This is a genomic window from Aedoeadaptatus nemausensis (assembly GCF_903819165.1).
Classification (GTDB): Bacteria; Bacillota; Clostridia; order Tissierellales; family Peptoniphilaceae; genus Aedoeadaptatus; species Aedoeadaptatus nemausensis.
Window position 1 is genome coordinate 230405 of sequence record NZ_CAIJCS010000019.1, and the last position, 57671, is coordinate 288075.

General features: G+C 48.3%; 53 protein-coding genes, 1 tRNA gene, 1 other RNA gene, 1 pseudogene, 2 riboswitches and 2 other annotated features. Of the genes and pseudogenes, 12 read left to right on the forward strand and 44 right to left on the reverse strand.

Going from position 1 to position 57671, the window contains the following annotated elements; all coding sequences use genetic code 11:
• Nucleotides 1-22 precede the first annotated feature (22 nt).
• The 3 genes from PEPTYR26121_RS05755 to PEPTYR26121_RS05765 form a co-directional block, all read right to left on the reverse strand.
• Nucleotides 23-1225, reverse strand: a complete 1203-nt coding sequence (locus tag PEPTYR26121_RS05755; protein WP_180500146.1) for an FprA family A-type flavoprotein — start codon at nt 1223-1225, stop codon at nt 23-25.
• Between the two features lie 78 nt (nt 1226-1303).
• The gene (locus PEPTYR26121_RS05760; protein WP_180500148.1) at nt 1304-2059 is read right to left on the reverse strand and encodes an exodeoxyribonuclease III; all 756 of its coding nucleotides are present in this window, start codon (nt 2057-2059) and stop codon (nt 1304-1306) included.
• Between the two features lies 1 nt (nt 2060).
• On the reverse strand, nt 2061-2885 hold the full coding sequence (locus PEPTYR26121_RS05765) for a tRNA 2-thiocytidine biosynthesis TtcA family protein (RefSeq protein WP_180500150.1): 825 nt from the start codon (nt 2883-2885) through the stop codon (nt 2061-2063).
• 185 nt (nt 2886-3070) lie between these two features.
• Here PEPTYR26121_RS05765 and PEPTYR26121_RS05770 point away from each other — a divergent pair.
• Nucleotides 3071-3146, forward strand: a tRNA-Thr gene (locus PEPTYR26121_RS05770).
• 172 nt (nt 3147-3318) lie between these two features.
• Here the strand turns inward: PEPTYR26121_RS05770 and PEPTYR26121_RS05775 are convergent.
• The 20 genes from PEPTYR26121_RS05775 to PEPTYR26121_RS05870 form a co-directional block, all read right to left on the reverse strand.
• On the reverse strand, nt 3319-4143 hold the full coding sequence (locus tag PEPTYR26121_RS05775; RefSeq protein WP_180500152.1) for a hypothetical protein: 825 nt from the start codon (nt 4141-4143) through the stop codon (nt 3319-3321).
• Nucleotides 4144-4301: 158 nt separating this feature from the next.
• Nucleotides 4302-5162, reverse strand: a complete 861-nt coding sequence (gene rarD / locus PEPTYR26121_RS05780; protein ID WP_180500154.1) for an EamA family transporter RarD — start codon at nt 5160-5162, stop codon at nt 4302-4304.
• 23 nt (nt 5163-5185) lie between these two features.
• Nucleotides 5186-5932 carry a tRNA pseudouridine(38-40) synthase TruA gene (gene truA, locus PEPTYR26121_RS05785; RefSeq protein ID WP_180500156.1) on the reverse strand — a complete coding sequence of 249 codons (747 nt, stop codon included), beginning with the start codon at nt 5930-5932 and terminating at the stop codon, nt 5186-5188.
• Entirely contained in the window at nt 5929-6741 is an 813-nt protein-coding gene (locus PEPTYR26121_RS05790) for an energy-coupling factor transporter transmembrane component T family protein (RefSeq protein ID WP_180500158.1), read from the reverse strand. The genes truA and PEPTYR26121_RS05790 overlap by 4 nt, the downstream gene beginning before the upstream one ends.
• The gene (locus tag PEPTYR26121_RS05795; RefSeq protein WP_180500160.1) at nt 6734-7597 is read right to left on the reverse strand and encodes an energy-coupling factor transporter ATPase; all 864 of its coding nucleotides are present in this window, start codon (nt 7595-7597) and stop codon (nt 6734-6736) included. The genes PEPTYR26121_RS05790 and PEPTYR26121_RS05795 overlap by 8 nt, the downstream gene beginning before the upstream one ends.
• Nucleotides 7570-8403: an energy-coupling factor transporter ATPase gene (locus PEPTYR26121_RS05800; RefSeq protein ID WP_180500162.1), complete on the reverse strand. Its 834-nt coding sequence runs from the start codon at nt 8401-8403 to the stop codon at nt 7570-7572. The genes PEPTYR26121_RS05795 and PEPTYR26121_RS05800 overlap by 28 nt, the downstream gene beginning before the upstream one ends.
• Before the next feature lie 119 nt (nt 8404-8522).
• Nucleotides 8523-9032, reverse strand: a complete 510-nt coding sequence (locus tag PEPTYR26121_RS05805) for a tryptophan transporter (RefSeq protein ID WP_180500164.1) — start codon at nt 9030-9032, stop codon at nt 8523-8525.
• Nucleotides 9033-9073: 41 nt separating this feature from the next.
• Nucleotides 9074-9302, reverse strand: a binding site (T-box leader).
• Nucleotides 9303-9399: 97 nt separating this feature from the next.
• Nucleotides 9400-9642, reverse strand: a complete 243-nt coding sequence (locus PEPTYR26121_RS05810; protein ID WP_180500166.1) for a glutaredoxin — start codon at nt 9640-9642, stop codon at nt 9400-9402.
• Nucleotides 9643-9681: 39 nt separating this feature from the next.
• Entirely contained in the window at nt 9682-11223 is a 1542-nt protein-coding gene (locus tag PEPTYR26121_RS05815) for a D-alanine--D-alanine ligase family protein (protein ID WP_180500168.1), read from the reverse strand.
• A gap of 56 nt (nt 11224-11279) precedes the next feature.
• Nucleotides 11280-14504 carry a carbamoyl-phosphate synthase large subunit gene (gene carB / locus PEPTYR26121_RS05820; protein ID WP_180500170.1) on the reverse strand — a complete coding sequence of 1075 codons (3225 nt, stop codon included), beginning with the start codon at nt 14502-14504 and terminating at the stop codon, nt 11280-11282.
• 8 nt (nt 14505-14512) lie between these two features.
• Nucleotides 14513-15553, reverse strand: a complete 1041-nt coding sequence (locus PEPTYR26121_RS05825; RefSeq protein WP_180500172.1) for a carbamoyl phosphate synthase small subunit — start codon at nt 15551-15553, stop codon at nt 14513-14515.
• Nucleotides 15554-15564: 11 nt separating this feature from the next.
• A complete protein-coding gene (locus PEPTYR26121_RS05830; RefSeq protein WP_180500174.1) occupies nt 15565-16461 on the reverse strand; it encodes a dihydroorotate dehydrogenase in 897 nt (298 codons plus the stop codon).
• Nucleotides 16427-17131 carry an iron-sulfur cluster-binding protein gene (locus tag PEPTYR26121_RS05835; RefSeq protein WP_180500176.1) on the reverse strand — a complete coding sequence of 235 codons (705 nt, stop codon included), beginning with the start codon at nt 17129-17131 and terminating at the stop codon, nt 16427-16429. Before PEPTYR26121_RS05835 ends, PEPTYR26121_RS05830 begins: the two co-directional genes overlap by 35 nt.
• Nucleotides 17112-18035 (reverse strand): aspartate carbamoyltransferase, encoded by a 924-nt coding sequence (gene pyrB, locus PEPTYR26121_RS05840; protein ID WP_180500178.1) that lies wholly within the window; start codon nt 18033-18035, stop codon nt 17112-17114. Before pyrB ends, PEPTYR26121_RS05835 begins: the two co-directional genes overlap by 20 nt.
• Nucleotides 18036-18259: 224 nt before the next feature.
• Nucleotides 18260-18438: non-coding RNA, 6S RNA (ssrS, locus tag PEPTYR26121_RS05845), on the reverse strand.
• 67 nt (nt 18439-18505) lie between these two features.
• Nucleotides 18506-18985, reverse strand: a complete 480-nt coding sequence (locus PEPTYR26121_RS05850; protein WP_218956330.1) for an OsmC family protein — start codon at nt 18983-18985, stop codon at nt 18506-18508.
• Between the two features lie 16 nt (nt 18986-19001).
• A complete protein-coding gene (locus PEPTYR26121_RS05855) occupies nt 19002-20168 on the reverse strand; it encodes a cobalamin-independent methionine synthase II family protein (RefSeq protein WP_180500182.1) in 1167 nt (388 codons plus the stop codon).
• A gap of 57 nt (nt 20169-20225) precedes the next feature.
• Nucleotides 20226-21047: a phosphate/phosphite/phosphonate ABC transporter substrate-binding protein gene (locus PEPTYR26121_RS05860; protein ID WP_180500184.1), complete on the reverse strand. Its 822-nt coding sequence runs from the start codon at nt 21045-21047 to the stop codon at nt 20226-20228.
• Between the two features lie 27 nt (nt 21048-21074).
• Nucleotides 21075-22202 (reverse strand): acyl-CoA dehydrogenase family protein, encoded by a 1128-nt coding sequence (locus PEPTYR26121_RS05865; protein ID WP_218956331.1) that lies wholly within the window; start codon nt 22200-22202, stop codon nt 21075-21077.
• A gap of 243 nt (nt 22203-22445) precedes the next feature.
• The gene (locus PEPTYR26121_RS05870) at nt 22446-23285 is read right to left on the reverse strand and encodes an RluA family pseudouridine synthase (protein WP_180500188.1); all 840 of its coding nucleotides are present in this window, start codon (nt 23283-23285) and stop codon (nt 22446-22448) included.
• Between the two features lie 57 nt (nt 23286-23342).
• On the opposite strand from PEPTYR26121_RS05870, the gene PEPTYR26121_RS05875 reads away from it, so the two are divergent.
• On the forward strand, nt 23343-24140 hold the full coding sequence (locus PEPTYR26121_RS05875) for an NAD(+)/NADH kinase (RefSeq protein ID WP_180500190.1): 798 nt from the start codon (nt 23343-23345) through the stop codon (nt 24138-24140).
• Nucleotides 24141-24186: 46 nt separating this feature from the next.
• Here the strand turns inward: PEPTYR26121_RS05875 and PEPTYR26121_RS05880 are convergent, their stop codons facing one another.
• The 15 genes from PEPTYR26121_RS05880 to murB all read right to left on the reverse strand — a co-directional run bounded on the left by PEPTYR26121_RS05880 (nt 24187) and on the right by murB (nt 41119).
• Entirely contained in the window at nt 24187-25425 is a 1239-nt protein-coding gene (locus tag PEPTYR26121_RS05880; protein WP_180500192.1) for a glycosyltransferase family 4 protein, read from the reverse strand.
• Nucleotides 25426-25434: 9 nt separating this feature from the next.
• Nucleotides 25435-26226, reverse strand: coding sequence for a J domain-containing protein (locus PEPTYR26121_RS05885; RefSeq protein ID WP_180500194.1), 792 nt, complete (start codon nt 26224-26226; stop codon nt 25435-25437).
• Entirely contained in the window at nt 26219-26584 is a 366-nt protein-coding gene (locus PEPTYR26121_RS05890; protein ID WP_180500196.1) for a metallopeptidase family protein, read from the reverse strand. The genes PEPTYR26121_RS05885 and PEPTYR26121_RS05890 overlap by 8 nt, the downstream gene beginning before the upstream one ends.
• A gap of 536 nt (nt 26585-27120) precedes the next feature.
• Nucleotides 27121-28734, reverse strand: a complete 1614-nt coding sequence (locus PEPTYR26121_RS05895) for a Na+/H+ antiporter NhaC family protein (RefSeq protein ID WP_180500198.1) — start codon at nt 28732-28734, stop codon at nt 27121-27123.
• A gap of 105 nt (nt 28735-28839) precedes the next feature.
• A riboswitch (Lysine riboswitch) is annotated at nt 28840-29014 on the reverse strand.
• A 62-nt stretch (nt 29015-29076) separates the two neighbouring features.
• Nucleotides 29077-29871: a zinc transporter ZupT gene (gene zupT / locus PEPTYR26121_RS05900; RefSeq protein ID WP_180500199.1), complete on the reverse strand. Its 795-nt coding sequence runs from the start codon at nt 29869-29871 to the stop codon at nt 29077-29079.
• Nucleotides 29872-29880: 9 nt separating this feature from the next.
• Nucleotides 29881-30186, reverse strand: a complete 306-nt coding sequence (locus PEPTYR26121_RS05905; RefSeq protein ID WP_180500201.1) for a DUF4298 domain-containing protein — start codon at nt 30184-30186, stop codon at nt 29881-29883.
• A 47-nt stretch (nt 30187-30233) separates the two neighbouring features.
• Entirely contained in the window at nt 30234-30749 is a 516-nt protein-coding gene (locus PEPTYR26121_RS05910; RefSeq protein WP_180500203.1) for a folate family ECF transporter S component, read from the reverse strand.
• A gap of 29 nt (nt 30750-30778) precedes the next feature.
• Nucleotides 30779-30874, reverse strand: a riboswitch (THF riboswitch).
• Between the two features lie 52 nt (nt 30875-30926).
• A complete protein-coding gene (gene pyk, locus PEPTYR26121_RS05915; protein WP_180500205.1) occupies nt 30927-32672 on the reverse strand; it encodes a pyruvate kinase in 1746 nt (581 codons plus the stop codon).
• Between the two features lie 8 nt (nt 32673-32680).
• Nucleotides 32681-33637, reverse strand: coding sequence for an ATP-dependent 6-phosphofructokinase (locus PEPTYR26121_RS05920; protein ID WP_180500207.1), 957 nt, complete (start codon nt 33635-33637; stop codon nt 32681-32683).
• 7 nt (nt 33638-33644) lie between these two features.
• Entirely contained in the window at nt 33645-37079 is a 3435-nt protein-coding gene (locus PEPTYR26121_RS05925) for a DNA polymerase III subunit alpha (protein ID WP_180500208.1), read from the reverse strand.
• Between the two features lie 49 nt (nt 37080-37128).
• Nucleotides 37129-37389: an HPr family phosphocarrier protein gene (locus PEPTYR26121_RS05930; protein ID WP_180500210.1), complete on the reverse strand. Its 261-nt coding sequence runs from the start codon at nt 37387-37389 to the stop codon at nt 37129-37131.
• A 1-nt stretch (nt 37390) separates the two neighbouring features.
• Complete coding sequence (whiA, locus tag PEPTYR26121_RS05935; RefSeq protein WP_180500212.1) at nt 37391-38335, reverse strand: DNA-binding protein WhiA; 945 nt, start codon at nt 38333-38335, stop codon at nt 37391-37393.
• Between the two features lie 27 nt (nt 38336-38362).
• Nucleotides 38363-39379: a gluconeogenesis factor YvcK family protein gene (locus PEPTYR26121_RS05940; protein WP_180500214.1), complete on the reverse strand. Its 1017-nt coding sequence runs from the start codon at nt 39377-39379 to the stop codon at nt 38363-38365.
• Between the two features lie 4 nt (nt 39380-39383).
• The gene (gene rapZ, locus PEPTYR26121_RS05945; RefSeq protein ID WP_180500216.1) at nt 39384-40223 is read right to left on the reverse strand and encodes an RNase adapter RapZ; all 840 of its coding nucleotides are present in this window, start codon (nt 40221-40223) and stop codon (nt 39384-39386) included.
• Nucleotides 40224-40234: 11 nt separating this feature from the next.
• Nucleotides 40235-41119, reverse strand: a complete 885-nt coding sequence (murB, locus tag PEPTYR26121_RS05950) for a UDP-N-acetylmuramate dehydrogenase (protein WP_180500218.1) — start codon at nt 41117-41119, stop codon at nt 40235-40237.
• Between the two features lie 108 nt (nt 41120-41227).
• Nucleotides 41228-41459: a binding site (T-box leader), on the forward strand.
• 43 nt (nt 41460-41502) lie between these two features.
• Between murB and PEPTYR26121_RS05955 the strand changes: the two genes are divergently transcribed.
• From PEPTYR26121_RS05955 to PEPTYR26121_RS05995, 9 genes are all read left to right on the forward strand, one after another.
• The gene (locus PEPTYR26121_RS05955) at nt 41503-42543 is read left to right on the forward strand and encodes a methionine ABC transporter ATP-binding protein (protein ID WP_180500220.1); all 1041 of its coding nucleotides are present in this window, start codon (nt 41503-41505) and stop codon (nt 42541-42543) included.
• Complete coding sequence (locus PEPTYR26121_RS05960; protein ID WP_180500222.1) at nt 42543-43208, forward strand: methionine ABC transporter permease; 666 nt, start codon at nt 42543-42545, stop codon at nt 43206-43208. The genes PEPTYR26121_RS05955 and PEPTYR26121_RS05960 overlap by 1 nt, the downstream gene beginning before the upstream one ends.
• Before the next feature lie 24 nt (nt 43209-43232).
• Entirely contained in the window at nt 43233-44177 is a 945-nt protein-coding gene (locus PEPTYR26121_RS05965; protein ID WP_180500224.1) for a MetQ/NlpA family ABC transporter substrate-binding protein, read from the forward strand.
• Between the two features lie 80 nt (nt 44178-44257).
• Nucleotides 44258-45106, forward strand: coding sequence for a MetQ/NlpA family ABC transporter substrate-binding protein (locus PEPTYR26121_RS05970; RefSeq protein ID WP_180500226.1), 849 nt, complete (start codon nt 44258-44260; stop codon nt 45104-45106).
• A gap of 111 nt (nt 45107-45217) precedes the next feature.
• A complete protein-coding gene (locus PEPTYR26121_RS05975) occupies nt 45218-46069 on the forward strand; it encodes a hydrolase (RefSeq protein ID WP_343045221.1) in 852 nt (283 codons plus the stop codon).
• Entirely contained in the window at nt 46056-47150 is a 1095-nt protein-coding gene (locus tag PEPTYR26121_RS05980; protein ID WP_180500228.1) for an AI-2E family transporter, read from the forward strand. Before PEPTYR26121_RS05975 ends, PEPTYR26121_RS05980 begins: the two co-directional genes overlap by 14 nt.
• Before the next feature lie 14 nt (nt 47151-47164).
• Entirely contained in the window at nt 47165-48115 is a 951-nt protein-coding gene (locus PEPTYR26121_RS05985) for a hypothetical protein (protein WP_180500230.1), read from the forward strand.
• Nucleotides 48116-48227: 112 nt separating this feature from the next.
• Nucleotides 48228-48731: a zinc ribbon domain-containing protein gene (locus PEPTYR26121_RS05990; RefSeq protein ID WP_180500231.1), complete on the forward strand. Its 504-nt coding sequence runs from the start codon at nt 48228-48230 to the stop codon at nt 48729-48731.
• A 164-nt stretch (nt 48732-48895) separates the two neighbouring features.
• The gene (locus PEPTYR26121_RS05995; protein WP_180500233.1) at nt 48896-49405 is read left to right on the forward strand and encodes a helix-turn-helix domain-containing protein; all 510 of its coding nucleotides are present in this window, start codon (nt 48896-48898) and stop codon (nt 49403-49405) included.
• Nucleotides 49406-49930: 525 nt separating this feature from the next.
• Here the strand turns inward: PEPTYR26121_RS05995 and gltX are convergent.
• The 3 genes from gltX to PEPTYR26121_RS06010 form a co-directional block, all read right to left on the reverse strand.
• On the reverse strand, nt 49931-51409 hold the full coding sequence (gltX, locus tag PEPTYR26121_RS06000; protein WP_180500234.1) for a glutamate--tRNA ligase: 1479 nt from the start codon (nt 51407-51409) through the stop codon (nt 49931-49933).
• Nucleotides 51410-51418: 9 nt separating this feature from the next.
• A complete protein-coding gene (locus PEPTYR26121_RS06005) occupies nt 51419-52138 on the reverse strand; it encodes a phosphatase (RefSeq protein ID WP_180500236.1) in 720 nt (239 codons plus the stop codon).
• 306 nt (nt 52139-52444) lie between these two features.
• Complete coding sequence (locus tag PEPTYR26121_RS06010; RefSeq protein ID WP_180500238.1) at nt 52445-53299, reverse strand: CPBP family intramembrane glutamic endopeptidase; 855 nt, start codon at nt 53297-53299, stop codon at nt 52445-52447.
• A 348-nt stretch (nt 53300-53647) separates the two neighbouring features.
• On the opposite strand from PEPTYR26121_RS06010, the pseudogene PEPTYR26121_RS06015 reads away from it, so the two are divergent.
• Nucleotides 53648-53803: pseudogene (locus PEPTYR26121_RS06015) on the forward strand (DUF4368 domain-containing protein); the annotation flags it as partial.
• 108 nt (nt 53804-53911) lie between these two features.
• Here PEPTYR26121_RS06015 and PEPTYR26121_RS06020 read toward each other — a convergent pair.
• The 3 genes from PEPTYR26121_RS06020 to PEPTYR26121_RS06030 form a co-directional block, all read right to left on the reverse strand.
• Nucleotides 53912-55450, reverse strand: coding sequence for an S-layer homology domain-containing protein (locus tag PEPTYR26121_RS06020; protein WP_180500240.1), 1539 nt, complete (start codon nt 55448-55450; stop codon nt 53912-53914).
• A 103-nt stretch (nt 55451-55553) separates the two neighbouring features.
• The gene (locus PEPTYR26121_RS06025; protein WP_180500242.1) at nt 55554-57218 is read right to left on the reverse strand and encodes a proline--tRNA ligase; all 1665 of its coding nucleotides are present in this window, start codon (nt 57216-57218) and stop codon (nt 55554-55556) included.
• Nucleotides 57219-57228: 10 nt separating this feature from the next.
• The gene (locus PEPTYR26121_RS06030; RefSeq protein WP_180500243.1) at nt 57229-57633 is read right to left on the reverse strand and encodes an FMN-binding protein; all 405 of its coding nucleotides are present in this window, start codon (nt 57631-57633) and stop codon (nt 57229-57231) included.
• Between the last annotated feature and the right edge of the window lie 38 nt (nt 57634-57671).

Here is a 57671-nt window from a genome sequence, read left to right on the forward strand (position 1 = left end):
CCGACGCTTCATATTTGTTTCCTTATTTCTTTAAAGCTTCCGCCATTTCTTTTGCCATTTGACGGCATTTTTCGAAGTCTTCGTCGCCGGGAAGTCCCATGACGTCGACGGTAGTGGGAAGGACTTCCCATTTACTTTGTTCGGCGAATTCCGCAAATTTCTTTTCGGCGCCGCCGCCCCAGGTGTAGTTGGTGAAGGTGCCGAGAACGTGGTTTTTCATCTTTTGTTTCTTAAGCACTTCTACGAGGTTTTCCATGGGAGGGAAAAGGCCTACATTGTAAGTGGGGCAACCTAAGATAATGCCCTTATAGTTCCAGGTTTCGCTGATAAGGTAGCTGAGGTGGGTCTTGGAAATGTCGCGAATGCGAATATTGCGCACGCCTTCGTCGGCAAGAGCACGGGCGATGGATTCAGCGACAAATTCAGAGTTGCCGTACATGGAACCGTAGACGATGAGGACGCCGTCTTCTGTTTTTTGTTCGCTTAAATCGCTGTATAAGCCGACAATGCGGCCGATGTTTTCGCGCCAAACCGGTCCGTGGTCCGGGCAGATCATTTTAATGTCCAGGCCTTCGAGCTTTTTAAGGGCGCGGATAACTTGTACGCTGTACTTGCCGACGATGTTGGTGTAATAGCGAATGGTTTCTTCGCGGTATACTTCCCAATCTAATTGATCGTCGAAGATGGCGCCGTCTAATGTGCCGAAGCCGCCAAAAGCGTCTTGGCTGAAAAGAATGCCCGTCTCTTCTTCGAAGCAGACCATGGATTCCGGCCAGTGGACCATGGGAGTGGTGTAGAAGGTAAGTTTACGTTCGCCGATTTCCACGGTTTCGCCGTCTTCTACGAGAACGACATTTTCTTCGCCGATGTTGTAGAAGTTGCTCATCATCTTGACGGCTTTTTTATTGGTAATGATTTTGATCTCAGGGAAACGTTCCACAACCGACTTCAAGGAAGAGGTATGGTCGGGCTCCATGTGGTTGACGACGACGTAATCTAAGGGACGTCCGTCTAACACTTCGGAAATATTATCCATAAATTCGCGAACGGAGTCGATTCTTACGCAGTCGATAAGGCAGGTTTTGCTGCCGCCATCGAAGAGATAGGAGTTGTAGCTGATGCCGTCGGGCAGGGGCCACATGGCTTCAAATAAGTGGGTGTAGCGATCGTTGACACCGATGTAGTGCAAGTGATCATTAATCTTAACAATTCTCAAATTTCCCATAATATCACCTTTCTTTTAGTTTATTTTATCTCACTTTAAAGTTTAACCTGTCCCGGATATATTTTCAATAAGGAAGCTTTAAATATCCAGTTCGAGAGTAACCGGACAGTGATCCGATCCTAAAATATCGTCGCGGATGTCCGCTTCTATAATAGCGTCGTTTAAATCGTCGCTTACGACGAAGTAATCGATACGCCAACCGGCATTGCGATCTCTGGCCTTGGTAATATAACTCCACCAGCTGTAACGATCCTCCGCATCCGGGTAGAGATGGCGGAAGGTATCGGTGTAGCCCGCATCCAAGAGATTTTGGAACTGGGTGCGTTCCTCTTCCGTAAACCCGGCGTTCTTTTTATTGGAGGACGGGTTTTTCAGGTCGATCTCCTTGTGTGCCACATTTAAATCGCCGCAGAGCACCACAGGTTTTACGTTCTTGAGCATATTGAGATAATCTCTGAAATCATCTTCCCACGTCATGCGATAGTCCAGACGGGCGAGGCCACGCTGAGAATTGGGCGTGTAGCAGGTGACGAGGAAGAAATCCTCGTATTCGCAGGTAATGACCCTCCCCTCATTGTCGTGTTCTTCCATGTCGATGCCGTAGGAAACGTGGAGAGGTTCTTCTTTTGTAAACACCGCCGTGCCGCTATAGCCTTTTTTCTCCGCATAGTTCCAGTATTGGTAATAGCCATCCAGTTCCAGATCCAGTTGACCTTCCGAAAGCTTAATTTCCTGCAGACAGAAAACATCTGCATCTATGTCGTTGAAAAAATCCATAAAGCCCTTTTTCAGGGCGGCTCGAATGCCGTTGACATTCCAAGATACGAGTTTCATTTTATTCTCCTTTGTCGTAACGATCTAAAAAGCTCACCTGTTTCCCGTCGTAATCTTTGTAGCCCAGCAAAGCGCCGAGCTCCACATTTTGCGCCGAACGAAAAATGGACATGGCCACATTGGGATTTTCCTCGGCGATTTCTTCGATAAGATTCTTCACATAGGCGCGGGCGCCGAAATTTTCTTTTTGGGTCACGGTGCAGGCACAGTCGATGGGGGTGAGATCATTGGCGCGCACGAAGCGCCGAATATCTTCTTCCCGAATGTAGACCATGGGCCGAATAAGCTCCATATCCTCGAAATTGGTGGCGTGAAGTTTGGGCATCATAGTCTTGTAGCTGCCGCCGAAGAGCACGTTCATCAGCACGGTTTCGATCACATCGTCGAAGTGATGGCCTAAAGCGAGTTTGTTAGCGCCTAATGACTGTGCCTTGTCGTAGAGGCTTCCCCGTCGCATACGGGCGCAAATATAGCAGGGCTTCTCGCCGCCCATATCCTCTGCCACTTCGAATACATTGCTGTCGTACATTTGCAGAGGGATCCCCATGGCCTCCGCCGTCACCTTCACCTGCTCCTGAATGGAGGGGAGATACCCCGGGTTCATGCAGATAAATAAAAGTTCGAACTGCTTTTTGCCGTGGCGCTTCAACTCCTGCAAAAGTTTAGCCAAAAGAAGGGAATCCTTTCCCCCGCTAATGGCCACGGCGATCACGTCTCCGTCGTCGATCATATCGAAGTCGTTGATGCCCTTTACAAAACGGCGCCAAATTTGTTTTCTATACCGTTTAATAATACTGCGTTCTATTTCCGCTACTGTCGCTGTCATATCCTAGCCTCTCTATTAAAAAATCCCGCCGGGCGGGATAGTCTTACTTATTTATACTACTATAAATGAGGATATCTTTCAATAAAGCCCCTTCCCGCAGTTGCGGAAACATGGCCGCCTGGTAAATCTTTTATAAGATTCTCTTGCATTTTCTCTCTACTTGGCCTAAAATAATAGGAGTATTCGCTAACGTGGCTCAGATGGTAGAGCAGCTGATTCGTAATCAGCAGGTCAGGGGTTCAAGTCCCCTCGTTAGCTCCAAATTGACGCCTGCGGGCGTCTTTTTTTATGGTTTGAATTGTCGGGCTAAGTGCAACTCCACTGAAATAAAAATAGTTTTTTATCATTTCTCTTGATTAGTTTTCGTCTACTGCAAAAATAAAAGGCAGCAAATTAAATACCATTGCTGCCTCTATAAGATACATCGTCACCATTAGTTGTTGAGTAAATAAGACCTTAATTCATTCGCTCTAATCCATGTCGTCTTGTCGAGATACCACTGTAACTTTTCTCCTGGGAAATTGCGATGATCCGCATCCTTTTTCTTCTCATCTACAGATTCTTCAATGGTACTTTCTTTCGCTTCAACTAATGCTTTCTTTACTTGTTCTAAACTATGATAATGTACGTCGCCATTTTCATAATCAGTTTTATTAGATTGCATCTTCACTGCTTTTTGTTGCCCAAGTCCTGACCGAAGGTCAAACGTCTCTACGACGACATCGCCCATTAAATTCCCCGATGCTAAATCATCCGAAATAGCGGCAACCACCTTATATGTGTCGCCTTGTTTTTGAACAATGAGTTTATAAGTGAACACTGCCCCCGAATTAATTGCACCGCCATCTCTTATATCATCATATTGATAAAATATTCTGGCTAGTACCTCATACTGACTTCCTCCTAAGGGAGTCACTGTCATATCTTGAATGTTCCAGTGTTTTACTTTATATTGCAGGTTAAATATTTCTTGCTGATATTTAATAACTTCTTTTTTATCCCGTATATAACGAATCAAATCCTTAGATTGCGGATCGACATCTTTTAAATCATAGTGATCCAAGTCGGCGAAATCTGAAAAAACATTTATTATGAAGTCACATGCAAAATCTTTTATCGGTTCATTCGCCCTTTGTTGGCGTACAGTATTACTTCCGGTATTGGCGATTCTTGTCGCTGACACACTATTCGGACAAATGGCTAAGGCTAAAAATAAAATGCCCACTGTTAGCCATTGTTTGTATTTCCTATTTTTCATTTCCATCTCCTTTCATCAATCTAACATATACTAGGAAATCCTTTTCTGCCTAAAGTATAATTTATCTTTTTGCCCATTTCAATATTATTTCTCATTTCATGATTGCACTTCAAAAAAGGAAGTCCGTTTGCCGAACTTCCCGATTTTCAAATAGATATTTAATTTTCCACGGGCTTTCCTCGATATTTCAAGCTGTCCCACAAAAAGAGCGCCACACCGACCCAGACGAAGGCAAACATAATGCCGTGTACTTTCGTAAATGCTTCTCCGTAAAAGAAGACACCGATTAAAAGTTGGATCGTCGGGTTAATATACATTAAGATACCCGCCAGGGAAAGGCTCGTGGTCTTCATTCCCATGGCAAACAGGATGAGGGGCACGCTGGTGGCGATGCCTGTCGTGGGGAGCATCCACCATTGAAAGGATGTTATATTGGAAAGATCGCTTACCAGGAAAAGATAGACCAGGGCGATCGGCGTGACCCACATGGTTTCCACAAAAATGCTCGTAATCCCCGGCGCCGTCACTTTCTTTTTTATGGCGCCATAAACTGAAAAGCTAACGCCGATAAAAATGGCGAAGAGAGGTAACTCGCCGTAGGCCACCATTGACACGATAACGCCTATAAGGGCGAGGGCGAAGGCAAGCCATTGCAGGGGCCTGAGCTTTTCTCCGTAAACGAAAGAACCGATGACGATGGAAAACAAGGGATACATGTAGTAAGCCAGGGATGCATCCAGTACTCTTCCCGTCATAACGGCGGTAATGTAGCCGCCCCAGTTCAAACTCACCACGATGCCCGCGGCGAGCAATGTGAGCATTTGCTTTTTATCTTTCAGTACTTTTTTAAGCACATCCGTCTGCTTCCCGAGGACGACTAAGATCAGACAAAAAACCATGGACCAGGCGATGCGAAAGGCGAGCACGGCCATGGGATCAATAGTTGAAAACATGCTCCAGTAGGCGGCGATAAGCCCCCACATAATGTAGCACGCCAGAACTAAAAGACTTCCGGTCATGTCCCCTCACTCCTTTACTGTTCTTATCCCGAATAATCGATGGACATTAAGATCAAGCCTTCCGATGGCGCTGTGGGCCCGAGATCCCCGCGATCTAAGGTCTTTGTCGCCTTAAAAAGCTGATCCACAGGTTTCATGCCCCTTCCGATTTCGATAGCACAGCCCATAATAATGCGGATCTGATTTTTTAAAAAGCTCATGGCGTAAAAGTCTACGTCGATAAAGTCGCCTTCCCGCTTAAGCTCGATGCGATCGATGGCCCGCTTCGGATTTCCCGGAGAGGCGTAGCGACCGATAAAGGCGGAAAAATCATGAAAGCCCTGAATCATAGAGAGGGCCTCTGCCATTTTTTCGTGATCCAGAGGATAGGGCACGTGGGTGTAGGCCCGATCTAAAAAACCGTTTCGATGCTTACTGTTGTAAATGCGGTATTTATAGTGCTTGCTCTTGGCACTGTAGCGGGAATGAAACTCCTCCGGCACTTCCTCTGCATAGGTAATGCTTACATCTTTCGGCAAATACTGATTGATGACCCGAGGAAGATTCCCGAGGTCGATGGGCGTGTCGGAATGAAAATTCGCCCGCTGGCCCATGGCATGGACGCCTTTATCCGTTCGCCCCGCCGATTGCAGATTCACGGGATGCTTTACCGCTTCTTCCACGGCTTTTTTTAAATGAGCTTCGATGGTGCGCAGGGTCTTCGGCGACTGATCCTGGTAGCCGTAAAAATCCGTGCCGTCGTAGGCGATGGTGAGTAAAATATTTCTCATGGCAGGGGCACAGCCATCCAACGGGTAGCGCATACGACGATGAGAAAGATCAGATTTCCCGCAAAGTAGACCTTGTCTTGGGAAGTTACCACCAGGGGATTGAGTTTCGTGCGGTGATCGTCTCCCCGGTAACATCTGCTCTCCATGGCCGTAGCCAACTCTTCTGCACGGCGAAGGGCGTTTAAAATTAAGGGCACGAGAAGAGGCACCAGGTTTTTCGCCCGGTTCAACACATTTCCCGATTCGAAATCGGCGCCTCTTGCCATTTGCGCCTTCATAATTTTATCCGTCTCGTCGATTAAGGTGGGGATAAAGCGAAGGGCGATGGTGATCATCATGGCAATGGCGTGGGCGGGAAAGCCCACGGCCTTCAGAGGTGAGAGCAATTTCTCGATCCCTTCGGTTAATGCCAAGGGCGAGGTGGTAAGGGTTAAAAGGCTCGTTCCCACAACGAGGAGCACGAGGCGAATGCCCATAAAGACTGCCTGATGGAGCCCTTCATTTGAAATGCTCAAGATCCCGAGGCGGAAAATTTCTTCCCCGGGGATGAAGAACAGGTTCATCAAAAAGGTAAAGATCAAAATGAGGCGTAGAGGTTTCAGTCCTTTAATCACCATATTGGCGGGAATCTTCGCCGCGTAGATAATTAAAAACAACCAGACGAAAATAAGAAGATAGGGCCAGAAGGAATTGATGAAAAACAAGCTCGCAATAAAGATCATCATGATTAAAATTTTAAAGCGAGGATCCAATTCATGTACCGGCGATTCCGCCGGAAAGTATTGGCCGATGGTAATATCTTTAAGCATGGCGAGCCTCCCACCAGTTCGTAAGTTCTTTAAGGGCTTCGTCGACGGTGATGCAGTTTTCTTCCACGTCCAGTCCCTTTTCCTTGAGCATGGTCATGGCGCTGCGCACTTGGGGCACGCCGAGGCCGATGGATTCCAGCTCTTTTTCCCGCTTAAAAATTTCCCGCGGCGTATCGTCCATGCGCACTTCCCCGTTGTCCATAACGATCATGCGGGTTGCCAATTGGGCCACCTCTTCCATGCTGTGGCTTACGAGGACGATGGTGGTGTCGGTGGTGTCGTAAATTCCCTTGATCTCCCGTAAAATTTCGCGGCTCCCGTGGGGATCCAGGCCCGCCGTCGGTTCGTCCAAAACGAGGACCTCCGGCTCCATGGCGAGGATTCCCGCAATGGCCACTCTTCGCTTCTGCCCGCCGGAAAGAGAGAAGGGACTCTCTTCCCCGATGTCGTCGTAAGAAAGGCCCACCCGTTCCATGGCGCGGCGTACTCTAAGGTCTACCTCTTCTTCAGAAAGTCCCTGGTTTACCGCTCCGAAGGCGATGTCTTTAATCACAGTCTCTTCAAACAATTGGTACTCCGGGTATTGAAACACGAGGCCCACTTTTTGGCGAAGAGTAGCGATTTTGTTGCCCTTTTCCCTGTAATTGATGCCGTCGTATAAAATCTCGCCGCTAGTCGGCTCGTTTAATCCGTTTAAATGCTGAACGAGGGTCGATTTTCCACTCCCGGTGTGGCCGATAAGGGCGATAAATTCTCCGGCCTCGATCTCAAGATTAATATTGTTTAACGCCTTTTTTTCAAAAGGCATTCCTTCATTGTAAATGTAGCTTACATTTCGGATGCTGATGCGCGACATAAGGCGTTGACAAACTCCTCTCTGTTTAAAATTCCCTCAGGCAGGGGCACGCCGATTTTTCTCAGGCGATAGGCGAGTTCCGTAACCTGGGGCACGTCCAGGCCGATCCGCTTCATGGTCTCTACTTGATTGAAGACCTCTCTCGGCTCGCCCTCTAAAAGAACGGAGCCCTTTTCCATTACCACCACCCGGTCCGCCTGCACGGCTTCGTTCATAAAGTGGGTAATGAGGAGCACAGTTTTATTTTCCTCGCGATTTAATTTTAAAATCGTCTTCATAACTTCTTTTCGCCCCACAGGATCCAGCATGGCTGTGGGTTCGTCCATGACGATGTAATCGGGATTCATCGCAAGGATGCCTGCAATGGCCACTCTCTGCTTTTGCCCGCCGGAAAGCTTATGAGGCTCCGCATCTTTATAATCCGTCATTTCCACGGCGTCCAATGCGTAGTCCACTCGTCTCCGAATTTCTTCCTGGGGAAGTCCCAGGTTTTCCGCTCCGAATGCCACGTCCTCTTCCACAATGGTGGCGACGATTTGATTGTCCGGATTTTGGAATACCATACCGGCGCGGCCACGAATGTTCCAAATATCCTCTTCATTTTTTGTGTTCATCTCATCAACGAGGACATCTCCCTCCAGGGGTTGGTAAAGCCCGTTGATGCACTTCGCCAAGGTGGATTTTCCGCTACCGTTGTGACCTAATATAGCGACGAATTCACCCTTCTCCACTTTAAGATTCACGCCGTCCACGGCATTTCGCTCGCCGTCGTCATAGCGATAGACTAAATTTTTTATCTCTAACATAAAAGCTCCTTAAAAGCTCAAAAGCTTGTAATCAACCTATATAGTATACCATAGAGAAGCCGTAAAATTACTTCCGATACTCTGTGAATATGAAAAAGGGACGCGCGCGGCGTCCTCCTTTATCGGGTAAGTGCTCGTGATAAATGTTTGCCGAGAAGTTTGTCGAAGGCGAGGCCCAAGACGCCGCTCAGTGCCGCTGTGGGAAGCACAATGGTTAAAAACATGGCGCTGAACGGTGCGCCGCCGGGAAGTCCTACAAGAAGCATGGCTACACCCAAAAAGAGTGAACCGCTTACGACGGTTGCGAGGAAGTAAAGAACGGCTTTTTTAACGGCGCCGCCGTTTAATAAATAACGATAAGCGTAAAGTGTAAAGAGAGCCGTAATGGGCTTGTCGATCATATTGGCCACCTGTCCCCCGGGGAAAGAGGTGCTGATCGCAGACATAATTCCCATGGCCACGCCGATGGCCAGCGCGTTTTTAATATTCGGATAAATCAAAATATACGTCACCATAAAAAACAGCAGGAAATCCGGCTTCATTCCGAAGAAAAATCCGGGAATAATATAGTGGAAAATAAAACCTAATGCGATAAAAATTGCCCCATGTACTAACGACTTCGTGTTCATAATAACTCCTTTTCTCGGCACAAAAAAACCATTTGCTTCCCAATAGGAGCAAATGGTGTATTCGCGGTGCCATCCTAGTTACGCCGAAAAGGCGCATCTCAATTTAGATACTAACATATCCTATCTCTGTAACGGGAGATCCGGCTCGGGTACTTTATTCGCCTCGCACTCACAGATCCATTCATCTTAGTTCGCTTCATCGGTTCGCACCAACCACCGACTCTCTGAGAAGACTCCCTAACACTACTTACTTCTGCTCGACGTTTTCATATATTTATTAGGATTAAGAATATTATAGCAAAACTTTTTGATTTTGCAATCTCTTTTACACGCTTTCAATGAATTTATTTTCGGTCGTTTACATCCTCTATAATTCGTCTACGGAAAAGACGACTCTTCCGTCTTCTTTTAAAAAGGCGGGAACACCGATCTGTCCCTTATTCTTAATCTCATCGAATGCCGCGTTCTCATCTCTTAGCTTCATAAATTCCTTTAAATTAGTGATGGTTTCGGTGATATTGATCTGCTCGCAGACTATTTTCTTTTCTTTCAGCTTCTTTTCGGCCTCAATACAATCGGGGCAAAGGGGCGTTTCATATAGTCGAATCATATTTCCTCCAAAGAAAAAGCCGGCTTGCGCCGGCTCATTTTATCTGTTTTCAAGTAATCTTAAGCGTTCTTCCAGTGCGTGGACTCGGCGTTCCAGTGCGCGGTAACGTGCATCGGCAGATCCTCCGTTCACGGCGCCGTAAACAGCGTTGTCGTTTACTTCGGGAGCGTCGTTTTCTCGCCTTTCAGCCTCTTCCGCTTCTTCTGCATAGCGAACTAAATAATCCACGGTATCGTCCTTTTTCTGAGCGGCGCGGCGTTTAAATTCTTCCGCTTTATTTTTAGCATCTTGTGCCGTAGCTTCGGCGCTATCTTTCAGTTCATAGGCTTTGTCTTCGGCCCGGTCGCGCCACTCGTAAGCTTTCGTCTCCGCATCGTCCATTGCATCCGATGCGCGATCGCGCCATTCGTAGGCCTTCGCTTCGGCACTATCCATGGCGGATTGAGCATTGTCTTTAAAGCGGTCCGATTCCCGAGATGCCTTCGCCTTGTATTCCGCGCTCTTGCGCTTGGCTTCGTCTTGGAAATCATCAATGGAGCGCTTGGCTTCTTGTTTCATACGATGGCGATAATCTTCCCGCGCTTTCTTCCGAGCCTCTTCCTGCTCCTTATGGCGCTTTTCGCGAAGGGCGTCCACATCGCCTTTTTTTCCGTCGTTCTTCAAGCCTTCTCGTTTGACGGCAATATCCACGATCTTTTGAATGAGCTCGTCGTAGTTCTTACCCTCTTCTTTTGCTGCGGCCGCCAAGGGGCCGTCGGGATGGAAGTCCGGGGCACTGTCTACGCCGTAAACATAAACCTTTTTATCATTGACGCGCATGGCGATAATACCGTAATCCCGCAGTTGCAGGAGATCGAACACCTTCGCCGCAACGGCTTTCGCCTCGTTTACAGGGGTATCTTTAAGATCTGCAGGTGCGGCATAAATGCCCTCTCCTCTTTCGGGAGCTTCCACAAGGGCAAGGGGCGGCAATACTTCTTTTTCGTCTCCGTTACCGAGAACGGCTACTAAGACGTCCTGCCCCTCTAAAGATTCCATAACGAGGAGCTCTTCCCCTTTTGCAAAGCGGGGAGTCGCTTCTTCAAACAGCTCTTCCCCGCTTACAACGAGGCTGCCCTCTTCTCGGGAGTCGAGCAGGTCGGAAGAGTTATTCATCACAACAGACGGATACTCGACGGAAAGGCCGGAGAGGGCCACGGGATTTTCCGCCACGCCCATCTTGGGATGGGGAATATCGTTTCTTGTAAGGATCGCCGTTAAAAGACTCACATCCGATGCGATACCCATGCCCATGGCATTACTTCCGGCGTAGGCAATGTCCAGAGAATTAAGCAAACTCGGAAGTTCCCCGTCGTCGTTCGGATCTAAGTTTCCCTTGGCCAAATTTAGGACCAAATCAATTTTATCTTCCTTCAATTTGTCCCCGAGATGCTCATCGAAAATATAATCGATGACGTCATATTCGCTCAGTGCCTCTTCCATGGCCCGAGCCACTTTCTCCTGTTCCTTTTCTTTCTGTTTTAAAAGATCTTCCGATAAACTGTCGATTCTGTAGTTATCCTTAATGATGCCGATTCGCATAATTCACGCTCCTTTGTATATCTATGGGTTATCTACCCGATTTCAGGAGCTGTAAATCACATCTCTTCGGAATAGGAGTCCAGTTCGTAAATTTTCACACTGTCTTCCAGAGGATTATTTTGAAGCGTCTCAACATACACTTTCGCCTTGTCTAAATTAGTGAAAAGTTCCACATCACACTCGATGGCATTTCGGCGAATGAGGAATCCGTCCCGCTTGGAGTCGTTGCCCTTTGTCGGCGTGTTGAATACCATGTCGATCTCCCCTTCTTGAATCAGGTCGATCATCGTAGGCGATTCTTCGCCAATACGGCGCACTTCTTCGGCGGCAATGCCGTTTTCTTCCAAAAACGCCTTGGTTCCCTTTGTGGCAAGGAAGTGAACGCCGACGGATTCTAAGTTTTTCGCAATGGGAAGGAATTCATCTTTGTCCCGATCGCGAATGGTGCAGAGCACGTTACGGGAACGCTTGGAAATGTCTGTTCCGGCGGCCATAAAGCCCTTGGCCATGGCTTCTTCTTCTGTTGCGCCGACTCCTAAAACTTCCCCTGTAGAGCGCATTTCCGGCCCGAGGGAGGCTTCTACTCTGTGGAGTTTTTCCGTGGAGAACACGGGAATCTTGACGCAGGTCAGTTTGCTGCGCTCACCGATACCTGTGGAGTATCCCATGGATTTCAAGGTGTTACCGAGCATAACTTTCGTGGCAAGCTCCGTAATATTGGTTCCCGTAACTTTCGAGAGATAGGGGACAGTTCTCGAGCTTCTCGGATTCACCTCGATCATATAAAGTGTTTCATCTTTTATGATGTATTGAATATTGATCATGCCGATGACATCGAGAGCGAGAGCCACTTTTTTCGTGGCATCCAGGATTTCCTCTTCCATTTTTTGGCTGATGTTGCGACTGGGGTAGATGCTGATAGAGTCGCCGCTGTGGACGCCGGCCCGCTCCAAGTGTTCCATCACACCGGGAAGATAGACGTCGGTGCCGTCGGAGATAGCGTCAACTTCACATTCCATTCCCTCGATGTATTGGTCAATCAGCACCGTGCGATCCGGTTCCATTTCAAAGGATTCTTCCAGATAGTAGCGAAGATCTTCATCATTCATGCAGATTTCCATACCTTGGCCGCCGAGAACGTAAGAGGGACGCACGAGGACAGGATAGCCGATGGATTTTGCGCCTTCCATTCCCTCTTCCACACCGTGAACGCCGATGCCTTTCGGGCGGCGTAGATGTAATTCTTCCAGCATAGCATCGAATTTTTCCCGATCTTCCGCCCGGTCGATGGCGGTGGGATCGGTACCTAAAATGGGCACGCCCTTTTCCTTAAAGACGCCGGCGAGTTTGATAGCCGTTTGGCCGCCGAATTGAAGGATGACGCCGTCGGGATTTTCTTTTTCAATAATGTTCAGGGTATCTTCCGCCGTCAAGGGCTCGAAGTATAATTTATCGGAAATGTCGAAGTCTGTGGACACGGTTTCGGGATTGTTGTTGATGATAATGGTTTCGTAGCCTTCTTTTCGGAGAGTCTTGACGCAGTGGACCGAGGCGTAGTCGAATTCAACCCCTTGCCCGATACGAATCGGGCCGCTGCCGATAACGATGATCCGTTTTTTATCTTTCGTTACAGGGGATTCGTCGTCCCCTTCGTAGACCGAATAGAGGTAATTGACTTGAGCATTGGCAAGACCCCCTTGTGTATCCACCTTGCGGTAGCGAGCGTGGATACCGAAGAGTTTGCGAAGTTCTCTTACGAAGTTTTCGCTTACATTCAGGCGGGAGGCGATAATTTCGTCGCTGAAGCCCATTTGTTTCATTTCACGAAGCTTGTCTTCGTTTAAGTCTTCCTTCTTCATGGATTCAAGTTCCGCCTCTACATCGACAATGTGTTTGATAATGCGGAGGAAGTAGGCGTCCATTCCCGTTTCTCTGGAGAGGCGGGCGATGTCGTAGCCCGTGTTAAAAAGTGCTGCCAAATAGAACAGGCGCTCGTCGTTAGGGCGTTTGACATTTTCTTTAAGCGTGGCGATATCCATATTTCTGAAACGGGGATGGAGCAAGCTGAAAGCGCCGATTTCGAGGGAACGCAGACCCTTTAAAAGAGCCACTTCGAAGGTAGAGCCGATGGCCATGACTTCTCCCGTCGCCATCATCTTTGTGCCTAGATTTCTATCGGCGTTAAAGAATTTATCGAAGGGCCATTTCGGAAGCTTCACGACCACATAGTCGATGGAAGGTTCAAAGGCCATGGAGGAGTTACCTGTCACTTTGTTTTCGATTTCATCGAGTCCCATCCCCAATGCGATTTTTGCTGCAACCCGGGCGATGGGATAGCCCGTAGCTTTAGAAGCGAGAGCCGAGGAGCGGCTTACCCGGGGATTGATTTCGATAACGGCATATTGCAAACTGTTGGGCTCCACGGCGAACTGCACATTGCAGCCCCCTTCGATCCCCACTTCTTCAATAATTCTGAATGCGGAGTTTCTGAGCATGCCGTGCTCGATATCCGTCAGGGTTTGTGTGGGCGCCACGACAATGGAATCTCCGGTGTGGACGCCGACGGGGTCGATGTTTTCCATATTGCAGACGCAAATGCAGGTGCCCTTGGAGTCGCGAATCACTTCGTATTCAATTTCTTTCCAGCCCGTAATACATTTTTCAATCAAGACCTGACCGACTCGAGAAAGGTGAATGCCTGCGTGAGCAATGGTGTGCAGTTCTTCTTCCGTTTCGCAAATGCCGCCGCCGGTTCCCCCGAGGGTAAAAGCAGGGCGCACGACGACAGGGTATCCGATGTGTTTAGCGTAGGCGACGGCATCTTCCACCGTCTCCACGGTTTTCGATTCGATAACGGGCTCGCCGATTTTTTCCATCAATTGGCGGAACTCTTCTCTGTCTTCTCCTCGCTTAATGGAAGGGATGGAAGTACCGATGATTTCCACACCGTATTTTTCCAAGACGCCGGAATCGTAGAGTTCGATGGAAAGATTCAAACCGGTTTGGCCGCCCATGCCGGCGATCAGGGCATCGGGCCGTTCTTCGGCGATAATTTTTTCAATAACCTCTGCATTTAAAGGTTCGATATAGACTTTATCCGCCACTTCTCTGTCGGTCATAATCGTGGCGGGATTGGAGTTTACGAGAACGACCTCTATCCCTTCTTCTCTCAGGGATTCGCAGGCTTGGGTACCGGAGTAGTCAAACTCGGCGGCCTGTCCGATGACAATGGGACCGCTACCGATAACGAGTACTTTATGAATATCTTTTCCGTTAAGCATAATTCCTCCTAAGCCAGCTCTTTTAATTGTTTCAATTGTTCGTCGAGTAAATCCGTCGCCCCCGGAAGACCGAAGGGATCGAATAAGACGCCGTAGGCTTTTTGTTCTTTGTCCCAGAAACCTTCCACGCTGCCGTCTCCTAAATGAGTGTAGGTAATGTCTACAGATTCCGGAAGGGTTTCGATATAAAATTCATGGTTTTGGCTCGTCATGTAGATGCGCTCGTCGTCACCTTTTACGGGAATCGATGCGCCGGCGTGGGGTTTATCCAATTTTTGCAAGGTGCCGCCGAGAGCGAGGCCTAAAAATTCCGCGCCGAGGCCGATGCCGTAAATGGGCAGTTTTCCGATCATCTGCCCGACATCGTGAACGATGTCTAAATAGTGGGCGGCAAAGCCCGGTCCGGAGCTTAGGAATAAAACGTCGGGTTTATCTTCCAAAATATCTTCGTAATTGGTCATGGCCGGGTAGACAATAATGCGGTAGCCTTCTTCGCTGAGTTTTTCCAAAATGCCGTCTTTTACGCCGAAGTCCCAAAGGGCGACTGTCTTCCCTTCCCCTTCAATTTCCGTCACCTCGATGGTAGACACGGCCTCGATGGTATTGGGATTTTGTTCGTCGAAAAATTCTTCCATTTCAGAGGGCGTCAAAAGGCGCTCGGTAATGACCGCCCTTTGGGCGCCGTTTTCATTTAAGTGGCGCACGAGACCGCGAGTATCTACTTCCTCGATTCCCGGAATATCGTAGTAGTCTAAGTATTCTTTTAAATTCATTTCGCTTCTGAAATTCGTCGCATCATCCATGGCGCGGCGGCAGATAAAAGCGGAAATGGTGGGGCCGTCGGCTTGATTGTCCTCAAAGTTCATGCCGTATCCGCCTATAAGGGGATAGGTAAAGATCAGAATACGCCCTAAATTACTGGGGTCGGTCATCACTTCTTCGTGGCCGATCATGGCGGAGTAGACCATAAGCTTTCCGCCTACCGATTCCTTACTTCCGCTGAATTGCTTGCCTTTAAAGACCGCTCCGTCTTCTAATTGGATATACATTTGCCGCTCCTTTAAATGATTCCGCGAATGGCATCGAGAGATTCGATACCTTCTTCTTTCATATACGCTTCAAGTTCGCCGATAAGCCGGGCCATGATACCGGGCTCGATCAAGTTCATCGTCCCGATTTCCACGGCCTGTGCCCCTGCCATGATCATGGCGAGCACATCTTCTGCCGAGGCAATGCCGCCGATCCCGATAACGGGAATCTTCACCGCCCGGGCCGCTTCCCGCACCATTCTAAGGGCGATGGGGAAAATGGCAGGCCCTGACAGACCGGCATAGACATTGTCAAACATAGGCTTTTTATTTTTTACATCAATGGTCAGGGCTTGAAAAGTGTTGACGAGGCTCACGCCGTCTGCCCCCGCCTCTTCGCACGCCCGGGCGAGATCGGCCACATTATCCCCGTTGGGCGAAAGCTTGACGATCACCGGATGGTGAGTTTTCTTCTTCACCTCTTTTGTAATGGCAGCTGCATCTTGGCAGTGAAGGCCGAAGGCCATGCCGCCGCTTTTCACATTGGGGCAGGAAATATTGAGTTCGATCATGTCGATATCCGCTTCGTCTAATTTTTCTGTTGCGATTAAATAATCGTCTAAACTATGACCGCCTAAATTCGCCATAATCACCGTGTCCCGTTCCCGCATCATAGGCAAAATGTCCTCGATAAACGCATCCACCCCGGGGTTTTCCAAACCGATGGAGTTCATAATCCCTGAAGGCGTCTCCACAATGCGAATACCCGTATTGCCCGGACGGGGATTCAGGGTAAGTCCCTTCGTTGAAATGACGCCTGTAAGAGCCGGATCGTAAAAGGGGGCGTACTCTTCGCCGAAACCGAAGGTTCCCGATGCACCGATCAGAGGATTTTTAAGCGTCTTGCCGCATAGTGTGGTCGTGAGCATACACTGATCTCCCTTCAAATATAGGTCCGTCTTTACAAATACGTTTTCGCTCGCCTCCCGCTTCGCAGGTACAGGCGAGGCAGGCGCCGAATCCGCAACCCATTCGGGATTCTAAAGACACATACACTTCGCCCTTCGCCCACTCGACGGCCCCTTCCATCATGGGGCGCGGCCCGCAGGTAAAGATTACTTCATCTTCTATGATTAGATCGTCGAAAATATTGTTTCCGATGTAAAACGTAACCCGATCATCGTAAGGGGCGTAGAGTTCTTCAAGTTTTAAATTTCGCTCCCTCAGGCCAATAGCTACTTTCAGTTTTTTCTCGTGATCTTGCTCCAATAATTGGAGGGAGGGGGCAATCCCCGTGCCGCCTCCGATATAAAGGGTGTTCTCTCGAATTTGGGGGAAGCCGTTTCCGAAAGGCCCTTCCACTTTTATATCATCTCCCGGAAGGAGCTTTTTTAAAGAATCCGTACCGCCGCCCACGATCTTAATCAAGAAAGAGAGAACCCCCTCTTTTAGTGAAAACACGGAAATGGGGCGACCCAATAATTTCGAATGATCTTTCGGTCTCAGCATAAAAAACTGGCCGGGCTTCGCTTCTCCGTCATAGGCGAAGCGCAGCACGTAAAGGCCGTCGCCTAAATCATTATTTTCCAGCAGTTTCATTTTTTGCCTCCAGTAGGGTGAGAATCAGAGCCATGCGCATATACATTCCGTTGCGCGCCTGTTCAAAATAAAGAGCTCTCGGATCGTCATCGATACTTGCGTCGATTTCATCCACTCTCGGAAGGGGATGGAGCACGATTAAATCCTCCGAGGCACTTTCCATAACCTCGGGATTCAGGAAGTAGCTTCCCTTATAGCGCTCCGCCTCTTGATCGCTTGAGAAGCGTTCTCTTTGCACTCGGGTCATGTAGAGCACATCGAGATCGCCGATCTCCGCCTTTAAATCGTCCACTTCTTTATAAGGGCATTTGGCGTGATCTAAATAAATCGTCGGCATCTCCAGCCCTTCCGGCGCAATAAAGACAAATTCATTGTCGTAATCGTTTAAGAAGTCGTAGAGGGAATGCACCGCCCGGCCGTAACGTAAATCGCCGCAAAAGCCAACCTTTAGGCCAGACCACTTGCCCTTTTGATCGCGTATGGTAAAGATATCCGCCAGAGTTTGTGTGGGGTGAGCATGATCACCGTCCCCTGCGTTAATAAGGGGCATATTTTTAAGAACGCCTACGGTCTCCGATTGAGTGTAGGGCACGGGATGGCGCATAGCACAAATATCGGCATATTGATCCACAATATGGAGCGTGTCCCTTACAGTTTCGCCCTTCGCCATAGACGATACCTTCACATCGCCTAAATGAAGCACCTGCCCGCCTAAGCGGTACATGGCAGCATCGAAGGACATACGGGTCCTGGTCGAGGGCTCAAAAAAAAGACTGGCTAAAATCTTTCCATCACACGCATGGGCATAGGACGATGGATTTTTTGCAATATCTGCTGCCAGTCTGAATAAATCATCATACTCTCTTTCGTTGAAGTCACTCGGTTCTATAAAATGTCTGAGCATACGGCCTCCTATAAAAAAAGCTTTTATCGTCGATAAAAGGCACAAAGAGAGACCTCTCCCCTCGGGGAAAGGTATATTCTGTTTTGCAACCTTTTTAGTGTCTCGCACTAAATTAAAAGTATCATTTCTAAAACATAGTTTACGCTTAATCCCTTCGTTCGTCAAGAACGAGAGGCCTTTTCTTTAAAAATTGCGCATAAAAAAAGATCCGGCGAACCGGATCTTGGAATCCCGCCCGGCCGGACTTCGTATAATTCAGACCCGCCCTTACTGTAAGGTGGGTAATCTGTTAACTACTTCTAACTTCCACTCGGTGGAGGCTTGTTATAGGTAACTAAACACGATTTCCCGTGTCTGATTTGTCGGTTGAATTAACAGAAGTAATCGAACCGGGCAGGAAAATTTCTTATCTACATTATAATACGACGTCTCTTAATTATCAAGGCGATGGATTTTCTCCGCCCTCAATCTTAGAGCACCCATTCAATAAGAAGCTCCACAGGCCTTGCATCGGAAACCAGCCGGTAAATAGGATTGGCTTCCTGTGCCCCTCGAATCATTTCGTTCATTTCCTCGGGATCACCGTCTCCGTAATAAAATAATTTTACCTGAATCTCCTCAATATCGGCGGGATCGTCGTAGCCCCTCACGGGAATCATGCGCAAGGGATTGGTGATCTTTGCGCGCACGAGCCCTTCTATTTCGTCGAGAAGGATCCCTTTTGATTTAAGCTCTTTTACCGATGTAAAGAGAATGGATGAGAGAAAGCTCCCTAAAAAATAGGATATACTCGTCACTTTTTCGTATTCATTGTCGAAACTTACCGTATCACCTACGGAAAGTTCCACACGATCCGTATAGAGTTTCACATCTTTTAAATCGGGATAGGTTCCCCGCATGCTCATTTCAAAATAACGGGCCTCCGCCGGTTTTTCTTCTCGCTTTGCCACAGAAGAGAGAATCTCCTTATTTTTCATAACAACTTCTCAATTCCTTTTTCACCGATTGTAAAACGGAAAGTTTTTCCTCAATATGGGCGAGTTCATTTACCGGCTTTTTAGCGAATGTGGCGAAGCCGCAATCGGGATTGAGCATAATCTGCTCAGGCGGCAGATAATTCATAACCTCTTCCACGCGCTCGATAATAGCTTCTTCCGATTCCGTGGCGTCTTGCCTCGGGTTCATTACGCCGAGGCCCAGTGTAGCCCGCTCGAAGATCTTCTTATTCTCGAAAAGGGAGGCAATGTCCCCTGCCCGATCCGTAGAATATTCCAGGAAATAAATATCCGCCTTCACCGCCTCGAAAAGTTCGAGAAGGGGGGTATAAGATCCCGTCAAGAGAATGGTCTCATCCTTGCTCCAGTTACCGCGGCAAACGTGGAGGGCGGCGCGGGATTTTTCCCGATCCACCGACGCCAAGACTTCCTTAATTAATCCCGTGGCGAAAATAAGCTCTTCCGTCGGGTCCTTCTTTTCCGAAAGAGAGGCGCACATAAAGGTGCGGGTATGGGCCGGAGAAAAGACAACTTCTGTGAGGACCGGCTCGTCGAATTGGATAATGTCCACGCCCTCTTCCTGCAGTTCCCGAATTTCCTCTTTAAAAATGGCCACCACATCGGCGCCGAGCTCTTCTTTGGAATCATAATAACCGTCGGAAAGGCCTTTAAGCCACATGGATCGGGTTACGAGATAGGGACCCGGAAGAGTGATTTTCTTTTTGCTCCCGGTCATGCGTTTCATGGCCCGCAGTTCTTCCAAAACCATGGGCTTATCCCGGGTCACTTTCCCGGCGCAAATAGCGTTTTTTATACTGTTGGCGGGCACGTCTAAAATAGAGAGCATATCTTCATAGGCTTTCTTATCTTCGATATAGGGGAGCATATCGCTCATGCTCATCATCTTCACGCCGCCTAAGGCGCCGGCGATAAAGGACACGTAATTATCTCTGGAAAGTTCGCCGCAGGTAATGTAATCCACATCGTATGCGTCTTGAAGCTTTACCACTTTTTCAGTTGCCTCTTCCACCATCTTGTCGTACTCTTCCCGGCTCATTCGGCCCTTGTCCACATCGCGAACGGCCTTTAATAGGGCATTGCCTCTCGGCATAGAGCCCATAAGGGATACTTCAAACATGAATACCTCCTTAATAAGGAAAGCCCACCCTTTGATGGGCGGGCTCTCTGTTTCTTCTTAGATTTCGAAGAAGTTCATATAGTCTACTGCTTTACGAATCTCTTCAAAGTTTGTGGTACGACCGGGTACCCATTCTTTCAGGCCTTCCAGGTCGAGGATTTCTTTGTCTCGTTCCCTGGAATAATCCATGGTCAGCAAGACATCGTCGAATGCTTTTAAGTCTTCGTCGGCGACATCTTCGTGGGCGGTGAAGATGCAGTGGTCAAAGGAATTGGTTTTGCCGATAACTTCCAATTGATTGCCGTCTACGGTGCCGTCTTTAACCCATGCGTTAAAGTTGCCTTCGATGGCAAAGCCCGCTACATTATCGCCGGCTTCAACGGATTGGATGGCGTCCAGTTCGCCGCCGGTGTGGTCGCCGTCGAGGCCCACGCCGATATCGTAGCGCACTTCTTCGTAATCCTTACCGAATTCAAGACCTTGTTCCCGCAAGTATTGAATGGGAATCAAGCGCGCTTGAGGGGAGTCGATGGCGCCGAAGGCGATCTTTTTGCCCTTTAAGTCTTCTACCGATTGAATGCCGCTGCCTTTTTTGGCCACGAGGACCGTGTGGAGATCTCTGTCCGTATCTCGCATAAGGCCGTATTTTACTTTGCCGTTGAGGCGAAGTTCGGCTTCACGATTGGCGAGGGGCGAGTTCCACGCCACGTCGATTTCTTTGTCCATAAGGGCTTTAATTTGGCTGCGATATTCGTCGAAGAATACGGGCTCAATGACGATACCCATATCTTGATCTTCGATGTATTGGCGAATCATATCCCAAATAACGGTGATCTTCGGGTCGTAAATTACGGCTCCGACTTTTAATTTAATGGTCATTCTATGCTCCTAAACTGATTTCTGTTTTTACGGAATCATTTGTCCCGTTAAGACGCTGCCGATCCATTGATGCAAAATGTCGAGACTGGGCGCCATAACTTGTCCTGCAAGGGCATCTGCAAAGTAGTGAGCGAAGTCTCTGAATTGACTGTACGCACGGCCGCCGCCTACTTGCATACCGAGCTTGCCGCTTTCCGTTACATTTTCGATGGCGATAACGCGAGCGGAAAGAATCTTCGCAAGGGCATCTTCGTCGCCGCGACGAGCTGCAAGAGCTGCTTCGCGAGTAGCGGAAACGCCTGCAAATGCGTTGTTGTAAATGGTGGAAAGGTGAAGTTTGATCGTATCCACTTCAGACAATTTGCTTCCGTCGGGGAAGGTTCTGTCGGTAGCGTGCATAATGGCTTCGTTGGAAATAGCCACGTTCAAGCCGCTGTAAACCGATGCGAGACCTTGGATGAAAAGAGGTGCGACGAGGGTAAGGATTTGTTCCATACCGGAGTTGTTGTCGCCGGTGCGATACATTTCGTCGAGTTCCATATTGTCCATGTACATGGGGCAGGAAACATTGCCTCTTAAGCCGATGCCGTTCCAGCGTTCCATCTTAAATTCCAAGCCTTCGCTTTCGATGGGAACACAGAAGTTGTCGGTGTCGGCACGGCCTTCGCCTGTTTTGGCGATAACCATGTAATAAGATGCGTATTCCGCAGAGGTAACCATGCTCTTGGAGCCGTTAAGGAGCCATTTGTCGCCCTTCTTTTCTGCAGTTGTTTCGGGATAGTAGAAGCTTACGCCGCTTCCGGATTCGGAGTATGCCAGGGCGAGGGTTTTGCCTTCTTCTACAACTTCTTTTACAATTTTTTGTTTTAATTCTTCCTTACCTGCATTGAGTACGATGTTCAAAGCCACATTGTGCATCATGTAGGTTAAGCCGACCGTTGCCGATTTTTCGGAGAATGCGCGAATAATTTCCGAGTGATCGTAAATATCGCCGCCTAATCCGCCCATTTCTTTAGGAATTAATAATTTTAAGTAGCCTTCTTTTTTAAGTTCGTCGTAGATGCCTGCCGGGAACTCTACCTTTTCAGAAAGTTCTCTTGCAACAGGCGCAATATGTTTTTCGGCAAATTCTTTTGCACCATTGTAGTATTCCATCATTTCCTCCTTATAAATAAAATGACTCCTTCAGTTGCCGTGGGTTCGTTTTCCCAAATGCTAACTGAATCTCTACGGACTCACCATAGTTTTAGCAGAAATTACGGAAAGCTTCAACGGAAAAATTTTTCGATTTTCTCTGTTTTACTTGACAAATGACTGTCTTAAGCCATCTCTCGCCTTATATTTTAATTTATAATGTGAATCTTTTTATATAGATTATTTCTATAGTATCTATTCTTCTTATATAATACAAAAGCTTTTCGGCACTTCGGAACGGAAAACCATCGCCTTCCCGCTTCGAGGATGAATGATTTTCACAGATTCTACGTAAAGGTGAACCGTTCCCTCTCCGCCGCCGTAAAGCTCGTCGCCGACGATAGGGTGACCTATATGGGCCATGTGGCAGCGAATCTGATGGCAGCGCCCGGTTTCGAGAGTCAATCTTACGAGGGAATTTTCGCCGGTATTTAAAGGCGCGTAATGAGTAATGGCCTTCTGCCCGTCCTCACGAACAACTCGCACGAGAGATCGCTCCCCGGGGCCCATGGGAGCGTCCACGGTTCCCCCTTCGGCCACTGTTCCCCGCACAAGCGCCACATAAGTCTTACTTTCCGTATGATGGTCCACGAGTTTTAAATAGGCGTAGGGATTTTTGCATACGAGCAACACGCCGGTGGTTTCCTTATCGAGCCTTCCGAGCATGCGCACTTTTCGCTTTAAATCGATGGTCTCAAAATAACCTGCGATTTCGTTGGCCAGCGTTCCCTCGGGATACATTTTGCAGGGCATGGAGGGAATGACGCCCTTTTCGATGACGAGAAGGTCTTCGTCTTCATAGAGTTTCTTCTGACGAAAGGGACTCGGCGAAAGATCCGTAGACTCTTCCTCGAAATCCACGGTGATCTCGTCATCGGCATTTAAAGGGCTCGTTCGAAAAAGCACTTCCTCTCCCCTCTTGACGAGTCCGCCGCGAAAGGAGCGCTTCATCAATGTATGGGAAAATCCCGCTCTATTTAAAAAACCGTCGGCTCGCTTATAATCTTTGTCAATTTTAAATTTTAACCGGTCTTTGCTTTCCATTTTTCCTCTTTTCATTTACCATATTATATGAGTCAAATATTAAGAACGGAGGTGAGTATGAGTAAGATCATCAATATAATTTCCAATTCAAATTTTGAAAGTCGTCGCACGACGAAACGTTTAATTCAGAAACTGAAGGAACACCACTTTAATCCTACCACGACGCTCTCGCCAAAAGCGGCCCTTACGATTACAGTGGGCGGCGACGGTGCCTTTATTAAGGCGGTAAACCGCACGAAATTTTCTTCCACGCCTATCGTAGGCATCAACACGGGCCATTTGGGTTTTTATCAGGAGATCAGCCCCGATAAGCTCGATGAATTTATCGAAGATTATAAAAATAATCGCTACCATGTGGAGCAGCTGCCCATTTTAAGCGCGGAGATTTTTACCAATCAGAAAAAGTATTACGCCCAGGCCATAAACGAAATCGTCTTAAAGGCGCAAAATTCCAAGGTCATCCACATGAATATATTCGTGGATCGCAATCACTTGGAAAAATTTTCCGGGGACGGCATGCTCGTCGCGACCCCGTCGGGAAGCAGCGGCTACAATCTTTCCCTCGGAGGGAGCCTCGTCCATCCGGAAGTGGACGCCATGGCCATGACACCTCTCGCCGGGATTTCTTCCTCGAGCTACCGCTCCATGAAATCTACGATCGTCATTCCGGGCCGACACGTTATCAGCCTCGTGCCCGAACGGCGCTATGCCAATTCCAATTTAGTCCTGATCGACGGAAGAGAACATAGCTATTCCCAGTTTAAACGCATCAATATTCAATTTTCGGATAAACGCATTAATAAACTCGTCTTCGAAAATAATTATTGGGAAAATATTAAAAGTAAATTCCTTTAAAAAAAGCCCTTTCCAAAGGAGACTGCACTCCTTCAAAGGGCTTTTATTACGCTCTTTTTTCCTCGTAATTCTTATAGACCTCGCACATGAGGCGGTATTCCGTTTCCACGATTTCGCTCCAGGCATAGGAGCGAACGTGCTCGTAACAATCATCGGAGAAGGGACGCTCGTCCCGCAGGTTGAGGATCTGCTTTTCAATGGCTGCTTCAAGACCTTGAACGTAATCGTCGATCTCAAGCTTATAGGGCTCGTCCGTGTTGTAAAGCCTCGGGAGAGGCACTACTTCCACTACATCGCTCTTTAAAAAGTCGTCGCCGAGAAGCTCCAAAAGCCCCTCGAGCTCCGACGTCACAAGGCGCATGCGACAAGCCAGAGCCTCGATGGCGATCAGACCAAGCCCCTCGTAATAACTGGGCAAGACGAAAATATCGCAGGTCTTCATATGGGCGCCCAGCGCCTTTTGATCGATCACATTGTGGATCTTAAAGCCCTCTTTATAATGGGCACATTCGAAGATGCGGTCTTTCTTTTCCAGAGATTCCTCTCCGATCAGTTCCATTTCGATTTCCGGATACTTCCGCTTTAAATTGGGATAGGCTTTCGCCAATTCGTAGACGCCCTTGGCCCTGGAAAGTTTCCCGGCGTAAATGATCTTAATGGTTTTTTCGTGGCGCCAGATGCCCTGATCGTTAAAGACAACCTGATTGTATCCTCCGCCCGTAACGGTGATTTTATTCTCGGGAATGGCGTACATTCTGGAGATGGCGGCCTTATCCTTTTCCGAAAGGGCGAAGACATAATCCAGCTCGTTCATGTGGGTAGTGTAGCGTTCCAAAAGATCGTCGTGCTTTTCCCCTTGGCGAAGGTCGGTGCCGTGGCAGACGCCGACCACCGGGATGTCGGGAAAAATCTCCAATACCATGTCCGTCAGATACCATAGGTGATGGGCCACGATAAGATCGGGCTGAAACTTTTCCTTCGCTTCGAGAAGGCGTTTTTTAAAAGCTGCACGCCAGGTAGCGATCATCTCTTCGGTCATCTCCGAGTACACCGTATTTTTATAGGGCATTTCGTCGCTCATGCCGGCGATGGGAAAGGGAATCTCATCTGTTTGGAAGGTGACGGGGAATGTTTTTTGGGAAAAATCAAAACTATAGGGCTCCTGCACCGCATAGATCAGCGCCTGCTCCATTCCCTTTTTCTCCAAGCCGTCTACGAGATTTGAAAAGTAAACGCCGCTCCCCGTCCGCGTAGGAAGTTGGGCCAGGGTGTGTAAAATTTTCATTATTGTCTCCTAATTCTTATTTCCATACATTTGTTTATAGCGCGCAATGGCTTCGTCGGTTAAAAAGTCGTTGGCCGCATTGATCTCCTGAAAGATCTTCGTCGTGTCCTCCTCCGGGTTCAAATCCGGATGGTATTTTTTAGCGAGTCGCTTATAGGCCAGGCGCACTTCATATTTATCCGCCGTAAGATCCAGGCCGAGACGGTGAATGGCCGCCTCATATTTTTCCTTAAAGCCGCCGTCGTAGGTGGGCCCGGAGTATCCTCCGGTATTGTAACCGCCTCCGCCGTAATTACCAGTGTCGTAGCCGCCGAAGTTTTGCTGATTGAAAAAGGCTTCGAACTGGCGCCTGAACATTTCCTCTTCAAAAGCCGCCTGTTCCCGCTCCCTGCGGCGCCGCTCTTCTTCCATGCGGCGCTGATAGCGTCTGCCGTAATCTCCCATGGATTCGTAACTTACATCTTTTCCGAGGAGATAGTAATCGGCCCGCTCATAAAAATATTCCGTCACCATATATTGAACATACTTAAGTCTGGTGACGGCGAAGGATCCGATAATGGGAAATATCAAGATCAAAAGAACAATTAAAGGCCAGGGCACGCCGCCGCTCGAGCGAAAGCTCATGGGAATCCAAAGAAGGATAAATACAAAGCAGCCACCGAAAAATAATACCGAAAGGAGTAAACTTCTGAATGATCTCGTAAGCTCGGTGAGCAAACTGAAGATCGTAATTAAAAACTCCAACACATAGTCCAATGCCGTGCCGACAGTTTTAAAAAAGTTGCCGTAAAATTTATCCATTATCCCTCCTATAGCGTTCCATAAACGCCAGGTCGTCTAATTCCAAGTCATTTTCTCCTGCCAAGGTTTCCAAATGATGGGTGAGCTCGTGGTAGAGCGTCTCCCTTAAATGGTGCGCCAGAGCGTCGTGAGGGAGATTGCCGTAAAGGGCCATAAAGGATCCGTAGTAAAGCTCGATGGTACGCACCGTTCCCATGACGCGATAATGGCCGAGCACGTAAAGCTCGTCAAATTCCTCGTCGTGCATGGCGTCTCTTGAAAACAAGACTCCTCCGTTTAAGCCGTTAAAATAAGGTTCGGGAAGAGCGTCCACTGCATCGTCTAAAATTTCTGCCATTTCTTCAAATCGATCATCCATTATAGCCTCCTGAACCTTTATTATATGGGATCTTTAAAGAATTATAAAGATCAATAGAGCCTTCCCGGAATCATTTGCCTTTTCCTTACCTTTGTTTTGCCGAAAAAAATAATTCTTTCTATTTTATCCTTTAATATGTTTTAAAAGGACATAAAAAGAGCGAATCATTTGATCCGCCCTCTCTTACATACTCTCTATTTCTTTTTCAGCAAATATTTTACGCAACAAGCGCCGAATAAAATCAAGACGATTAAACTGATGATGCCATAAACGGAACTGAAAATAAATGGCATTGCCGACATTGAATACGCCTCCTTTTAACACTGTAAATTAGACTCTTTCCATTTTCCCCTGCCGTTAACGTATCCTTTAAGCCACCGGCAGCCGAGAGAACATTATATTCCGGAACGGATAGTCAATTACTTGTCGATCCTGTTGCCCATAGTTTACTCCATCGTCGGGCCATATGTCAATATTCTTTGAATGGCGCACAAAAAAAGAAGAGCGAATCAAAACATTCACTCTTCTCTTCATTATTATAATTCGTTGCGTAAGGGATCGTCTCCTCCGCGAACTTTTAAGAAAGTTAAGAGGCCCACGATTAACGCCACACCTACGATCAACGGGATGATCGGCGATTGAACAAAGGCCGCGATCAGATAGCAAATGGAGCTTACACATGCCACGGTTAAGGCGTAGGGCAATTGGGTGGACACGTGGACCACGTGATTGCAGCCGGCCCCTGCCGAGGACATGATGGTCGTATCACTAATGGGCGAGCAGTGGTCGCCGCAGACGGCACCTGCCAAGCATGCGGATAAGCCGATAAAGAATACAGGTTCCTCTACGCTGAACATGCTGACGACGATGGGGATCAAAATACCGAAGGTACCCCAGCTCGTACCCGTAGCAAAGGCGAGAAGGGCCGCGACGATAAAGATAACCACCGGCAGGAAGTATTGAAGGCCGCCGGCCACGCCGCTCATTATATTGCCCACGTATTCGGCGCTGCCTAATAAATCGTTGGAAATATTTTTGAGAGCCGTCGCCATGGTTAAGATCATAATGGCGGCGACCATGGAGTTGAAACCTTCCGTTAAGCAGTTCATTGATTCGCCGAAATCTATAACGCGGCGAATTAAAAGATAGGCGATGGTAACGATCAAAGTAATGAGGGCACCCCAGGGAAGGCCCACAGTGGCGTCGGTGTTGCCGAATGCGCCGACGAAATCGCCTTGGAAGCCGCTGGCGGGATCGAAGAAGCCGCCTACATAAATGAGAGCGATAACGGATACGACGATTAAAAAGATAATGGGAAGAACGAGATCTAAAAGACTTGCGTGTTCCGCCGTCGCTTCCGGTACAGCTTCTTCTCTTAAGGCGCTGTGGTCGTTTCCACGAAGAGCGTCTTCTTCATACTTGAGCATGGAACCGTAATCGTCGTGCTTCCAAATTAAAACAACGACAAAGAGTAAGGTTAAAATCGAGTAAAAGTTATAAGGAATAGCTTTTACAAACATGGTTATGCCGCTCATGCCCGTACCTTCGGCGTAGCCGGAAACGGCTGCTGCCCAAGAACTGATGGGGGCGATCATACAAATCGGCGCCGCCGTGGCGTCGATTATATAGGCGAGTTTCGCTCTGGAAATCTTGAAGCGGTCGGTTACGGGACGCATAACCGAACCGACGGTTAAGCAGTTAAAGTAGTCGTCGATAAAAATCAACAGGCCCAGGAAGAAGGTAGCCAATTGAGCTCCGCGACGGGAGGTAATATGGCTTGCGGCCCATTCGCCGAATGCCCGGGTGCCTCCGCTCTTGTTAATAAGGGCGACCATCATGCCCAGCAAGACGAGGAATAAGAAAATACCCGCCGTACCGGACACGGCCGAGATCAAACCTTCGTTGATCACGTGGTCCATGGTGGTGGTGAATGATCCGCCGGAAGATAAAATAGCGCCGACGAAAATCCCGATAAATAAAGAGGGGAAAACTTCTTTTGTAATAAGAGCCAAGCTGATGGCTACAATGGGCGGTACCAATGCCCAGAAAGTGGCGTGGGTTTCGACGCCGCTTGATGCTACGGCAAAGCTGCCTCCCACGGCGATAATGCCCAGTATCAGGGCGATAAGTAAACTTCTACGATTCGTCATAAGATTTTCCTTTCTGATCCAAATATAATAGCGGAATAATCGAAACAAAAAAAAGCCATGATACTATCATGGCTTTTGAATCTTCGTATGAAAAGAAAATCCTCAAGACACGATAGCCCTCCGTTCGCTCGGCGAACGACAGTACGTAAGATATTCTCCTACGTCCCGGCGATAAGCATCCGTGGACACGAACGCTTAACCCTCGGCACGTTTCCCTTTCCCGAAAATCCATTGACCGGAGATAATCGGTACTGATGAAACATGCGCCTCTATCACGCTTATTCGATTATTGTATATGAGTATACGGACCTTTCCCCGGAATGTCAAGAGAAAAGTTAAACTTTATAAAACAATAAGACTGAGCCCCATAACGAGCATGCCTAAGATCACGCCTATTAGTGACAGGTGGGTTTCGCCGTAAGCGCGGGATGCGGGTAAAAGCTCGTCGAAGGAAATAAGCACCATAATTCCCGAAATGGCGGCAAACACGATGCCGAATAAAGTGGTCGTTAGGAACGGACGTAAGACCAAATACGCGAGAATGGCGCCCAAGGGTTCTGAAACGCCGCTTAAAAAGGTGAGCCAAAGGGCTTTTTTCTTATCTCCCGTGGCGAAATAAATGGGCGCCGCCACGCCGATCCCTTCGGGGATATTGTGCATGGCAATGGCGATGGCGATGGTTACCCCCATGGCCGGGTCTAAAAGCGTGGTCATAAAGGTTACCATGCCCTCGGGAAAGTTGTGGACGCCGATGGCGATGGCGCTTTTAATCCCCACTTTCTCCAAGGCCTTTTCGTGGGCTTCCGCCTCCATTTCCTCCTCAGTTTTAATTTCGTGAGGCTCGTCGGCTTCCGGCACCAGATGGGACACGAGGCCGAAGACGAGCATGGAACCGAAAAAGGCGGCCAAAGTGGCCATGCCGGCAGCGCGCTCGCCCATGGTCTGTTGGAAATTCTCTGTGGCCATAGGCATCATTTCCATAAAGGAAATATAGATCATGACACCGGCGGAAAAGCCCAGGGCGGAGGACAGAAATTTTTTATTATCCGATCCCGATAAAAACACAATAACTGCGCCGAGCATAGTGGCGAGCCCGGCGAGGGCCGTGTTTAAAAACGCAACACCTACATTCGACATAAATTCCTCCTAGTAATGTTTCAAAAGTAAATGGGCAAGTTCCAGAAGATCCAGCCCCAATTCATAGCGATCGCCCATTAAATTATAGACTAAATCTTCCGTTAAGACGCCCCGATTTATATCGTCGAGCTTACCCGCTTCATCGGCTTCGAGATCTTCATTCATTTCTTCGCTGCCGTAGTAATCCCGTAAGATTACGTAGCGATCGTTCAGCTCGGCGACTTTTTCCATAGCTTCTCTAAGTTCTGTTTGGCACGCCATTTGTTCTTCTAAAATTTCTTCCATGCCCATAACGCGTTTTCTAATGGTTTCCATCGAAATCCTTCTTTCTTATAAAATAAAAGACGCCTTGCGGCGCCTCCTTAATCGCGGAAAAGGCGTATAGCCTCTTTCGACAAACGTTCTAAAATAAGTGCTTGAACGACAATTTTAATGACATACATTAAAGCTTGGAAAGGCAGTTTGCTTATTAATACGGCATTAAAGGGATTGCCGTAAAGCATATGAACCCAATAGGTTCCCATGAGACAATTCACGAGTACGGTAACGACCGTGTTGGCGAGAATAATGCGTTTCAAGCTAAGTTCTTTCTTGTAAAAGAAAAGACCGTAAATAAAAGCGCCTAAAAAAGCATTCAAGGTAAATCCCGGGAAATAGGGGCCGGTGGGTTTTGTCATAAACCCGATAATATCCGCCACGGCCGATGCCGCCCCGCTGGCTACGGGTCCTAAAACTGTGGATGCTAAAGTAATGGGGATAAAGGAAAAGCTGATGCGCTGATAGTTTCCGAGATCGATCCCCAGTGTGCGCGAAAATACAATTTGCAGCGCCACCATGACGGCCAAAAAGGTCAGTTTCTTCGTATTAAATTGTTTCATTTTTCCTCCTTAAAGCTGCTAAAGAGGATAGCAGCGGATGCGGCAAAAGATAGCGAGCCTCTTATCTCTTCGTTTGAGGGCAACTTCCCATCCCTCAACACTTGACGCCTTTTGCCTACTCTACATAACGAAACTATTATAAACTTTTTAATCCTCCTCTACAAGGTGAACTTCGGACTAAATGGCGTTGACGCTTCCCAGGAAAATTTCTCCTGTGTCGCCATTGACCGTAATCACATCGCCGGGATGGAGACCGTCCGCAATACCGGGGCATCCCACGACGGTAATAACGCCTTCGTTAATCCCGGCAATGGCCGAGGGAGAGGTAAGTCCTTCTTCTTCCGAAACGAAGGCCCCTGCTCGCCCGATAAAGGGTGCCAGCTCTTTGTGATATTGTTTCACCACGAGAATATCTCCATCGGTAAAATCCCGAACGAAATTCATATCTTCTTTTACGATGCGGGCTCGCCCCGTCTTAATACCGCCGCCGAGGCCCGTGCCCTTATGAAGTGTGGAGGCTACCTGATGAATTTTAATAACATTGGTGCTCCCGGCCACGCCCTGGGGAATTCCCGCCACCATGGCGATTAAATCCCCGTCGCGAATCCAACCGGCGCGCTTGACGATGCCCGCCGTGTCTTCAAAAATATGTTTGCCTCGGGTACTGCCGAGGACGCCAGTTACGCCCCACTGAAGATTCATCTGGCGAAGAACCCGCTCGTCTTCGGTAACGGCAAATACATTCACCTTCGGGCGAAATTTCGACAGGTTCCTGGAACTGTAGCCAGTGGCCGTGGCGATGACGATGGCATCGCATGATAATTGATCCGCCATTTCCACGGCGTGTTGCACCACTGTGTTGGTGGTACTTTTTTTAAAACTCGTCAGCTTTTTATAGGGCTCTTCTTCTTTTAATATGGGCTCCGTAATCTCGGCGATGCGAGCCATGGTCTTTACCGCTTCCAAGGGATAGGCGCCCATGGCGGTCTCTCCCGAAAGCATGACGGCACTCGTGCCGTCGATAATGGCGTTGGCCACATCGGCCACCTCCGCCCGTGTGGGCCTGGGGTTGCGGATCATGGAATCCAACATCTGCGTCGCCGTAATCACGGGAATTCCCTCGCCGATAGAACGGGCGATCAGTTCTTTTTGCACCACGGGCACCCGCTCCGTCTCGATCTCCACGCCCATATCGCCGCGGGCCACCATAATCCCGTCGGCGGTGGAAATAATATCGTCCATATTGGCGATGCCCTCTTCATTTTCAATTTTCGCAATAATTTTTATCCCGTCGCCGCCGTGATTTTCCAAGACGTCGCGAATGGCGAGGATGTCTTCTTTTTTGCGAATAAAAGAGGCGGCGATAAAATCCATATCCTCTTCGATGGCCAGGAGGATATCCTGAATATCTTTTTCCGTAAGGGCCGGCAGATTAATCTTCGCTCCGGGTACATTGATCCCCTTGTGATTGCTTACACTCCCGCCGTTTAAGACCTTCGTGTGAATCGTGGTCCTCTCGATTGAGGTAACTTCCAGGGCGATTAAGCCGTCGTCGATTAAAATCTTTTGCCCCGGGGCTACATCTCGATAGAGGTGTTCGTAGGTTTGATAGGCTCCCTTTTCATCGCCGAGGCGCTCTTCGCTGTAAAGGCTGAAGGAGGCACCCGGTTTCAGCTCTACCCTCTCTTCTTTAAAATCTCCTGTGCGGATTTCAGGTCCTTTCGTGTCGAGCATGGTGGCAACGGGGGTCTTCGTCACCTGCGCCGCTTCACGAATGGCGGCGAGCTCTTTTTTGTGGCTTTCGTGATTGCCGTGGGAAAAATTGAGGCGAAACACGTTCACCCCCGCTTCGATCAAGGCCCGAAGCATCTCCGGACTTGAAGATGCAGGCCCTATGGTGGCTACGATTTTCGTCTTTTTCATACTGCCTCCTAAATGGAAATTTTATCCAGAATGTCGTAAAGTGCGCGATCGAAGGATTTTTCAACAGCTAACGCTTCTTTTAAATCGAAGGATTGAATCCTTCCTTCGGAAAAGCCCAAGGCCATGGAGCGTTTTTCATCGCCGCAGAGAGAGACGGCTTCCGCCCCGAGCCTCGATGCGTTGATGCGATCTTTCCCCGTGGGAATGCCTCCTCTTTGAATATAGCCGAGAATCGTCACTCGGGTTTCCACCCCCGTGGCCTCTTCCAAATCTTTCGCCAAACCGTAGGCCGGAACCTGCTCCTCCGTCAGGAGAATAATATGGTGACGCTTGCCACGCTTCTTCCCGGCTAAGATTTTATTTTTAACCCCTTCAAAATCCAGGCCCACTTCGGGAATTATGACGCTTTCCGCCCCGCCGGCGATGCCCGCATAAAGGGCTAAATCGCCGCATTCTCTTCCCATGACCTCGATAATATTGGCGCGCCTTAAGGCACTGGAGGTATCCCGAACTTTTCCCACGGCGTCTAAAATAGTTTCCACCGCCGTGTAAAAGCCGATGCTCGCCTCCTGATAGCCCAGATCGTTGTCGATGGTGGCGGGCAGGGTGATCACCGACTGCCCTACGTCCGAAAGGGCCAGAGCGCCTTTCATAGAGCCGTCGCCGCCGATGACGATTAAATGCTCGATTCCCTCTTCTTTTAAAATCCGGCGAGCCCGCAGGATGCCTTCCTCGGTTCGCATCTCTTCCGAGCGACTCGTGCCTAAAATCGTGCCCCCTTTATGGATAATATCCGCCACGGAGGAAAGATCCATAGCTTTAAAGTCTTTATCAAAAATGCCACTGAAGCCGTTTCGAATGCCGACTACATCGTGACCTTCATAAATCGCCACGCGCACTACGGCGCGAAGGGCGGCGTTCATTCCCGGAGCGTCCCCTCCGCTTGTCAATACGCCGATTCTCATCTCGTCCTCACTTTCTGATCGCATCGGTTTCGGGATTCATAATCTCGCTTAAATCTCGAATTAAGCCGTCGCCGTAGGATACGGAAAATTCTCTCGGCAATCCCACCGCCCGCTTTGTATCTTCGAAATAAAATACCACGGGCATGGATCCCGGCCATCTCTTTAAAATCTCTTCCCCTTCTTTTTGAAGGGATTCATCTTTCAATCGCAAATAAAGAGTCTCTCTGTCGTCCAGATCTCTGAGAGGCTTTACCGATTCCACTAAAATCTTACCCTCTTCCACATCGCTGCCTTCTATTCGGCCGGTAACGGTTATGAGCTCTCCTTCTTCGAAGACGCCGGATTCCAAGCCGGCATAGACGCTCGGGAATAAGACGAGCTCGATGGTGCCGTAAAGGTCTTCTAAAATGCCGAAGGCCATCATTTGGTTCTTCTTCGTTACGAGGGTCCGCTTTTCACGCAAAAGACCGCCGAGGGTCGCTCTGAAAATAGTATCCTGTCCCTCTAAAGTCTCCCGCACTTTTTGCGTATCGTAATCGGTTTGATTCTTCAAACTCTTTACATAAGACTCTAAAGGATGTCCCGATACATAAATTCCCATTACGTCCCGTTCGTATTCGAGTTTTTGCTTTTGATCGTAATCTTTCAATTTCGGCAGATGATCTTTTTGAGTTTCCGCCGTCTGGAAAAGGCTGACCTGACCGGGAATATTTCGCTTATTTTCCCCTTGGACGCCGTCGATGAGTTTGTCGTACACGGCCAGGTATTGGGGCCGGTTGCCGCCTAATTCGTCGAAGGCGCCGGCTTTAATAAGAGATTCCATGCTCCGCTTGTTCATGGCGCCCGGGGCGACCTTGTCTACCCTTTGGATAAATTCACTCATAGAGCTGAAGGGTCCTCCCTCCCTGCGGGCCTTTTCGATGGCGTGGACGAAATTTGCGCCCACATTTTTGACGCCCTTTAAGCCGAATCGAATGGCGCCTTCCTCCACATTAAATTGCAAAAAGCTCTTGTTGACACTGGGAGGTAAAATCTTAATGCCGAGGCGCTTACATTCCTCGATGTACATGCGCACGTGGGCGGTGTCGGACATAAAGGAGGTAATCTGAGCCGCCATAAAGGCCGCCGGGTAATAGTGCTTGAGCCACGCCGTTCGGTAGGCCACTACGGCGTAGGCCACGGAGTGAGATTTATTAAAGGCGTAGTTTGCAAAGTCGATCATTAAATCGTAAATGACATTGGCGCTCTTTTCGTCGACGCCGTTTCGAATGGCTCCCGCCACGTCGATGGAGCCGTCGTCGTTTAAACTTCCGTAAATAAAATTCTGCCGCTCCTGTTCCATCACGGTCATTTTCTTTTTACTCATGGCGCGGCGCACGAGATCTGCACGGCCCAAAGAGTAGCCGCCTATTTTCCTGACGATCTCCATAACCTGTTCTTGATAGACGATGCAGCCGTAAGTTTCCTCTAAAATCGATTCCAGTGCCGGGTGGGGATAGGAGATCTTAGAGGGATCGTGTTTCGATTCCACAAATTTCGGAATCTGATTCATGGGCCCCGGTCTGAAAAGAGCGTTGGCGGCGGCGAGATCGGCGAATTTTGTGGGCTTCAATTCTTTTAAGAAGGCGCGCATGCCCCCGCTTTCAAATTGGAACACGCCGAGGGTTTCCGCTCGCTGAAAAATCTTCAACACCTCGGGATCGTCGTAGCGCATGGTATCGAAGTCCACGTCGATTCCATAGTCTCTCTTTATAAAATCCTTCGCATCCCTTATGACCGTAAGGGTTCTGAGGCCTAAAAAGTCCATCTTTAAAAGGCCCAGCTCTTCCAGCTCGATCATATTAAATTGGGTGGAGATAATCTCCCCGTTCCGCGTTAGGGGCACGTAGTCCGTAATGGGATTTTGGCTTATTACCACCCCCGCCGCGTGGGTGGAAGTGTGGCGAGGTACTCCCTCGATATGGAGCGCCAGATCCAAAAGCCTGTGAATTTCCTCTTCGCTTTCGTAGCTCTTCTTCAAAGAAGGAGAAATTTCAAGGGCCCGGGTGAGGGTAATGTTCAGTTCGTTGGGCACTTGCTTGGCTACGTAATCCACACGCCCGTAGGGAAGGTCCATAACCCGTCCCACGTCCCGAATGGCAGCTCTTGCCCCTAAAGTTCCGAAGGTGACGATTTGGGCCACGTGGTCTTCCCCGTATTTTTCGATGACGTAATCGATCACTTCTTCCCGCCGTTCGTAGCAAAAATCCACGTCGATATCGGGCATGCTCACCCGTTCGGGATTTAAAAAGCGTTCGAAAAGCAAGCCGAAGGCCAGGGGATCCACGTCGATAATTTCTAAGGCGTAACTTACTACACTGCCCGCCGCGGAACCCCGCCCGGGGCCCACCTGAATATCTTTCGACCGGGCGAAGCGAATAAAATCCCAGACGATGAGGAAGTAATCGGTATAGCCCATGGAAAAAATCGTATTCAGCTCAAATTCGACGCGCTCGCGAATTTCGTCGCTTACAGTTCCGTAACGGCGAATGAGCCCCTCTTCCACGAGCTCCCTTAAATAGCCTTCGTTGGTATAACCTGCCGGCAGCTCGAAGTGAGGGAGGTGAAGATTATGAAACTCCAATTCTACATTGCATCGCTCGGCTATTTTTACCGTGTTTTCCAAAGCCTCCGGGGCGAAGGAAAAAGTCTCCGCCATTTCTTCCGGGCTCTTGACGTAAAATTCGTCGCTGGGGAAACGCATCCGCTTTTCTTCACTTAAAATCGATCCCGTCTGAATACAGAGGAGGGCGTCGTGTACTTCGGCGTCTTCCCGGCTCAGATAGTGGCAGTCGTTGGTGGCGATAAGCTCGATGCCCGTCTCCTTGGAAAGGCGGAGCAAACGGCGGTTCACATCTTTCTGCTCCCGCATGCCGTGGTCTTGCAGCTCGAGGAAGAAATTTTCGGGCCCGAAAATATCCTTATAGCGCAGAGCGATTTCCTTGGCCCCTTCTTCATCTCCTCTCAAAAGAGCCTGCTGCACTTCCCCGCCGAGGCAGGCGGAGGTGGCGATAATGCCCTTATGATGTTCGCGAAGATCTTCCATGTCCACTCGCGGTTTATAATAAAATCCGTCGACGAATCCCGCCGAAACGATGGCCATTAAATTTTCAAAACCTTCCCGATTTTCCGCGAGGAGAATTAAATGGTAGCGAGGATTGGACGGATCTTTTAACTGCTTGTCCTTCTCCGTAACGTAAACCTCGCAGCCTAAAATCGGCTTGACCCCCGCCTCTTTCGCCGCTTTATAAAAAGCCACGGCGCCGTACATGTTTCCGTGATCGGTTAAGGCCACGGCGTCCATGCCCAGAGACTTTACCCGCTCGGGCAGTTCGCTGATTTTACTGAAGCCGTCTAAGAGAGAATATTCCGAGTGTAGATGTAAATGAACGAATGATGTCATGGCGTTCCTCTTTCAAATAAAAAAAGAGCTTTTAAAGTGCAAGCTCTTTTTATTCCAATTCGTTTTCGATAAAGTTGACCAGATACTTTACCGCCTCGTCTTCGTCGGCACCTTCGGCTTGCAGTGTGATCTCCTGGCCGGAATAAAGCCCAAGGCTCATAATGCCGATAATACTCTTGCCGTTGACCTCGTCGCCATCACTTACAATCGTAATGTCGGAGGCAAATTGATTGGCCGCCCGCACAAACATAGCCGCCGGCCTGGCGTGTAAACCCTCTTCGTTTCGAAGGGTAACTTTCAATTCTTTCACTTTAAACTCCTCTCAACTTCTCAGCCAACTCGTGCAATTTCTTAAATCGGTGATTCACACCGCTTTTCGACATTTCAGGATCCATAGATTCTCCGATTTCGGCAAGAGTCGCCTCGGGATCGTTGATTCTGGCCTCGGCGACCCGTCTTAAATCGTCGGGAAGGTGCTTAAGCCCCATATGGCTTTCGATAGTTTCCAAATCTCGCATTTGCCGCGTGGAGGCATTGACCGTCTTCGACAGATTGGCCGTTTCGCAATTGACGAGACGGTTTACATTATTGCGAACATCTTTTACGACCCGGGCCGATTCAAATTGGAGTACCGATTGCCCGGCACCCATAAAGGCCAACAGATCGGAAATCTTTTCCGCTTCTTTCAGATAGACAATATAGTCGTCTTTTCGAAACACGCCCTTGGCTTGAATATGGCTGCGCTCGAGCCACTTAATGAGATCCTTGCCGTGGGCCTCGTCATGGGTAATAAACTCCAGATGGTATCTCTTGTTGGGCGCCGTTACGGAACCGGCGCCTAAAAAGGACGCCCGTATGTAGGCCCGAACGGCCTCGCTCGTTCTAAGGAGAGAGGGATCGACGGAATACTCCATCTGAAAAACATTCTCCGGCCTCAGGAAATCGCTATCCATTAAGAGAGACTTAACCGATCCTTCGTCGGCCAAGCTGATTTTATATTGCTTATTTTTTTTAAGTAACATGTTTTGCGTAGCGCTTACTTCCACTTCCCGGCCGTACACTCGTTTGTAGGCCGAGAGAATCCGCCGCGCCACCGAAGCATTTTCCGTTTGGAAAGAAAGCCCGATTTTCAAGCTTTCCGTAAGCTTAACCACGCCGCAGGTACGGATATAGGCGGCGAGCTCGGCGTGCAAAATATCCATGTCTTCCATGGGTACGCGCGCTAATTCATTTTTTACATCCTTGGAAAAACTCACAATTGCCTCGATTCTGTTCATCCTTTATTATAATGCAGTTCCCCATCCCGTGCAATGGATTTCATGATAACGATCACACAGACTTAATAATCGTTGAGCTACCATCAGTCCGTCGTGTCGAATATAGCCTTCTTTATAGAAAGCGAAGGAGCCGCTTTCCACCTCGATGCCTCGGGATAAAAGCGTTGTCTTTTCTTCCTCACTTACAAAAATAGGCGCCACGCCTTTTTCGCTGTAACGGGAAAGGATATCGCTCTGTACTTCCCCATCGTTTACCAGTGCGTAATCGATGGGGCGGGTAAGCCCGTGATCTTTTAAAGCCTGAATGTGATCGGTTAAGCTCATGCCTTCCGTCTCTCCTCGCTGCTCCATAACATTGGCCACGTAGACGAGTGGCGCCTCGGAGCGGGCAATGGCATCGGCGATGCCCGGCACGATCACATTGGGAATGAGGGAAGTGTATAGACTGCCCGGACCCAAGACGATCATATTCGCCTCTTCGATGGCGTGAAGGCACTCGGGATTGACCTCCGGATTTTCCGTATCGAAGCGAATGGAGTTGATGGCGAGATCGTGTTCCCATGCGTATTTCGGAATGATGGATTCTCCCGTAAGTTCACTCTCATCGGAAAAGGTGGCCACGAGGCGAATGGATTCCGTGGTGACCGGGAGAACTTTTCCCGTAATTCTTAAAACCTGAGCCGCTTCCCCGACCCCTTCGGCAAAACCGCCGTAGAGATCGGAAAGGGCGGCGAGAATTAAATTCCCCATGTTCTGCCCTTCCAGCTTTCCGTCGGAAAAGCGGTATTGCAAAAGTTGCTCTAAAGAGGGCTCCGCGTTGGCGAGGGCCACTAAGCAGTTTCGAATATCTCCCGGCGGCAAGATGCCGTAATCCCTTCTGAGCATGCCGCTGCTGCCTCCGTCGTCGGCCATGGTGACGATGGCGGTAATATTTTTCGAAAAGCGCTTTAAGCCTCTCAGTAAAGTGGATATACCTGTACCGCCGCCTAAGACGACAAAGTTCGGATCGTAACGATCGATCATATTATCACCGCTCTCCCAAATCCCGATGGCCTACGACGACGGGGAAATCCTCCGCTTTAAGCGCTTGCCCCAAAGCTTCCGCCACGGCCACGGAACGATGGAATCCCCCCGTGCAACCGATGCCGATAGTAAGGGTCTCCTTCCCCTCCGCCACATAGCCCGGCCCGAAGGTTTTAATATAATTGACGATGTAATGAATAAATTCCTCGCTCATTTTTTGCCCCAATACATAGTTCGACGTCTCTTCACTCAGACCGTTGTGAGGCTTGAGTTCGGGAATGTAATAGGGATTGGGCAGAAAGCGCATATCGAATACGAGGTCCGCCTCTTCCAAGATCCCGTTTTTAAAGCCGAAGGAGACGACGGAAAGGCTCAGCCTTCCCTGTTCTTCCTGTAAAATCGACTTCAGGCGAATCTTCAAATTGTAATTGGTCATTTTCGAGGTATCGATAATATAATCGGCTCGCTCGCGCAAAGGTGCCATCCGCAAAATTTCCTCGTCGATTCCCTTGCCGATGGAAGAACTTAGAGGATGGGGGCGGCGCAGTTCCTTGAACCGCTTGATCAGCACGTGGCGATCGGCCTCCAGATAAATGACCGTAACATCGTCCACCGTCTTGTTGAGAGTATCCATGGCCACATCCAGCTCTTTAAAAAAGAGTCCGCTCCGAATATCCAGTACTAATGCCACCAAGGGCATCTGAGCCTCTTCCACGATGCTTATAAATTTCGGAAAAAGGGCCGGCGGCAAATTGTCCACGCAAAAATAGCCCAAGTCTTCCGCCGCCTTCAGCGCCTGGCTCTTTCCCGCGCCGGAAAGGCCTGTGAGCACAAGTAATTTCACCGGATACCCCCTTATTTTTCGCCGAGAACCTTAACCTCTGTTTCCAATTCCACGCCGTGTTTTTGGTAAACCGCCTCTTGTACCGTGCGAATAAGTTCCACCACTTCTCGGCAAGTGGCATTGCCTCTGTTAATGACGAAACCGCAGTGTTTTTCGGAGACCTGAGCATCGCCGTGGCGTAAGCCCCTAAGACCCGCCTGATCGATTAACTGGCCGGCGTAATATCCCACGGGGCGCTTGAAGGTACTTCCCGCAGAAGGATATTCCAAGGGCTGCTTCGTCGTCCGTCTGTTCCAAAGATCGTCCATTTGCTCCTGAATAAGGGCTCCGTCTCCGGGCTCCAGGATAAATGTAGCCGATAAGACGATGAGATTATCCGTATAGACCCGGCTGTTTCTGTATTCGAAATGAAGTTCTTCGTTGGAAAGCACTTCGATAGTGCCGTCCCGGTGCAGAACCCGCACCGACTCCACCACATCTTTCATCTCGCCGCCGTAAGCGCCGGCGTTCATGGTCATGGCGCCGCCGATGCCTCCGGGAATGCCGTGGGCAAATTCGAGACCCGCCAAACTCTCCCTTTGAGCCGCCTCGGCTACGCGACGCATGGAGGCGCCGCCCTCCGCAATGACACGATTGCCCTCAATTTTTATATCTTCGAAAAACGCACCCATGCGAATGACCGCGCCGCGAATCCCCTTGTCGGAAACCACCATATTGGTGCCCTTGCCCATGATCATCCAGGGAATTTTTTCTTCATCTAATCGTAAAACGGCGCGGATCAATTCCTCTTCCGTCTCCGGCTCGATAAAATAATCCACCGGTCCGCCGATTTCAAAACTCGTCACTTCTTTCATGGGGAAGTGCTCTTTTACCCGTCCTATATTTGTAAGATCCATTGATCATATCCTCCTAAGTCATGCTAACTATTTACATTGTACCAAATTATGTCTAAAAAAGTTCTAAAAAACGCTTGACATCTCTCCTAATGGATTGGTATCATTGATCCATCGAGTTTGACGAGGAGAGTACCTCGAATTTTCGGACTACAGAGAAGCTTCATTTGGTGAGAGGAGCTGTTTTGAGAATCGGGAGAACATGGCCTCCGACTCTGGCGATCGATAATAGATCGTCACAGGTGCGCCTGTTATAGCGCCGGGGTATGATAGTACCCGCTAAGGTGTAAATCGTGAGGTTTACATAAATAAAGGTGGTAACACGGTTTATATCGTCCTTTTCCCAATGGGAAAAGGACTTTTTTTATAGAATAAAGGAGGATCTCTTGATCGATTTAAAGAATATTTCCGTCGTCTTTAAACGAGACGGCAACGAATTTACGGCGGTGGACGATGTGTCCCTCACCGTAGAGAAAGGAGATGTGTACGGCATCGTCGGCTACTCCGGCGCCGGAAAATCTACTCTCGTTCGTACCATTAATCTATTGCAACCTCCCACAGAGGGAAATGTCGTCGTGGCAGGGGAAGATCTGACGACTCTGCCCGTCAAGGAACTTCGAAAACGCCGCAAAAAAATCGGCATGATCTTCCAACACTTTAATCTTATGAATGCCCGCACGATTTTAGGCAATGTCCTCTACCCTCTTCGCGACAGCAAGCTTTCCCAGGAGGAGCAGAAGGAAAAGGCCATGAAGCTTTTAAAGCTCGTAGGCATCGAAGAAAAGGCGGACAGTTATCCATCGGAACTTTCCGGCGGGCAAAAGCAAAGGGTGGCCATCGCCCGGGCCCTGGCCAACGATCCTCAGATCCTGCTTTGCGACGAGGCTACCTCCGCTCTGGATCCGCGGACCACGACGTCCATTCTTCACTTATTGAAACGCCTCAATAAAGAAATGGGCCTTACCATCGTCCTCATTACCCACGAAATGCAAGCGGTGAAAGAGATCTGCAATAAGGTGGCGGTTATGGAATCGGGACGGGTGGTAGAATCCGGTTCCCTTATCGATATTTTCGCCAGTCCCAAAGAAACCATTACTCGCCAATTCGTGAATACGGCGAGCCACTGGGACGACACCATCGACAAGATGGAGGAACACGGCTACTTCGACAAGGTGGATCCTTCAAATCAGCTGATCCACTTGCAGTATGTGGGCACATCGGCAACCGATCCTATCTTAAATAATATTTACACCAAGTTCAAAGTGGAGACCAATATTTTATCCGGCAGCATCGAATTTTTGGAAGACATCCCCTTCGGAAATCTCGTGGTTCTCTTCCAGGGCGATCCGGAAAATATCGAAAAGTCAAAAGCTTATTTACGAGAAAACAATGTAGAACTTGAAGTCGTCAAAAGGGAGGTGATTTAATGGGATTTTTTGAAAATGTCATCGCATCGAAACAGGATTTCGTCGTGGAGACCGGCGCCACCATTTACATGGTCGTGGTCACATCGATTATCGCAGGCATTATCGGCATGATCGTCGGTCTGCTCTTGACTCTTACGAAGGAGCGGGGGCTTTGGGAAAATCAAAAAGTCTATTGGTTCCTCGATAAAATTGTAAACATCTTCCGCTCCATTCCCTTTATCATCTTACTGGCGTTGATTTCCCCCTTTACCCGACACTTAATCGGCACTACCATCGGCAACACCGCCGCCATCGTGCCTCTTGTCGTGGGAAGCGCCCCCTTCTATGCCCGTCAAATTGAAAACGCCTTGGCGGAAGTGGATCCCGGGATTATCGAAGCGGCGGAATCTATGGGAGACTCCCCCATGCAAATCGTCTACGGAGTCTATTTGAAAGAAGGGCTTCCCTCTATTTTAAGAGCCAGTGCTCTCACGATTATAAGCCTTATCGGCCTTACGGCCATGGCGGGCGCCGTCGGCGCAGGCGGCCTCGGAAACCTGGCCATTACCCGCGGCTACAACCGCTTCCAAAACGACATCATCGTCGTATCTACAGTCCTAATTCTTATTTTGGTATTTATTACTCAGGCCATATTCGATCTCTGGGTAAAGAAGATACAACACTAATTAAAACTTGAAAGGAGTTTCATTATGAAATCTATTTGGAAAAAAGTAACCTCCATTACCCTTTTAACCGCCCTTCTCCTTACGGGCTGCGGCGCACCTGCTAATAATGCAAATACAGGCGACGAAAAGGCCAACGCTGCCGCCGAAGAAAATCAAAAGCCCGAAGAAACAAAAGACGGAGAACAAGTCGTTAAAATCGGCGTCGTCGGCGACGACCAACGCCTCTGGGAAAAAGCGGCGGAGCTGGCTAAAAAAGACGGCATTACCTTGGATATTAAAGTCTTTACCGACTATAATCTCCCCAACGACGCACTGGCAGACGGCAGCATCGATTTAAACGCCTTCCAACACAAGGCTTTCTTGGACGAATACAATAAGAGCAAGGGCACGGATCTTACGCCTATCGGCATGACCTATCTCTCACCCATCGGCGTCTACTCCAACAAGATCAAAGATCTGAACGAACTTAAAAACGGCGACACCGTCGCCATTCCCGACGACGCCACCAACGGCGGCCGCGCCCTTATCGTCCTCGAACAGGCAGGCGTCATTAAATTAAAAGACGACGCGGGCCTCACCCCCACGGTAAAAGATATTGCCGAAAATCCGAAAAACATTAAGATCGAAGAATTGGATGCTGCATCCGTGGCCCGCTCCCTACCCGACGTGGACGCAGCGGTTATTAACGGCGGCTTGGCAGTAGACGCCGGTCTCGACCCGAGAAACGATACGATCTTCGTCGAAGAAATGGGCGAAAGCATTGCCCCCTATATTAACTACGTCGTCGCCCGCCCGGAAGATAAAGACAACGAGCTTTACAAGAAAGTTGTAAGCTATTATCAAACCGACGAAGTGGACGAACTCTTGCAAGAACTTTACAAGGGCAGCCAATATGCCGCTTGGAAACTGGACTTAAGCAAGCTCGACCAATATAAAGACGGCAAAAGCGATTTAGAAGAATCTAAATAAAACTTTATAGCACGCCATTACCCTCTGCCCGTTCAGACGGCGGGCAGACTTTTTTTACTCAAAAATAGGATGGAATTACTATGAAAAACACATTTAAACTTATTACGCTCACATTTTTATCCCTTTTCCTCCTCGTAGGATGCGGGAATAAAGCGGAAAACGATCAGGTGGTTAAATTAGGCGTCGTCGGCGACGATCAACGCCTTTGGGAAAAAGCGGCGGAACTTGCGAAAAAAGACGGGATCACCATCGAGCTCGTGCCCTTCTCCGATTACAACACCCCGAACGATGCCCTTGTAAACGGCGATGTGGACCTTAACGCCTTCCAACACAAGGCCTTCTTGGACGAATACAATCACTCCAAGGGAACCCACCTCGTTCCCATCGGAAGAACTTTCATCTCCCCTATCGGCGCCTACTCCAATACCCTTAAGAATTTAAGAGACGTACCGGAAAACGGAAAAGTCTCCATTCCCAACGACACCACCAATGGGGGACGGGCCCTCTTTTTACTGGAAGCGGCAGGCCTTATCGAATTAAAAGATGATGTAGGCGTAAGCCCCACCCTTTCCGATATTGCGGCCAATCCGAAAAACATTGAGATCAACGAACTGGACGCCGCCCAAGTGGCCCGCACCCTTCCCGATGTGGACGCCGCGGTGATCAATACTAATCTCGCCATCGACGCAGGCCTTTCTCCGAAAGACGACGCTATTTTCATGGAACCACTCAACGAAAACTCGGCTCCCTATATTAACTACGTCGTGGCGCGAGAAGAAGACAAGGACAACGAACTTTATAACAAAGTCGCAGCTTACTACCGCACGCCGGAAGTAAAAGAACTTAACGACAAACTCTACGAAGAGACGCAAAAAATGGCATGGGAACTTACAAATATTCCCGACGCAGGCGATACGGCGGCAAAATAAGAAAACGGCTGAGGGTTCTCGGCTGTTTTCTTTGTTTCTTTTATCGTCATAATGGGAACATGGTATAATGAGCCTATCATCTTAAGATAATTTAATAGAAAGAGGTGTTCTATGAGCATTTCCAAAAAATCGAAACTTCCCGTCGGCGACTTCCGGATTATTAAGGATAAATACGTTCCCGAAATCGAATCTTCCCTGCGGAAGAAACCCGTACTTATGCCCAAGGCTATTTACAATGCGTCGGGTATCCGCATTCAGGGGACCCGTTTTAAATCCCTGATCTTTTCGACGGACATCGCCATGATCCGCAACTCCAACGCCCAGGCAGTGTTTGCCGTCTATCCCTTTACGCCTCAACTTGCCATCGTGCAGTCCATTATTCAGGGTTCCTCCATTCCCGTCTTCGCGGGAGTCGGCGGCGGCACCACCTCCGGGGCGCGGAGCGTCTCCATCGCCTTGGAATGTGAGCTTTTGGGAGCTTACGGCGTCGTCGTCAACGCGCCTATGAAAAACGAAGTGATTCGAGATATGTACAATGTTTTGGACATCCCCATTATCGCCACCGTGGTTTCAAAAAACGACGATATCGTCGGAAAAATCAACGCCGGGGCGCGAATCCTTAATGTTTCCGGCGGTAAGAATACGGCAGAGCTTGTTGCCTATGTGCGGAGCATTATCGGAAACCGCTTCCCCATTATCGCCACCGGCGGCGACAACGAAACCCATATTCAAAACACCATCGACGCCGGCAGCAACGCTATTACCTACACGCCCCCTTCTATGGCCTCCCTTTTCAAGGAACTTATGGAAGATTACAGAAACGAAAGCGACGCGAGTGCAGATGTATCCCCCAACGATCCTAAAAAACTGCATGTACGGGAATACTTGAGAGACCTGGTCTTCCCGGCAGACGCTATCGAATACATCCAGAAAAAAGGTGAAAATAAAGATGACAAAGAATAAAAGCTTCACGACCCTCGTGAACATCGCCCTGGTTTTACTGATTATTTTACTCTTCAGTATGACACGGCAATTTTTAAGCCCGATTTACAATATCTTTCTGTTTTTAATCACGCCGTTAATTCTGGCGATATATATCTTTTATGCCTTTCGCCCCATTCGCGACAAACTCGCCCAATGGACGAAAAAGCCCGGACTTTCGGCGGTCATAACCTTTTTGCTGTTCATCGCCTTCGCCATCGGCCTGTTTTACGTAACCTTCAGCATGATCTACGATCAGGCACAAAGCTTTTTACAAAATGTAAATATGAACGCCCTCGTGAAATATTCCGACACGGATATTTACAAGGAGCTCAGTCAATACATTCCCATTGGAGAGTACATCGATAAATTTGAAGCCTGGCTCCAGGGAATGGCGGGAAACATTCCCAATATGCTCAGCAGACTCTTCAGCAATATCGGCTCTATCGGCTCATTGTTCCTCCTCATTATCTTGGGTCTTTTCTACCTTTTAAAAGACGAAGAGCAAGCGGTAAAGACCATCCACTATCTGGCCCGTGGAAAATACTACGACCGCATTATGGAAGTCTTGAGCCAAATCCACAACACTCTTGAAATTTATATCTCGGGGCAAATCCTCGTGGCATGTGTTCTCGGCGTCTTAATGTTTATCGGCTACGCCATTATCGGCCTCCCCTATAAACTTTCTCTCGCTGCCATCGCCCTCGTATTCAACTTTATTCCCTTTATCGGTCCCTTCCTCGGCGCTGCACCTGCGGTCCTTGTGGGCTTAACCATCAGCCCGGCTATGATCGTTAAAGTCATCGTCGTAAGCGTGATCGTACAACAATTGGAGGGTAATATTATCACTCCGAATATTATGGGTTCGAAACTTAATATTCACCCCTTCGTCGTCATCGTTGCCGTCATGGTATGCGCCAATCTTTTCGGCGTCTTGGGCGCCCTTATCGCCTCGCCCCTTTACATGTGCATCAAAATCATCGTCAAGGGCATTCGCAACGAAAAATTCGACAGCCAAAACCAATGTGTCATTCCCTTAGATAACGATAAATCCGAATCCTAAAGAAAGGTGATCCTATGAAGTGTCTACACTGCGGCAGCGAACAATCCCCATCGAACACCTTTTGCGGAGCCTGCGGCAAGCAACTGACGCCCCATAGGCCTGCAAAAAACGAAGAAGTGACGACTACACCGCCCTCCCCGAGGCGGAAACAAATCATCGTCGCCATTTGCATCCTACTCGCGCTCCTGGCCCTTATCGTAGGAAAAAGCGTCCACAAAAATCTGAAGATCAACCGACTGGACCGGCAAATGAACCGCGCAGTAGAAGACGAATCCTACGCCGAAGCATTAAATCATGCCCGTACCCTTTACGATTTAACCGGCGATGAAGAATATTTGGAGCGCGGGAAGGAAATTAAGACTATCGCAGAAATGAAGAAAGATTTAAATCGGGCCGAGAGCGCATTGGAAGACGGAGACTTTTCCTTCGCCCTCCGGATATTAAAAGACTATGGCGATCGCCGCGAGCTCCTTCCCGATAAATACGACGATCTGAAAAGAGGTTTCTACGCCGGGCTGGAAAAACAGGTATCGAAATACCGAAGTGCCGGCTCGAAAGATCAGGCCGTGGCCCTCGTCAACGACCTTCTCGCCATAGACGGCGGCAATGAACGCCTCCTGGCCATTCTCGCCGAAGCGAAGGCATCCACGGGAGCGTCCGCTCAATCGGTCGATGCGCCGCCCAAACCGAAGGCTGAAGCGAAGCCGAATCAAAGGCAAGTTTCTTCAAATGGAAGTAAACTTTCAAAAGTGGCATCCAATCTCCTGGACAAGGACATAACCTCCACGGCCCTTCACACCAATGTAAGGAGCGAGCCCTCCATTAACGCTCCCGTCGTCTACGCACTGGAAAAAGGCTCCACCGTCCACGTCTACCGCACGGTCATCGAGGGAAATATTATTTGGCTCGACATCGGAGACGGATGGACATCTCACAAAAACTTTAACGGCGATTTAACCTATTAGTCGCCTCGCCCCCCTATGGGGGCTTTTTCTTTACGCCGAACTGAGAACTTTTCGCTTTACAACAATAAAATTACTTTATATAATGGAGTAAAGTAATTAGAAAGGAGCGCCTATGCACTGTACTCATTGCGGAGAAGTCGTCGATCCCAAAGATCGTTTCTGCACCCATTGCGGCCAAGCGAATCCCTCTTACGGCGAAGACGCCCGCGAATCTTCAGACGACCATTTTAAAACTCAAGCTTACGACAATTATCAAACTCCACCGTCTTATGCCCCGTCGAATCAAGACTATCCCCAAAGACCGGGGAAATTTAACTGGGGCGCCTTCACATTTACAGTGGCATGGGGCATCGGAAATAATTGCTATCTCTGTTTGCTCGCCCTCATTCCCGGACTGAATATTATAATGTCTTTTATTGCGGGCTTTATGGGCAATCGATGGGCCATGGAAAATAACACTTATCGTGACATGGAAGAATTTTCAAAAATTCAACAGACGTGGAATCGGGCCGGCTTTATCTTCTTTATTATCGCCGTCATTCCCCTCGCCTTCTTCATGTTTATCGGCTTTATGACTCTCATAACAGCCCCTACCTTAAGCAATAACTGGCTATAATTTAAAACTCTATTTCTAAAAAACGACGAAGTCCTCGCCGTTTTTTTATTTACTTGAAAAAAATAAGGCCTCAACCGAAAGTTGCGGCCTAGTTGCTTGTAAGGGCATTCTCTTTTTGTTACTTTATGAGTGAACGTTATCGAGAAAAAGAAAAGGAGCAGATCATGTACGGTCAAAAAATAAAAGCAAAACGCCGAGCTCTTCATATGTCTCAGGAAGACTTGGCGAAAAAATTAAATCATACCCGCCAGGCGATTTCCAAATGGGAAATGGATAAAGCCCAGCCGACCATGGCAAACCTTCGGGAGCTTTCACGGGTATTCGACGTGGATATGGCCTATTTTATCGGCGAAGATAAAATAACGGATGATGAAGAATCCCCTGCAGCGGGAATCTTTTGGTGGATGCTCTATTCCATTATAGGTTTCGTCTTCTTCGCACTCTATTATTTTGCCATTATGGAATCTGTTTTAAAAATAAATCCAAAAGAGATGCCCTATCTTCTCATCACCCTTTATATGATCGCCGCCACTATCGCCTTTCCCCAGGCTTACAAAGACGAAGGCCATCGCCTCGAGAATTTGGATTACTTCCTGTTCAGCAAATTGGCACTGCCCGTGTTCTATGTCCTCTCACCCGTTATTGTGGCGAGAGGAGTGATTAAAAATAAATAGATCTACGGAAGAAGATTTCTCACAAAATATAATTGTGAATCGGTCTCAGATATTCCACGATCGCATCACGAGGAAGAAGCCCTTCCGGACGGCATTTTCCACACCGGATGGCATTCAAACGCAAGTTGGGCTCTTCGTATGGAAGAAAAATCTTCGCACACATTTTGCGGGCGGGCAGGCCCGCCCCTACATTGGGACTCATCCGGGACGTGGTTTTTGTGTCGGGCAACCAATCTCACAAACCGCTAAAATAAAAAACCATTACAACTTATCCACCGGCTCCGTAGGGGCGAGCCCTTAGACGATGGAGACGAAAAATCTAATTTAGAAAAAATACAAGGATGCCCAATACAAATTAAACGGCGTTAGCCGTTTAGACATATAGAAAGCATCAGGGTGGAAAAAATCGGTCCCTGAAAAGTTTTTACAGATATTGTTTGCTTCTAAAAGAGAAAATCTTCAGGAAAAGTAATAAAAGCATTTCCACATAAAAAGACCTTACCCCTTTCGGGCAAGGTCTTTTTTCTATGCGAAATATCCTTTCGCCTTTTCCAATCTTTTTAAAATCTCTTCTTTTCCGAGGAGATAGATGATATTGCTGAGCTCGGGTCCGTGGACATTGCCCGTCATAGCGGCACGGGCCGGCATGTAGAGGTTCTTTCCTTTGACGCCGCTCGCTTTTTGAACTTGCTTCATAAGCTTTCCGGCATCTTCTAAGGTAATCTCGTCCATTTCTCCGAGAATTTCTTCGAGCCCTGTGACGACTTTCGGCGCCGATTCGGATTTTAATTGCTCGAGAGCTGCCTCTTCCGTTACATCATATTCGTCGTAGAGGAAACCGCAGGCTTCGGGAACTTGCTCCAAGCGATCCAGCCCGTCTTGAATGGTTTCCATTAAGACGCGGTAATGCTCGGGATTTTTTTCTACATCTTCTTTAGTGAAGAGGCCCGCTTCTTCGATATAGGGCATGGCCATTTCCAGGAGTTCGTCGGTGGAGAGTTCCTTCATGTAATGGCTGTTGACCCAGTCCAGTTTCTTCACGTCGAAGACGCCGCCAGTTTTGGCGATGCGCTTCGTATCGAAGGCTTTAATAAGCTCGTCCATTGTGAAGATTTCCTGATTATCTTCGGGTGACCAGCCCACGAGGGCCAGGTAGTTGACCAGGCCTTCCGGCAGGTAGCCGTGGCCGCGGAAGTCTTCGACGGACACGTCCCCTTGACGTTTGGAAAGCTTTTTGTGATCGCTGTTCAAGACGCCGGGCAGGTGAATATAGGTGGGCACTTCCCAGCCCAGAGCTTCGTAAAGATAGACGTGTTTCGGCGTGGAGGGTAGCCACTCTTCCCCGCGAATAATGTGGGTAATCCCCATTAAGTGGTCGTCCACGACGACGGCCATGTGATAGGTGGGGAAGCCGTCGCTCTTCATAAGCACCTGATCGTCCATTTCATTACTATTGATGGTGATCGTGCCGCGAGCTTCGTCTTCGAAGGAAATATCACGGTCGTGGGGAAGTTTTAAACGCACGACATAATCTTCGCCATTGGCGATGCGCTCTTTCGCCTCTTCCATGGACACGCCGCGGCAAAGACCGTCATAGCGGGGAACCTTGCCCTTGATTTTTTGCTCTTCGCGCAGGGCGTCAAGACGCTCTTTGGTGCAGAAGCAGTAATAAGCGTGGCCCGATTCCAAAAGTTGGTCCACGTATTTTTTATAAATATCGAGACGCTTCGATTGAATATAGGGGCCGCAATCGCCCTTCTCTACAACTTCGCCGCCTTCCATCATGACGCCTTCGTCGATTTCGATTCCCGACCAGGTCAGGGAGCGAATTAAGTTTTCGATGGCTCCTTCTACAAAGCGGGTTCTATCCGTATCTTCGATGCGAAGTAAAAATTTACCATTATGTTGTCTGGCGTATAGATAGTTGTATACGGCGGTTCGCAAGCCGCCGATGTGCAAATACCCCGTCGGCGACGGAGCAAAGCGTACGCGTACATTGTCCATGGTTCCTCCTTATTTTTCCATCAGTGTAAAGGCGGAAAGAATGTCTTCATCTCGCCAAGTATTGACGATAAGCTCTTCGGGATAATCCATCTCTTCGAGGAGCGCCCTCGCGAGATCGAAATTTCCCACCTCTACATCCATGTGGGCGTCGCTGCCCACGATGACTTTCATGTTTTTTTCTTTTCCTAATTGCAACAGCACCTTTAGGTTTTCCCTCGCCCCTAGACGCGGCCCATTGACTTTCAAAGATGAATTATTGACCTCACAAAAAAGATCACGCTCTACGATAAAATCGGAGAGCTGATCGTAATCTAAAGGAAAGCGCGCATCGTCGGGATGGCCGACGATTTTTACCAACGGATGATCGCAGGCTTTTATAATGGCCTGCGTGTTTTCTTCCGCAGTTTTGGAACTGTAACATTGTCTGTGTAAACTTACGATGGCGTAATCGACTCGCCCTCTACTGAGGTCGATATCGATATCTCCGTCTTCGTTTAAAATATTAGCTTCTACGCCGCATAGCACGCAAATGCCGTCGATATAGCGGGGAATTCCCCGATAATTACCGAAAGTGGAATTACTGTAAACACCGGGCATGGCCTTGGCGTGGTCGCTCGTTCCAAAAATCGTCAATCCTTTTTCTTTGGCGACGTTTATATTCTCTCTAAGAGTTGAGTAAGCGTGTCCGGAGGCGATGGTGTGCGTATGCAAGTCCATGTGTAATTGCATAATGCCTCCAATCTATCTCAATTATTATAGCATAGGCACGGAATATGGACAAAAACCCGAGGCCGAAATTTGTATTTTTCCACAAAAAAAGCCCGACATGGGGCATATTGAATTAGGGGTTTTAGAAAAACTAATTTAGAAAGCCTTTAGATGGCAAAAGAAAAGGCTATGAGTTTAATGCTCATAGCCTTCCCACTAACTTTTATAAGTTTCCGCCTGCTCTAAAACCATGTCAACTACTTCTTAACTCCTTTAAAGAGAGTATCTGTTTTTATAAGGTTGAATTCTTAAATAAACTATTTTTTATCATCTATTTCTTATTTCCTTTCTTCTTTCTAAGTAAAATATGGCAAGAATGCTGATAATTTCAATAACTGTTACTACTATGCTGCCCTCAGGTCCATATATCTCATCGTACAAGCTATAATTTAAAATCTTAAAGTTAAGTAAGCTATCAAATCCACTAAAGCCACTTACGTTTAAACCATAAATCATTGCCATGGAGAAATTCCAACCTGCGTGAACTCCAGAGGTCAACATAATATTTTCTTTGTAAAATAGTAATTTTCCAAAAAATATGCCCACTAGGATTGTGTTAAGGGTGGACAAAATTGTAACTCCCTCATTACTCAGGTGTAAAAGTCCAAAAAAAATCGAAGGAAGTAAAATTGCAACATTTCTTCCAAATCTATCACATAGAACTCTCGTTAGGATTCCTCTTACCAAGACTTCTTCTGATGTTGACTGGATAAAAAATGCTATAAAGTAGGCAAGAAAAATCAAATTGAAATTGCCATAACTACTTCCACTGTATCCAAGGGCTCCCCTCCCCACGTCTAATAAGACATAAATTGAAATTTGCAAGAATCCAAGGAAAAGTCCAATGCCAGTGGTCTTGGCAAGACTTTCCCTCTTAAAGAAGATGTAGTCACTTTTCTTTTTCAAAATAAATTTTACAAAAAAGATGGCCGCCAATAGTTGACCAGTAGTTCCCATTAACATCACTAGGTTTGCATTTTTATAGTCGTTGTTAAAATAGGTTTTTCCATAAAAAATGAGTGACAGAGCAAGCATAATTCCACCAGTGAAGATGGCGATTGCCAGTAGCAAAATAAAAATATTTAAGATAATTTTAGAAAAATCCTTTACTTTGTTTTCCATAGTCTTCTAACCTTTCTTTTTTAATCTTCTCCCATTTTAGCTATAGTGTGAGGAGTTGTACTTGCGACTTTTGTAAGCCCGGTTTATTCATCTTGTCATTTATTATTTTTTCCATAATTTATCATATGAAATCGCATTGCACTTTGTATGGTTTTTCTGTCATATTATACTACATTCTATGACTTAATCTTTCCATATTTCTTAAGACGAATCTGTTTCCGTCTTCTTTTCTAATCAAAATCACTGCTTTTATTTTGGGCTAGTGAAGGGAGAATACGGCCATCAAGAGAAAATATCTAAACTAGGGAAACTTTTACAAAATCGCAGTAAGAAGAGCTTAATGTAGAATCATTAATAAAACTTCTTAGGAAGTACATGGGTATTAAAGAAATTGAACAAGAAATAATAAGAACTTTTATAGAGAAGATTTATGCAGTCAAATCAGAAAAAGCTCCAGGTACAAAGTTAAGGAAGCAAACTGTCTTGATTTATGCAACTTTATAGGGAAAATTGACATTTAAAAATCGGCACGAAATTTAATACCTTCATGCCGATTTAATATTAAGGAATAAAATCCCTAATTAAAAGCCCGACGAATCGGGCTTCCGTTCTTTATTGAGGTTGTCCTGTCGCTTCTAAGATATGATAGTAGCTCCACATGCTTTTGTTTACGTCCTTAAAAGAGTTGACGGCATAGGTGTCGAGGAACTCCTTATTCGCTTCTCGTCCCTGGGCTTTATTGAGGGCGACACAAACTTCCTGGCGGGTAATATTTTCAGAAGGGGCAAAGCGTCCCTTGCCGCGTCCGCTCATTAAGCCTGCCTGTTCAACGGCGGCAATGTAACCGCTCGCCCAGTGGCTCGACTTAACATCTCTATAATCGGTGCCGCCGTTTATCGGCGTGAGGTTTGCGTATCCCGCTAAAATTCTTGCGAACTCCGCACGGGTTATGGTTTTTTGCGGCTTAAAAGTGCCGTCTTTGTAGCCGTTGATCAGGCCTTTTTTCTCCATATAGCCTACGGAGGATGCGTACCATTTACTGTCGTCGATATCCCTAAAGGAACTGAAGGCGCCGACCTTTTCCCCATGGGTCATAATGCGGGTAAAGACGGCGGATACTTCCGCGCGGGTCATGGCCTTTTTCGGCTTAAAGGTCTTATCGGGATAGCCCGTCATATAGCCCGGGCGGGCGACTTTCAAGGCCTCTTCCAAAGCTTTTTGCACGCTCGCCATTTCGCCGGGATATGTTTCGTCTTTCGCTAAGGCAAATTCCGCCGTGGCCATGGCGGCATTTACTTGGAGCTGATCCACATGGGGGCTGTTTGTCGTGGGAACGGACTTTAACACGTCCAGGTAATCCTGCATTTTTTTACGGGTGGGGTTTTCCTCTGCGGGAACGACCTCCGCTCCCTGAACTTTTACTTTTACGGTTTCCTCGGTTTTGCCCGAAGCAAATTCAAAGCTGAGCTCCGCTCCCTCCGGTTGAGGATTAATGACGATGGCGAAGGTGCCGTTGTTTTTCGCCACGCCGCTTCCGATAAGGGTTCTGCCTCTAAAGACGCGGACGCGGGTCTTCTTCGGCGCCTTTCCCGTCAGGGTATTATCCGTCGGCTCGATAGGATCCACTGTAAAGAGCCCGGAAGGTTTCGGTTGCCCCTTTTCGCTGATTACATCTTTTTGAATGCTCTTCGTCTTTCCGCTCCGCTCTACGATACTGTAGGCATAAGACATTTTAACTTCATCGATATTTTTGACGCCCTTTTTAAACTTTCCGTTTAATTGAAGGGTCATCTCTTCTCCCCTTAAATTTCGAACATCGGGAATGACCAGGGTAATGATCTCCTGACCCGGCCCGTCGCCGCTTTTTGTGGCCGAAAGTCGATAGTCGTTGTCACTCAAGGGCCCGTCCAGTTTAAAATCATCTACACGCACCGATTTATCCACGAGAAAAGACAGGGAAAATGTCTTTATATTCTGTTTGTAATCAGTAGGCAGCGCAATGGAAAGGGTCATCGGATAGCTGTCTCCACCTTTTTGCTTATAGGTTTCGGGAATAGACAGCGCCGTCTGTACATCTTCAACCGCATAGACCCCGGTGGTCACGCTTAGAAAGAGACAGAGCATCGCCCATAATAATACTCTTTTTCTCATACATACCTCCTTTCGTCTATTATAAAGGTTTTTCTCTCCCCTCACGTTACGTTTTTATAACATTCAGATAAAAGAAAAACCTCGTTTGCCGAGGTTTTCTACACTATGAAAGAGCGTCCGTAATGAAATCCACTACACCTGTCAGGGGGAGTTTTTCCGCTTCTTCTCCCCGGCGCTTACATTCGTACAGGCCTTCGCCTATATCTTTTCCCGCCGTCACCTGGAGGGGGATGCCTAAAAGGTCTCGGTCGTTATATTTGACGCCGGCCCTTTCGTTTCTGTCATCTAACAGGACGGAGATTCCTTTTTCCTTCAGAGCACGGTATAGCTGGAGTCCGCCTTCCAGCTGATCTTCTTTTTTTGCATTGGCTATGGTAATCGCCACATCATAAGGGGATAGACCGACGGGGAAATTCAATCCTTTATCGTCGTGATGAGCTTCTAAAACAGCCGCCATAATACTCGTCACGCGAGCGGAGACGCCGGTAGTGACGAAGGGCGCTTCCTTACCCGATTCGTTAATGAATTGAACTTTCATAGATTTTGCAAATCCGTCGCCGGGTTTTTTCACGCGAAGGAGCTCAAATCCCGTGCCGAAAGTGTAAGCTTCTCCTTCCGGCGTCTCGTCCCCTTCTTCCACGGAGAGAAGATCCTCCGCAATTTCCGCTTCGAAATCGCGTCCATAGTTTACATTTTTTCTGTGATAATCCACGCGATTGGCGCCGACTACCATATTATCGATCTTCGTCACGGAACGATCGACGATAATGCGGGCCTTTTCGCTGAGGCCGATGGGGCCCGTAAAGCCCGGGAAAGAACCCATTTCGCTAATGGTCTCTTCGTCGAGCATATCGATGGCTTCCTCATCTACCTTTAAGTAGGCTGCCAATTTTTTAAGACTTAAATCTCTGTCCCCGGGCACGAAAACGAAGACCGCATCTCCGTTAATGTTCAGGTCCACGGCCTTGGCGCAGCGCGCGGGCTCCACGCCGATCATCTCGGCCAGATCTTTAATGGTCGCCGCATCGGGGGTGTGTATGTCTTCTCTTTCCAAGGGTTCTTCTGCACTCGGCAAGGCATAACCAATGGGCGCCAAATCCTTATAGAAGGATTTTTCGCCACACCACGCCAATTCCACCGGATAGCCCTCGCCCGTGCCGTAGAAAATAAAGGCGTCGTCGGTTTCCACGATTTTATATGAAATGTCCCATCCATCGAGCAGAGATTTCGCCCTTTCGATCTTCTCCAGGTAAAAACCTTCGCTCTCTTCGATGGAAGTATTAAATTCATAGCCGTCGATTACATTGGCTTCGCGGGCATCGCCGAAGCCCGCCTTAGGCTTTTCGATATTGTTAAATTCTTTTTCCACTTCGTAAAGGAAGAGGGGCAATTGCTTGTAGCTCTTCAGTTCTCCGCTTACGAGGTTTAAAAAAGCTTCTTCCGATTCCGGCGCCAGAGCGGCCTGACGATAATAGCGGTCCGCCACTTTATACATATTCGATCCGTAACTGTCCCAGCGTCCGCTGGCCTCCCAAAGCGCCCTCGGTTGAAGGCGAGAGGTGGACACTTTCAAGCCGCCTTCAAATAAGGCGCGGATAATTTCCTCTTGCAACTTCTCCATCATTTCCACGCCATAGGGAAGAAGACTGTAGACGCCGACGCCGGTCATGCGGGCCATGGCGCTTCTCGCCATAAGACCGTGGGCGCGGGTGACGGCTTCCGCCGGTTCTTCGCGAAGGGTCGGTAAATAATAATGAGATAATTTCATGAGGCTCCTTTCATTCCGCTTGGCGAATACAGTTCTTCGCCGCCTCTAAAAAGCCGTAGCTGGCTTCCGTGGCGCCGGAGACCGTATCCACATCGGCGGATTGTTTCTTTATAACGCGGTCTTCGAGGGTTTCAAAGGCATCTTCCACGACGCCTACATTTTCCGTGTGATCCACGACCCGGACACTGTCGATATAGCCGTCGCGCACCCGCATTTCCACGCGAATGTCTCCTTGCATCCCCCTACCTTCCGAGGAGTAGGTGCCGTCTTCTAAAAGGCGACGCCCCTCCGCCCGTTCTTCCACGGGCAGGGTATTTGTTTCTTCTTGTACCGGCTCTTCCGCACTATAACTTACAGAGGATCCGCATCCCGTAAGCAATAGACAGGCCGTTAAACTCATTAAGAGTTTTTTCAATGGACTGGCTCCTTTATAATCAATGAATGAATCCTTTT

Excerpts from the sequence above, each read along its gene's own strand:
- PEPTYR26121_RS06010 (WP_180500238.1), bottom strand. The coding sequence starts at position 53,299 with ATGGAAAACAAAGTAAAGGATTTTTCTAAAATTATCTTAAATATTTTT.
- PEPTYR26121_RS05985 (WP_180500230.1), top strand. The coding sequence starts at position 47,165 with ATGAAGTGTCTACACTGCGGCAGCGAACAATCCCCATCGAACACCTTT.
- PEPTYR26121_RS05775 (WP_180500152.1), bottom strand. The coding sequence starts at position 4,143 with ATGAAAAATAGGAAATACAAACAATGGCTAACAGTGGGCATTTTATTT.
- pyk (WP_180500205.1), bottom strand. The coding sequence starts at position 32,672 with ATGAAAAAGACGAAAATCGTAGCCACCATAGGGCCTGCATCTTCAAGT.
- rarD (WP_180500154.1), bottom strand. The coding sequence starts at position 5,162 with ATGACCGGAAGTCTTTTAGTTCTGGCGTGCTACATTATGTGGGGGCTT.
- zupT (WP_180500199.1), bottom strand. The coding sequence starts at position 29,871 with ATGTCGAATGTAGGTGTTGCGTTTTTAAACACGGCCCTCGCCGGGCTC.
- pyrB (WP_180500178.1), bottom strand. The coding sequence starts at position 18,035 with ATGCTCAGACATTTTATAGAACCGAGTGACTTCAACGAAAGAGAGTAT.
- PEPTYR26121_RS05865 (WP_218956331.1), bottom strand. The coding sequence starts at position 22,202 with ATGGAATACTACAATGGTGCAAAAGAATTTGCCGAAAAACATATTGCG.
- PEPTYR26121_RS05860 (WP_180500184.1), bottom strand. The coding sequence starts at position 21,047 with ATGACCATTAAATTAAAAGTCGGAGCCGTAATTTACGACCCGAAGATC.
- PEPTYR26121_RS05885 (WP_180500194.1), bottom strand. The coding sequence starts at position 26,226 with ATGGATAAATTTTACGGCAACTTTTTTAAAACTGTCGGCACGGCATTG.
- PEPTYR26121_RS05815 (WP_180500168.1), bottom strand. The coding sequence starts at position 11,223 with ATGCGAATCGGCATCATTAAGGATAACTACAGAATCGACAGTTTATCG.
- PEPTYR26121_RS05800 (WP_180500162.1), bottom strand. The coding sequence starts at position 8,403 with ATGTTAGAGATAAAAAATTTAGTCTATCGCTATGACGACGGCGAGCGA.
- PEPTYR26121_RS05755 (WP_180500146.1), bottom strand. The coding sequence starts at position 1,225 with ATGGGAAATTTGAGAATTGTTAAGATTAATGATCACTTGCACTACATC.
- PEPTYR26121_RS05970 (WP_180500226.1), top strand. The coding sequence starts at position 44,258 with ATGAAAAACACATTTAAACTTATTACGCTCACATTTTTATCCCTTTTC.
- PEPTYR26121_RS05875 (WP_180500190.1), top strand. The coding sequence starts at position 23,343 with ATGAGTAAGATCATCAATATAATTTCCAATTCAAATTTTGAAAGTCGT.
- PEPTYR26121_RS05795 (WP_180500160.1), bottom strand. The coding sequence starts at position 7,597 with ATGTCGCGCATCAGCATCCGAAATGTAAGCTACATTTACAATGAAGGA.
- truA (WP_180500156.1), bottom strand. The coding sequence starts at position 5,932 with ATGAGAAATATTTTACTCACCATCGCCTACGACGGCACGGATTTTTAC.
- PEPTYR26121_RS05990 (WP_180500231.1), top strand. The coding sequence starts at position 48,228 with ATGCACTGTACTCATTGCGGAGAAGTCGTCGATCCCAAAGATCGTTTC.
- PEPTYR26121_RS05925 (WP_180500208.1), bottom strand. The coding sequence starts at position 37,079 with ATGACATCATTCGTTCATTTACATCTACACTCGGAATATTCTCTCTTA.
- PEPTYR26121_RS05965 (WP_180500224.1), top strand. The coding sequence starts at position 43,233 with ATGAAATCTATTTGGAAAAAAGTAACCTCCATTACCCTTTTAACCGCC.
- carB (WP_180500170.1), bottom strand. The coding sequence starts at position 14,504 with ATGCTTAACGGAAAAGATATTCATAAAGTACTCGTTATCGGTAGCGGT.
- PEPTYR26121_RS05810 (WP_180500166.1), bottom strand. The coding sequence starts at position 9,642 with ATGATTCGACTATATGAAACGCCCCTTTGCCCCGATTGTATTGAGGCC.
- PEPTYR26121_RS05855 (WP_180500182.1), bottom strand. The coding sequence starts at position 20,168 with ATGTTTGAAGTATCCCTTATGGGCTCTATGCCGAGAGGCAATGCCCTA.
- PEPTYR26121_RS05995 (WP_180500233.1), top strand. The coding sequence starts at position 48,896 with ATGTACGGTCAAAAAATAAAAGCAAAACGCCGAGCTCTTCATATGTCT.
- PEPTYR26121_RS05895 (WP_180500198.1), bottom strand. The coding sequence starts at position 28,734 with ATGACGAATCGTAGAAGTTTACTTATCGCCCTGATACTGGGCATTATC.
- murB (WP_180500218.1), bottom strand. The coding sequence starts at position 41,119 with ATGGATCTTACAAATATAGGACGGGTAAAAGAGCACTTCCCCATGAAA.
- PEPTYR26121_RS06005 (WP_180500236.1), bottom strand. The coding sequence starts at position 52,138 with ATGCAATTACACATGGACTTGCATACGCACACCATCGCCTCCGGACAC.
- PEPTYR26121_RS05880 (WP_180500192.1), bottom strand. The coding sequence starts at position 25,425 with ATGAAAATTTTACACACCCTGGCCCAACTTCCTACGCGGACGGGGAGC.
- PEPTYR26121_RS05960 (WP_180500222.1), top strand. The coding sequence starts at position 42,543 with ATGGGATTTTTTGAAAATGTCATCGCATCGAAACAGGATTTCGTCGTG.
- PEPTYR26121_RS05890 (WP_180500196.1), bottom strand. The coding sequence starts at position 26,584 with ATGGATGATCGATTTGAAGAAATGGCAGAAATTTTAGACGATGCAGTG.
- PEPTYR26121_RS05835 (WP_180500176.1), bottom strand. The coding sequence starts at position 17,131 with ATGAAACTGCTGGAAAATAATGATTTAGGCGACGGCCTTTACGTGCTG.
- PEPTYR26121_RS05825 (WP_180500172.1), bottom strand. The coding sequence starts at position 15,553 with ATGTATATCCAATTAGAAGACGGAGCGGTCTTTAAAGGCAAGCAATTC.
- PEPTYR26121_RS05910 (WP_180500203.1), bottom strand. The coding sequence starts at position 30,749 with ATGAAACAATTTAATACGAAGAAACTGACCTTTTTGGCCGTCATGGTG.
- PEPTYR26121_RS05765 (WP_180500150.1), bottom strand. The coding sequence starts at position 2,885 with ATGACAGCGACAGTAGCGGAAATAGAACGCAGTATTATTAAACGGTAT.
- PEPTYR26121_RS05870 (WP_180500188.1), bottom strand. The coding sequence starts at position 23,285 with ATGGAAAGCAAAGACCGGTTAAAATTTAAAATTGACAAAGATTATAAG.
- PEPTYR26121_RS05830 (WP_180500174.1), bottom strand. The coding sequence starts at position 16,461 with ATGCTCACGACCACACTATGCGGCAAGACGCTTAAAAATCCTCTGATC.
- PEPTYR26121_RS05790 (WP_180500158.1), bottom strand. The coding sequence starts at position 6,741 with ATGCTTAAAGATATTACCATCGGCCAATACTTTCCGGCGGAATCGCCG.
- PEPTYR26121_RS05760 (WP_180500148.1), bottom strand. The coding sequence starts at position 2,059 with ATGAAACTCGTATCTTGGAATGTCAACGGCATTCGAGCCGCCCTGAAA.
- PEPTYR26121_RS05805 (WP_180500164.1), bottom strand. The coding sequence starts at position 9,032 with ATGAACACGAAGTCGTTAGTACATGGGGCAATTTTTATCGCATTAGGT.
- PEPTYR26121_RS05975 (WP_343045221.1), top strand. The coding sequence starts at position 45,218 with ATGAGCATTTCCAAAAAATCGAAACTTCCCGTCGGCGACTTCCGGATT.
- PEPTYR26121_RS06020 (WP_180500240.1), bottom strand. The coding sequence starts at position 55,450 with ATGAGAAAAAGAGTATTATTATGGGCGATGCTCTGTCTCTTTCTAAGC.
- PEPTYR26121_RS05980 (WP_180500228.1), top strand. The coding sequence starts at position 46,056 with ATGACAAAGAATAAAAGCTTCACGACCCTCGTGAACATCGCCCTGGTT.
- PEPTYR26121_RS05940 (WP_180500214.1), bottom strand. The coding sequence starts at position 39,379 with ATGATCGATCGTTACGATCCGAACTTTGTCGTCTTAGGCGGCGGTACA.
- PEPTYR26121_RS05905 (WP_180500201.1), bottom strand. The coding sequence starts at position 30,186 with ATGGAAACCATTAGAAAACGCGTTATGGGCATGGAAGAAATTTTAGAA.
- PEPTYR26121_RS06025 (WP_180500242.1), bottom strand. The coding sequence starts at position 57,218 with ATGAAATTATCTCATTATTATTTACCGACCCTTCGCGAAGAACCGGCG.
- gltX (WP_180500234.1), bottom strand. The coding sequence starts at position 51,409 with ATGGACAATGTACGCGTACGCTTTGCTCCGTCGCCGACGGGGTATTTG.
- PEPTYR26121_RS05920 (WP_180500207.1), bottom strand. The coding sequence starts at position 33,637 with ATGAGAATCGGCGTATTGACAAGCGGAGGGGACGCTCCGGGAATGAAC.